We start from the raw sequence: 56,436 nt of genomic DNA on the forward strand, positions 1-56,436 counted from the left end.
TGGGCAGGCGGGATTGGTGGCGGCGCAGCAGGACTTGCTGGATGGCTTGAGCCGCGAGATAGCGGCGGCGCTGGCGGCGCAGCCGGCGTGGTTGCGGAGTCAGTAACAGAGCGCAGCGCGCTCACTGCCGGCCAGCCGGCCCGATAGCGCCACCAGCGCCGGCAAACAGGCCGAGGCGGAAGCCACACGCTCGAATGCCGCCTGCCAGGCCGGCGCAATATGTGGCCGCAGAAAAGCCAGCAATTGCCGGCGGCCATCCTCGACCACCTGGTCGGCCGCGGCCGACTGCCCGGCCCGTTCCGGGTGGGCAATCCATGCTGCCTGCAACAACTGGAAATGCACCGCCAGCATGCGGATGGCGGCAACACTGCCCTCAAACAGGCCATCCTCGCGCAGCTTGAGAAACAGCGACTCGATGCCGACGGCAATCTGCTCCACTTCGAACTTCTGATAGCTGGCGCGCAATTGTGCATTGAAGGGAAACAGGCTGGCGCTGCTTTGCAGCAGGAAGCGGTAGTCCCATTGATGCTGCAGGACGGCATCCAGCACCACCACCAGCTCCTCCAGCGAGTGACGGCGCGCGTCCGCCTCGGCCAGCAGCCAGGCCATCCGGTCGCCATAAGACTGATAGAGCGCCTGAATGATGTCCTCCTTGCTGGAGAAGTGGTAGTACAGATTGCCAGTACTCATCGCCAGGTGACGGGCAATGTGGTTGGTCGTGACATTGCGCTCCCCCTGCTGGTTGAACAATTGCAGGCTGGCCTGCGCGATACGGCTGGCGGTGGGACTGATGCCCGTCTTGCGCTTGAGTGTGGATTTCATCAGCGAGGATTTTGTCTGCCACGGCGGATGGCGAACGGTTAGTCGAATTGGCGCTGCCACAATACCAGCAGCACCAGCAAGGCGGCGATGAGGTATTCGGCCCGGAAAAAATCCTGGCAGGACAACAGCATCGCCTGCCGACCCAGCTCCCCCGCCAGCATGGCCATTCTTTGTCCCTGGCCCAGCTGTGGAAACACCTGGTGCAGATAGTCCATGGCCTGATCGAACAGCGGGTTGTTCCAGCTGAAACCTTCAGCCAGCCGCTGGTAGTGCTGCGCATTGCGCGCCTGCAAGAATACCGTGCTGCCGGCCACGCCCATCGAGATCGCCAGCTGGCGGATGATGTTCTTGGTTTGATAGGCCTGGGCAAATTGCTCGGGCTCCACCGCACGGAAGGTGCCTTGCGCCACCGCCATGATGAACAGCGACATGAAACCGCCATTGAGCAGCAGCAGCGCCACCAGATAGCGGATATCCACCGCAGGGCTGACACCGGCCATCAGCAGGCCATACAGCGCCAGCAGGGCGCAGGCCAGCATCATCATCATGCGCAGCCCCGGCGCGCTGCGGCGAAACAGCGCCGCGGCATACAACGTGGCAAAGCCGATGCCGGCCAGAAAGCTGACCGACAACAAGCGCCCGGTGGTCGGCACGTCAAATCCCAGCGCTTGCTGCACCATGACCGGCAGGATGTAGCTGTTGGCCGACACCAGCAGGTAGCAGCAAAAGTAGCAAGCCAGCCCCAGCAGATAAGGCAGGCGTGCGAAAGCCGGCCAGCGGCCAGCCTGGCCGGCATGACGGCCTTGCAGCCGGCTGGCCAGCAGTGCGGCAGCACAGCAGCCCAGCAGCAAGCCCAGCAGGATTTGTGGCCGGCTGAAAAAATCATACGGCAGTTGCTGGATCAGCCACTGCCCGGACAGCACGGCCGCCGCCAGCCAGGCCAGCGAATGGCCGGAATGCGCCGCCGGCAACTGCGCTTGCGCCTGCTGGCTCAACAGGCGCGTGGCCGGCAGCGTCAGCACCAGCCAGGGCAGAATGCCCCAGAATATCCAGCGCCAGTCCAGATGCAGCAGCGCCTGCGCGCCCAGCAAGGGGCCCAGCGCCGAACCCAGCATCAAGGCATAGCCAAAGCACAGCAGGCCCAGCATGCGGCTGCGTTCCTGCAAGCCATGCACCTCCACCCGCGCCGCCGTGAAAAACACCGCCCCACCCAGCCCCTGCACCGCCCGGCCAATGATGAAGGCGCCGGGTGAGGCGGCGCAGGCACACAGCACCGCCCCCAGCCCGAACAGCAGCAGCGACAGCCGGACAAAGCGGCGCAAGCCCAGCCACTGGCAGCACCAGCGGTGATTGAACAACACCAGGATGGCCGCCGTGGCATAGGCCATGGCGGCGTAGCTGAATTCTTCCGGAGCCGCGCCTATGCCCCCCATCACCGCACTGGCGGCAAAATTCAGCATGCCGTTCTGGATGAATTCCAGGCTGGCCACCAGCATGATGGCGACCAGATAGGCCGGGGAGAAACCGTTTGGGCGGGCAGTGGCAGACGACATGGCGGCATGACCTGATAAGCAGTGCTGCCAGTGTAGGAGGAGCAAATACTTTAATAAAATCGATATTTGTCATACCATTTATTATTATGAATAATATCGACCCCCTGCTGCTGCGACGGCTGGATCTGAACAGCCTGGTCGTGCTGCACACCCTGCTCACCACCCGCAGCGTCAGCCAGAGCGCCGACAAGCTGTGCCTGGGGCAGCCCGCGGTCAGCCATATCCTCAAGCATCTGCGCCAGCAACTGGCCGATGAGCTGCTGTGCCGCTATGGCCGCAGCATGGTGCTCACCCCACTGGCCGAATCACTGCTGCTGCCGCTGGGACAGTGGCTGCAACAAGGACAGCAGCTGCTGCAAGTACATGCCTTCGATATCCGCAGCATCAGGCAGACCGTGCGCCTGGCCATGCCCGATCTGCTGGAAGCCGCCCTGTTGCCCGCACTCATCATCGCGCTGCAAAAAGAAGCCCCCGGCCTTACCCTGGAAGTACAGGCCATGGCGGCACGCCAGGTTGAAGCGGCGCTGGCCGACGGCCAGATCGATTGCGCCATCGGCTACTTTCCCCGGCTGCAAGGCCATGCCTGCCGCCAAATCATCCTGGACAGCCGCTTCATCTGCCTTTATCACCCGGACCAGCTGACACTGCCGGCCATGCTGAGCGCCAGCGCCGTGGCGCAAGCACCGCATATTTTCACCTCCTACACCGGAGAGAGCGCCGGCCTGATCGACGACTACCTGCGGCGACACGGCCAGCAGCGGCGGATTCTGGCCAGCACGGCCAGCCTGCTGGCCATTCCCGGCATTCTCGAACAGGTCGCGGCGGTTTCCGTATTGCCGGAAGTCATCGGCCCCATCGTCCAGCGCCACAGCCCCGGCCTGCACTGGCAGCCCATCACCGATGCGGCCCTGACCATTCCCATCGAGTTGCTGTGGCATCCCCGATTCAATGCCGACCCCTTGCAGCAATTCCTGCGGCAACTGATCATCAGCCAGGCCGCCCTGTTGCAACAAGCGATAGCCAGTTTCATTGCCGGCCCGCCGGACCAGCACGGCCGCGGCCGCACAGCGAGCGCCGGCCAGGCATGACGACATGCTGCACCAGCAGCCCAATCAACGAGAACACCATGCGAGTAAAAAGCGAAGCGCGCCGGCAAGCCATCATTGAAGGCGCAGCCAAAGTCTTTCTGGAACACGGCTATGAAAGCACCTCCATGCTGGAGATCGCGGCACGGGCCGGCGTGTCCAAACCAACGCTCTACAGCTATTTCGAATCAAAAGACGAGCTGCTGCTGGAAGTGATGAAAATGCTGATAGCGGAACTGATGCCGTCTTCCTTCGCCCAGCTGCAATCCGACCAGGACCTGCCAAGCTGCTTGCAGCGCTTTGGCGAACATTTTCTTGCCCACGTGCTGCAGCCGGACCTGGTCACCTTGCGCGGCATCATCATGACCGAAGGCCGCCGCTCGGACATCGGCGCCAGGCTCTATGAAAAAGGCTGGTCGCAAGAAGTCGGCAAACTGGCCGCTTTCCTGCAACAGGCCATGGCGGCGGGCCATCTGCGGCCGGCCAATCCGGCCACGGCAGCGGCCCATCTGCTGGGCATGCTGGAATCGGAATACCAGGACTACCTGCTGGGTGCCACGGCAGGACCGGCCCAGCCACAGCACATTTCCCGTACCGTGCAGGACGCCGTCGACGTCTTCCTGCGTGGCTATGCTCCCGCCCCCAAGGCCGCACAGCTGGATGTGGCGGCCTATCAGAAATACTACTACTGAGCCCGGCCGCCAGCCTCAGCCAGTGGCAGACAGGCAGACCATGATCAACAGCGGGCTGAGCAGGGTCAGCACAAAACCGCTGATCAGCGCCAGCGACACATGCTGGCTGCCACACTGCTGGCGGATCAGCGGCAGGGTGGCATCCAGTGCGGTGGCACCGCAGATGCCGATGGCCTCACGGCTGAAGCGCGCGCCCACCAGATACAGCATGGCAATGGCAATCAGCTCGCGAAACAGATCAACCAGCAAGGCGATGGCGCCATACACGCTGCCCAGCTTGCTGCCGACCAGAATGCTGGACAGGGTCACCCAGCCAAAACCGCTGGACAAGGCCAGGCCGGTCCATAGCCCCTGGCCGGTAAACAGGGCCGCCAGCAAGCCGCCAGCCAGCGAGCCGGCCACCACCAGCAAGGGTACCGCCATCACAGCCGGGGCACGCCAGGCAGCGCCCAGCCTTACCCCCACCAGATCGATACCGACCAGCACAATCAGCAGATAGAGCAATTGCGTGGTGGTGACACCCGCCAGCCAGGGCAGCGGGTAGCTGCTGGCCACCACCCCGGCCGCCACCATGCCCAGCGCCAGCAGGCAATCGCGCAGCGCCTGCCATAGCTGGGGCCAGGATGCCTCCGCCCCCTGCCCGGCCGCCCTGCCCTGGTGCGGCTGGGGCAGGCAGCACAGGATCAGCCCCCACGGCAGCAGGGTGGTCATCAGGGCAAACACCAGCGCCGTGCCCAGGGCCTGGCCCAGCCCGGCAGCCGCCGTCAGCACATGGCCAAATTCCTTGCCGCAAAAAAACAGCAGCAGCCAGATCAGCGGCGTCAGCAGCCTGGCGGCATGGCGCGAATGCTGGCGCGGCAGCAGCAGCCCTGCGCCATAGCCGGCCAGCAAGGCCAGCAGAATGGGAAGGATGGCCGCCACAATCAGCTGCATGACCGGCCCGCCCTGGCAATGCCGCTGGCGCCATTCCGCCGCGCCAGCGGGCTGGTGATGTGGTAGTGCATGAAATTCTCCCCTTGCCGTGACGGCAGCTGCTGTTCAAACCGTCAGTATTCAGCAGACGGGCCATCACAGGAATGAACAAGATTTGCTTTCAGAATTCCACAAAGCGGAATAATCTGCCGACAGACCGACACAGGAGCCATCATGCTGAACCGGCTGGAAATGCTGCGCATCTTCTGCTGCGCCGCCGAGACGCGCAATTTCAGGGAAGCGGCCCAGCAATTGGGCATCTCGCCGCAGGCAGTCACCCGCGCCATCCAGCAGCTGGAAAGCCAGCTGGGCGAATTGCTGTTTCACCGCAATACCCGGCAGTGCCGGGTCACACGCAGCGGCGAGCGCCTGGCCGCCCAGGCCAGGCTGAGTGTCGAAGGCATAGACAGCCTGTTCCGCCTGGCCGAAGACAGCGCCACCCAGCCGGTGGAAGGGCATGTGCGGCTGACCGCGCCGGAAGCCATCGGCCAGGCCAGCCTGGTACATAGCCTGGCGCGGCTGCGCCAACAGCACCCCGGCCTGCGCTTCGAACTGCATCTGGAAGACGATGAAACCAATGTGGTGGACGAACAGATCGACATCGGCATCCGCCATGGCCTGATCCGCGACAGCCGCTTTGTCGCCCGGCAGGTGGCGGAAGTGCGCTTCTTCATGGTGGCCTCCCCCGCCCTGCTGCAACAGACCGGCAGCCCGCAAACCCTGGCCGAGCTGCAAGCCCAGCCCGTGGTCAGCACCATAGACCAGCGCACCGGCCGCCCCTGGCCCTGGTTTTTCCGGCAGGACGCGCAATGGATCCCGCGCGAACCGGCCTTGCTCGGCAACAGCACGCAAGCCGAGTGCGCCGCCGCGCTGGCTGGCCTCGGCTTTGCCCAGCTGCCCGGCTTTATCGCCATACCGCATCTGCGCCAGGGCACGCTGTGCGAAGTGCTGCCGGCGCTGGCCCCCATGCCGTGGGCGCTGAGTGTGTACCGGCCACAGCGCAGCCCGGTGCCGCCGCGCATGCGTGCGGTGTACGACTGGCTGGTCAGGGACTTTTCCAATCCCGACTTCTTCCCGGCCAGCCCCTGAGCACACAGGCCAGGCAGGCGATGGCTGCCTGGCGGCCCGGCCTACAGTCAGCGCCAGCGCACCAGCAAGGCCAGCAGTGCAAGAACGGTGCTCATGCCGGTCACCGCCAGCCAGCCCCATTGCGCCAGCAACAGACTGCCGCCGATGGCACCGCCCGCCATGCCGATGAAAATACCAACAAACAGTACGGCGTTAAGCCGGCTGCGGGCTGCGGGCTCAATGCCGTACACGATGGTTTGGTGGGCAATCAGGGCGGCTTGCACCCCCAGATCAAAGCCGATGGCCCCCACACCCAGCAGCCACAGCTGCGCAGCAGGTGTCAGCCAGGGGGCCAGGCACAGGACAGCAAACGCGATGGCAGTAAGCCCGGCACCCAACCGGGTCACCATGGCCGGGCCACGGCGATCTGCCAATTGCCCGGCCAGCGGGGCGGCCAGTGCTCCGGCAGCACCGGCCAGACCAAAACTGCCGGCAGCGGCGCTCCCCAAATGAAAAGGCGCGGCATGCAGCATGATGGCCAGCGTGGACCAGAAGGCACTAAAAGCCATGGACAGCAGCCCCTGGGCCAGCGCGGCCCGGCGCAACGCGGCATGCCGGCGCAGCAAATCCCACAGCGAAGCCAGCAGCCGGCCATACGACAGGGTCGTGGTCGGGGCAAAGCCGGGCAGCCAGCGCCATGCGGCCGCAGCAATCAATGCCACCCCCGCAGCCGCCAGCAGAAACATGCTGCGCCAGCCCGCCTGCTCGGCCACCAGCCCGCTCACCACCCGCGACAGCAGTATTCCCAGCAACAGGCCGGTCATGACCGTGCCCACCACCTTGCCACGGCTGTGCTCATGCGCCAGTGTCGCCGCTGCCGGCACAATATCCTGCGCCACGGTGGCTGTCAGCCCGACGGCCAGGCTGGCCGCCAGCAAAACAGGCAGCGACGGTGCCAGCGCACAGGCCAGCAAGGCCAGCACCAGTAATAGCGACTTCAGCACGATGATATGGCGGCGGTCATGGCGGTCACCCAACGGTGCCAGCAGCAGAATCCCCAGCGCATAGCCAAGCTGGGTCAGGGTGGGAACCAGCCCGATGTCGCGGCTGCTGGCACCGATGGACCCCGCCAGCACGCCCAGCATCGGCTGGCTGTAATACAGCGAAGCCACTGACAAGCCGGCGCCGGTGGCCAGCAACAAGGTCAGCGCCCGTCCCGGCTGCTGCGGCGCGACCTGGCCTGCGCCAGCCTGCTCATGCGTTTCATGGATGATGGTCATGTTGTAGCACTCCGTAGGAAGAATGGAGTGCAGTGTGCATGCAATGGCAGCAAGGATGTAGCAGGCTGACATGCAGATCTGTTATACATTCAACGTATGAAAAAAGCCGTCATCACCAGCCATGGCACATCCCCGTCGCGGGTAAGCGATCACCTGCAATCAGCCGGTGCCGGCGACCGGCTCGCACTGATGCAAACCTTTGTGCGCATCGTTGAAGCGGGCAATCTGTCGGCCGCCGCCCAACAGCTGGGCACCACCCAGCCCACAGTCAGCCGTCGCTTGCAGACGCTGGAAAAATCACTCGGCGTACGCCTGTTGCAGCGCTCCACCCACACCATGCGCCTGACCATGGACGGCGAGCGCTGCTTTGCCCGGGCCAAGGAATTGCTCTCCAGCTGGGACGCCTTCGAATCCGAACTGCGCGGGGCTGGCGAACAACCGGAGGGCGTGCTGCGGGTCGTGGCACCCCATGCCTTCGGCCAGGAAAAATTGATCGCCCCGCTGGCAAGCTATTTGCGACGCTATCCACGCATGCGGGTGGAGTGGCTGCTGCATGACGACTCTGCCATTCAGGACTTCATCAGCTCCGGCATCGACTGTGCCATCCAGGTGGGTGAGATCACCGACTCCTCGCTGGTTGCCATCAGGCTGGCGGAAGTACCGCGCATCGTGGTGGCCGCACCCTCCCTGCTGAGCAGCACCATGCCGCCACACACGCCGGCAGATCTGGCCAGCCTGCCCTGGCTGGCCCTGCGCACCTATTACCGCCATGAAGTCCGGCTACGCCATCTGGCCAGCGGCGAAGAACAAACCATTCCCATTGAGCCACTCATCAGCACCGACAGCCTGTACGCGCTACGTAGCGCAGCAGTCATGGGACTGGGCGTGGGCGTGGGCTCAGCCTGGGTCATGACCGAAGACCTGGCAGCCGGTCGCTTGCAACAAGTGCTGCCGGAGTGGCAAGCCGCGCCCTTGCCAGTCAGCCTGGTTTATCCCTATAGCCGCTTCTATCCGGCGCGCTTGCGCTGCTTCATGGAAGTGATGCGCGCGGCATTGCCGCAGGCGATTGCGCCAACGACCTAGCGTGCCGCAGTTTTACTGTATGAGGCCATCGTCTTGGGCAAGCTGGCATAGCTGCAACGCTATGCAATACCACGGCAGGAAAGGCCAGCACTGCCCGCCCAGGCGCATGCAGCATGCGGCTGACACCCGTTCCGGCCAGCCTGGCTACACATGCGTGGCCAGCCCATCCGGCAAATCCGCACACGCTGTTTTGATAAACAACTTGCAAACTAGACGACTGGTCTAGTACTATTCACTGCATGTCACGTCCCAGCCAGTTTTCCGATACCCGCGAACACCTGCTTGCCACCGGAGAGTCCATCATCCTGGGCAAGGGGTTTTCTGCCGTGGGCCTGGCCGAAATCCTCGGCTGCGCCGGTGTGCCCAAAGGTTCGTTCTACCATTACTTCCGTTCCAAGGAAGGCTTTGGCGTGGAAATGCTGCGGCGTTACTTTGAACATTACGATGCGCGCCTGCTGGAAGCGCTGGACCCAAGCCAGGGGGATGCACGCAGCTGTCTGCTGCACTATTTCTCCGGCTGGCTGGACCGCCACCAGCAATGTGATGAAGGCAATCAGAGCTGTCTGGCCATCAAGCTGGCGGCCGAGGTGTCCGACCTGTCCGAACCCATGCGCGAAGCGCTGGCCGAGGGCATGGGCCGGGTAATTATCCGGCTGGCCGACTGTATTCGCCGCGGTCAGCAGGAAGGCAGCTTGTGCACCCGCCTGTCGGCCGAAGACACCGCAGGCAGCCTGTACAGCCTGTGGGTAGGTTCCGCCCTGCTGTTCAAGGTGCAACACACCCAGCAGCCCATGCTGCAGGCCCAGGCGCTGACCGCCGCCATGCTCAAGCCAGGTGACTGTCAGGCAGGCTAACAAGATAAGCAACACGCATTGATCTTGCCCGCCCTTGCGGCGGGTATTTTTGACACAGCAACTAGACGACCGGTCTATTTATTTTCACCCACACGGGAGAATGCCATGAACAGCACATTGGAACTGATGCAGCAGCATCGCAGTGTCCGCAGCTACCAGGACAAACCCATCCCCGCCGCAGTACTGGATACGGTACTGGACGCCGCCTGGAAAGGCCCTACCTCCATCAATGGCCAGCAGGTGTCGCTGGTGGTGGTGCAGGACGCCGCCCGCCGCCAGCAGATTGCCGAGATTGCCGGTGGCCAGCCGTGGATTGCCCAGGCCCCGGTGTTTGTCACCCTGGTGGTGGATTTCTACAAGACCCGCCTTGGAGTGGAAGCTGCCGGTGCCAAGCAGGTGATTCAGGACAGCGTGGAAGGCTTTGCCGTGGGCGCGGTGGATGCCGGCATTGCGCTGGGCAATCTGATGACCGCCGCCCGCGCTGCCGGCCTGGGCGTGGTGCCCATCGGCGGCATCCGCCGCAATCCGCAAGCCATGATCGAGCTGCTGCAATTGCCGGAATACACCTTCCCCATTGCCGGCGTGGTGATGGGCTATACCGATCAGGACAGCAGCATCAAGCCGCGCCTGCCGCGTGCCAGCTTTGTCCACCACGAGCACTACCAGGCTGCGCAGCTGCCCGAACACATCCGCCAGTACGACCAGACGCTGAGCGCCTACTGGCAACAGATCGGCCGCAGCGACGGCCTGCCGTGGACGGCCAATACCGCCCAGTACTACCAGAATGTCTATTTCCCCGATGTCGCTCCGCTTGCCCGCAAACAGGGCTTTGGTTTTGATCGTTAATCATTTCATCTGCACAGGAAAGGTCTGATTCATGAGCCTGGATAAACTGTTTACCCCGCTGCAAGTGGGTGCCGTCACCCTGAACAACCGCGTGGCCATGGCCCCGCTTACCCGCCTGCGCAATACCGAGCCGGGTGATGTGCCCACCGAGCTGTCGGTGCAGTACTACACCCAGCGCGCCAGCGCCGGGCTGATCATTGCCGAAGGCACCCATATCTCGCGCACCGCCAAGGGCTATGCCGGCGCACCGGGCATTTATAGCGAAGAACAGGTGGCCGCCTGGAGCAAGGTGAATGCCTCCGTTCACGCCGCCGGTGGCAAGACCGCGCTGCAACTGTGGCACACCGGCCGTATCTCGCACCGCTCCTTGCAGCCGGATGGCGAAGCCCCGGTAGCCCCGTCGGCCATCCGCGCCGAGAGCAATACCAATGTGCGCCAGCCGGATGGCAGCCTGGCCCGCGTACCCTGCGATGAGCCGCGCGCGCTGGAAATCTCCGAACTGGCCGACATCCTGGAAGACTACCGCCGCGCCACCGACAACGCCCGTCGCGCCGGTTTCGACCTGGTGGAAATCCACGGAGCCCACGGCTATCTGCTCGACCAGTTCCTGTCGCCGGAAGCCAATGTGCGTACCGATGCCTACGGTGGCAGCGTGGAAAACCGCGCCCGCTTCCTGCTGGAAGTGGTGGATGCCGTGGTGGCCGAATGGGACGCCGAACACGTAGGCATCCGCATTTCGCCGCTGGGTGTGTTCAATGGCCTGTCCAATGTGGAAGAACAGGACATCGCGCTGTATGTGATCGAACAGCTGGCCAAGCGCAAGCTGGCTTTCCTGCACATTTCCGAGCCGGACTGGGCCGGTGGCCCGGCGCTGAGCGAAGCCTTCCGTCAGGAAATCCGCAAGCGCTATCCGGGGGTGATCATCGCCGCCGGTGGCTATAACGCGGAAAAAGCGGAAAAGCTGATTGGCGAAGGCTATATCGATGCCGTGGCCTTTGGCCGCAGCTATATCGCCAACCCGGACCTGGTGGAACGCCTGCGCAGCGGCGCCGCGCTGAATACGCCGGATGCCGCCACCTTCTACGGTGGCGATGCACGGGGCTATACCGACTACCCGACGCTGAACAACTGAAGCTGCATCACAACTAGCCAATGGCCGGGCCGGCAACACGGCCCGGCACACACCACACGAGAACACCCCATGAAAAAAGTCCTGTTTGTCCTCACCAGCCATGACACGCTGGGCAATACCGGCCACAAAACCGGTTTCTGGATCGAAGAATTCGCCGCACCTTACTACGCGCTGGCCGACAAGGGCGTTGCCATCACCCTGGCCTCGCCCAAGGGTGGCCAGCCGCCGATCGACCCCAAGAGTGCCGACCCGGCCTTCAGCACCCCGGCCACCGAACGCTTCAACCAGGACGCTGCCCTGCAAGCCGTGCTGGCCAATACCGTGGCGCTGGACAGCGTAAACGCCGGTGATTTCGACGCCGTGTTCTACCCCGGCGGCCATGGCCCGCTGTGGGACCTGGTCGACAACCGCGCGTCCATCGCCCTGATCGAAGCCTTTGTTGCCGCCAGCAAGCCGGTAGCCGCCGTCTGCCATGCCTCGGCCGTGCTGGTGAATGCGCGTGATGGCGCAGGCCAGCCGCTGGTAGCCGGACGCAAGGTCACCGGTTTTTCCAATACCGAGGAAGACGCGGTTCAACTGACCGACATCGTGCCGCTGCTGGTGGAAGACGCGCTGCAAGCCAAGGGTGGTCTTTATGAAAAAGGCCCGGACTGGGGCGTGTTTGCCGTGGAAGATGGCCTGCTGATTACCGGCCAGAACCCGGCCTCGTCCGAACTGGTGGCAGAAAAACTGCTGGCGCGGCTGTAAGACAGTCCTCCCGCGCCCTGCCCGGCCCCGCCTGCTGCGGGGCCTTTTTATTGCGGCAAAGCCTTGCAACGACTGCCAGAATAGCAGCGCGATGCAGGGAAAGTAGCAAGAGCAAGACGCAGCAACCGTGTTGTGCCTGGCCGCGGTTAATGCGCCCCCTCCTGCGCGCCCAGCGCAGACAGACAGCGCAGCGCCTGCGGCACCACCTCGATATGCGCCGGCGCATGGCCGGCCAGCTCGCCATCCACCTCCAGCGGGCAGTTCTGGCCCGTGATGCGCAGGCTGCGCACACTCAGATAGCGCACCCGCTTATCCAGCACCGGCTGCGCCTTGCGCAAGGTGGGCAGGAAACGCACAAAATCCCAGCTGCCGGCATTGGCAATCATCACCACCTCCAGCAGGCCGTCATCCAGCCGCGCCAGCGGCGCAATGCCCAGACCGCTGCCGAAATAGCGGCCATTGGCCACACACAGGCTGATGAATTCACCGCTGATCACCTCGCCATCATCCACCACCAGCTGCATGCGGCGTGGCCGGTAGCGCAGCAGGGTCAACACGATAGACCAGTAAAAAGCCACACTGGCCGGCAGCCAGCGCGGCAGCCGCTTTACCTGCTCCACGATGGCAGAGCTGATGCCCAGCGAGGCAATATTGCCAAACCACACCACCCGCTCACCTTCAGGTCCACCCGCCAGCGTCAGCCGCCCCAGGTCGATACGGCGCACCTGGCCGGCGCGGATCAGCCCGTCCAGCTGCTCCACCGAATCACTCACCCCCAGCGAACGCACAAAATCATTACCCGTGCCAAAAGGCAGCGCCCCTAGCGCCACCCGCTCACGCGCCGCAGCCGGCGCACGCATCACGCCGTTGATCACTTCGTGGATGGTGCCATCGCCGCCCACGGCAATGAGAAAGTCGCAGCCCTGCGTCACCGCCGCCAGAGCCATGGCTTCGGCACTGACGGCCGAAGTGGTGATGTGAATGTCCACCTGGAAGTGCTGGCCAAACTTTTCCAGCAGGCGATTGGGCAGCGAGCGCGGGCAGCGCTGGCCGTGCAGGATGAAAACCAGCCGGGTCTGATCCATAACATAAAGAGACGTGAAGTGAAGGGCTGGATTATCAGGCAGATGTCATGCTTTTGAAACATCCACCTGGTGGCAGCCACCAGGGCCGGCAGGATGGGGACAAAACAGCAAAATCAAGGGCATAAACCCGGCGCAAACTGGCCGGGGCAGCAGTTTTCTGGTAGATTTGGCGGTTTTGCTGCGCCGTTCACAGGCTGCCGCCGCCTGCCGGGTGAGACCGATCCCGTGTGTGCGACGCGACAGCGCCGGCCACAGCCAGCAAGGCCACCTCGACTGTTTATCGATGGATCACACTATGAACCCCAATTCCACGCCGACTGCGGAAAAAGCCCTGGTGGTGCTTTCCGGCGGTCAGGACTCCACCACCTGCCTGTACTGGGCGCTGCAAAAATTCGGCGCCGGCAATGTGGAAGCCGTCACCTTTGATTATGGCCAGCGCCACCGCGTGGAGCTGGACTGCGCGCGCAAGATCGCCGCCATGGCCGGCGTACGCCAGACCGTGCTGCCCATCGACACCTTTGCCGCCATTGGCGGCAATGCGCTGACCGACGACAGCATCCAGCCGGAAACAGGCAGCCGCGACGACGACGCCCTGCCCAATACCTTTGTGCCGGGCCGCAACCTGATCTTCCTCACCTTTGCCGCCGCCTTTGGCTATACCCGTGGCGCACGCCATATCGTTACCGGCGTGGCCCAGACCGACTACTCCGGCTACCCGGACTGCCGCGAAAACACCCTGCAGGCACTGCAGCTGGCGGTACGGCTGGGCATGGACAGCCGGGTCGAACTGCACACCCCGCTGATGTATCTGAGCAAGGCCGAAACCGTCACCCTCGCCCAACAAACAGGCGCGATGGAAGCGCTGGCCTGGAGCCATACCTGCTATAACGGCGCGGTGCCACCCTGCGGCCATTGCGCCTCCTGCGAGCTGCGCGCCAAGGGCTTTGCCGAAGCCGGCGTGGCCGACCCGCTGGTCGAACGCTGCGCCAGGGAGGTCTGACATGCATGCATCCTGCCTGCTGGCCGGTGGCCGCTTTGAAGCGGCGCGCCGCGTGCCCGGAGACGAACAACGCCTGAACGGCCTGCACGGCCACAGCTTCCGTGCCCTGGCCCGTGCCGATGTCACCCACATTGCACAAAACGAACTGCACGCCGCACTGGAGCGGGTACTGGCACCGCTAGACTATGCCGATCTCAACCAGCAGCTGGCACAGTGCGACGACCTGAGCCTGGCGCAGCACATCAAGGATGCCCTGCCCTGCCCGGCCGCCCTGCTGCTGCAAAGCACCCCCGAGCGCGGGGTGATGCTGGAAAACGGTACCGCCCTCTATTGGATCGCCGCCCGTTTCGAAGCCGCCCACCATCTGCCCAATGTGCCGGCCGGCCACAAATGCGGCCGCCTGCACGGCCACGGCTTTGGCGTACGCATTGTTGCCAATGCCCAGTACTGCAGCCAGCGCCAGCTGGAAGCCGCCTGGGCACCGCTGTTTTTGCGGCTGCACCAACGCTATCTGAACGACATTCCGGGGTTGGAAAACCCCACCAGCGAGGTGATTGCCGCCTGGCTGTACCACGCGCTGCAAGACGCAGGCCTGACAGGCCTGGCCTGGGTGGAAGTACGCGAAACCCATACCGCCGGCAGCCAGTTCGACGGCAAGCGCTTCCGCATCTGGAAGGAACAGCGCTTTGAAAGCGCCGTGCCTTTCGACTGCCATGGCAACTACAGCGGCCACAGCTATCTGGTGCGGCTGATGCTCACCGGCAGCCTGGACCGCACCATGGGCTGGCTGCTGGACTTTGGCGACGTCAAGGACCGCTTCAAACCGCTGTACCGCCAGCTGGACCACAATCCGCTGGACAAGCTGGCCGGCGTGCGCGACGGCCACAGCCAGTCGGTGGCCGAGTGGATTCATGCCCACCTGTCACCACTGGTGCCGGAGCTGGCCCGTATCGACCTGATGGACGACGAGCACAGCGGCGTTTCCCTGCTGTTCCATGACGACATGCGCTGGCCGCTGTTGCAGGGGGAATGAGCATGTACACGGTAAAGGAAATCTTCTATACCCTGCAGGGCGAAGGCCGCCAGGCTGGCCGCGCCGCCGTGTTCTGCCGCTTTGCCGGCTGTAATCTGTGGTCGGGCCGCGAGGAAGACCGCAGCAAAGCCGTCTGCCAGTTCTGTGATACCGACTTTGTCGGCACCGGTCCGGACGGCGGCAAATTCGCCAGCGCCGCCGAACTGGCTGCGCGCATTGCCAGTGAATGGCCAGCCGGCAGCGGCGGCACGCCCTATGTGGTATGCACCGGTGGTGAGCCGCTATTGCAGCTGGACGCCGAGCTGATCGCTGCCCTGCATGCCGAGGGCTTTGAAATCGCGGTGGAAACAAATGGCACCATCGCCGCCCCGGCAGGTATTGACTGGATCTGCGTCAGCCCCAAGGCGGGTGCACCCTTGCTGCAAACCAGCGGCAACGAGCTGAAGCTGGTCTACCCGCAAGCCACCCAGCTACCGGAAACCGTCGCCCACTTGCAGTTCGACACTTTCTACCTGCAGCCGATGGACGGACCGGAGCTGGCAGCCAATACCCGCGCCGCCATTGCCTACTGCATGGCCCATCCGCGCTGGCGGCTGTCGGTGCAGACGCACAAGGTGGTCAACATCCGTTAAACCGTCGGGCGCCTGGTCGCCCGATTTTTTTTTGCCTGTCATTGTAAGAAGCCGACAGTAAGGCCGACTTATGCTGCAGAGACGGTCACGCAGCAGGCTTGCGGGAAACATCGTTGAAATTTTTGCAACAGCAGCCAAGCGCAGCGAAATGCAAATAATTTCAAAAAATTTTCCGCCACCGTGTAAGAAAGCCCCGGCCCGCGCGACTGACTCCTGAAACCCGGCACTTGCCGCTACCCCCCGACAGGAGATTGACATGAACGCTTCCAAGACCTTGCTTGCTTCCGCCCTCGGTGCTGTCGTTACCCTGGCCGCCCTGGCCGCCGCACCGGCCCAGGCCGCCGAACAGGAAAAATGCTATGGCGTGGCCATGGCCGGCATGAACGACTGCGCCTCCGCCACCGGCGTGCATGGCTGTAAAGGCCAGGCCACCATGGACAAGGACCCGGGCGACTGGAAGCTGGTAGCCAAGGGCAGCTGCCAACAGATGGGTGGCAATACCATGGCACCAATGAAACAATAAACAGTCTATCTTTAACATGACGTACGCCGGGTAGCCCGCCAGGCTGCCCGATCCGGCGCAAATGGCTCACCATAAAACCCGCTTGAACCTGCCTCAAAGGAGAATCACCATGAATGTATCCAAAGCCCTGCTTGCCACCGCCCTCGGTACCGTTGTCGCCATGGGCGCCCTGAGCGCCACCCCGGCCGCCGCTGCCGACAAGGAAAAATGCTTCGGCATCGCCCAGGCTGGCAAGAACGACTGCGCTTCCGCCACCGGCACCCACTCCTGCGCCGGCCAGGCCACCAAGGACAAGGATCCGGGCGACTGGAAATACGTTGCCAAGGGCAGCTGTGAAAAAATGGGCGGCATGCTGGCCAAGTAATCCGCCCCGGCATGGTTGCCGGCCCGCGCCGGCAACCTTCCCTTCACCTCCCTTCCGGTAAACCTGGTCATGACTCCGTCTTCCCTTCCCGCCGTCGCCGGCATCGGCTTGCGCGCACCCCACTATCGTCAGGTCATGGACACCCTGCCGCCACTAGGCTGGGTGGAAGTCCACAGCGAAAACTTTTTCGATGGCGGCATGCCCTTGGCCATGCTGCAGCGGGTGGCCAGCCACTATCCGCTGTCGCTGCACGGCGTGGGACTGGGACTGGGTTCGCTGGTACGTCCGGACGGAGAGCATCTGGCCGCCCTCAAGCGGCTGGTGGATGCCATCAAGCCGCCCGCGGTATCGGAACACCTGTCGTTCAACCACAGTGCCCAGCGCTATGTGAACGACCTGCTGCCCATCCCCTATACCATGGCCTCGCTGGCGGTGATTGCCAGCCATGTGGATGAAACGCAGCAGGCGCTGGGACGGCGCATCCTGCTGGAAAACCTGTCCAGCTATGTGGAGTTTCCCGGCAACGAGATGAACGAAGGCGAGTTTCTGGCCGAACTGGTGGCCCGCACCGGCTGTGGTCTGCTGCTGGACGTCAACAATCTCTACGTCAACGGCATCAATCTGGGCACGGACGTGCAGGCCGTACTCTCTGCGCTACCCGCAGCGGCGATTGGCGAAATCCACCTGGCCGGCTATAGCGAGGGCGAAGGCATGCTGGTGGACACCCACAGCCAGCCGGTGCATCCCGGCGTATGGCAGCTGTACGCCCAGGTCATCACCAGCATCGGCCCGCGCCCGACGCTGATTGAGTGGGACCTGGACATTCCGCCACTGGACACGCTGCAGGCCGAAGCAGCCAAGGCCGACACCATCCTGCAAGGAGCACGCCATGACGCCTGAAGCACGCTGGCAGGCAGAGCTGCTGGAGCTGATCGCCCATACCGCGCAGCAGCCGGATGCCGCTCTGGGCCTGCGCCCGGCCGGACTGGCGGTCTATCGCAACAACTACCGCGTCGGCCTGATCGAAACCCTCAAGATGATCTATCCGGTGACCGGCCAGATCGTCGGCGAGGAATTCATGACCGGGCTGGCCCGTGAATACAGCAAGCAGCACGCCTCATACAGTGGCAATCTGCACCGCTATGGCGGCAGCTTTGGTGATTTCCTGCAGGACTTCCCGCCGGCACAGACACTGCCTTATCTGGCCGATGTGGCCCGGCTGGAATGGGCAGTGCACCGCAGCTATTACGCCATCGACCAGACCCCGCTGACGGCCAGCGCGCTGACGGACATCCATCCGGAACAGTTCGGCCAGCTGCGCTTCGCTTTTTGCGACAGCAGCCGCGCATTGTCATCCCGCTGGCCGGTGGTCTCGATCTGGCAGGGACACCAACCCGGACAGACGCTGAATGTGAACCTGGAGGCCGGCGGCGAACCGGCACTGGTCAGCCGCCACGCCGGCAAGGTCCGGGTGCAGGCAGAAACGGCCGGCATGGCCGCACTATTGCTGGCGCTGCAGGATGGCCAGCCGCTGGGCGAGGCCGCCGGGCAGGCCCTGGCAGCACAGGATGATTTCGATCTGCAAGCCGGGCTGGCACGGCTGTTTGCCGATGGCCTGCTCAGCCACTACCAACTGTAAAACCACGCAGGCAGCCCATCCGCCAGCACGCGGAGGGACGCGGCTTGCCCACCTCACGGGAGACCGACCATGCAAGTTCTCAGACAAAAACTGCTGCCGCTGCAGCGGCTGTTCGACCAGGCCAGTCACACCGCCCGTCCGCTGGTGCTGCTGCTGTTCCGGCTGTGGGTGGCCAATGTGTTTTTCAAATCCGGCCTGACCAAGCTGGAGGACTGGGACACCACGCTATTGCTGTTTTCCAATGACTACCATGTGCCGCTGCTGCCACCCGCGCTGGCCGCGGTGATGGGCACCTTTGGCGAAACGGTGTTTTCCAGCCTGCTGGTGGCCGGCCTGTTTGGCCGCTTTGCCGCCGCCGGGCTGTTCGTGGTCAACCTGATGGCCGTCATCAGCTATCCCGACCTCACCGACATCACCCGCCAGTTCCACTACTACTGGGCCATGCTGCTGCTGACCCTGTTTGCTTTCGGCCCCGGCTGCCTGTCGCTGGATGCCGCCTGGCGGAGCTGGCGCGGCAAGCCGCGCTTGCCGGCCTGAAGCCTGCGGGCAGGCCCGGCGCGGCACCAGCCGCCGCCAGCCTGCCCTGATACACGGGCATTCCGGCAGACTGCCCGGCAGTGGCATAATGGCGTATTGCCCAACTCCACATCCGCCCGCCCATGTCTCTTACCCTCGTCATCCAGTCCCCCCGTCTCGACAGCAAGGAATTGCAGGAACTGGCCGCACTGGCCGGTGCCAGCCGCATCAGCCAGCCCTCGCTCGAATGTGCCCGGCTGGAGCAGGCCGACCCGGCCAGCCGTGATGCCATCAGCGCCTGCTGCCAGGCCCTGGGCTACGACTTCGCCTTTGTCGACAGCAGCCTGCAGCTGGCCAACTTCGGCCTGCTGGTGTCCGATATGGACTCCACCCTGATCACCATCGAGTGCATCGACGAAATCGCCGACATGCAGGGCATCAAGCCGCAGGTGGCCGCCATTACCGAACGCTCGATGCGTGGCGAACTGGACTTCTCCGCCTCGCTGCGCGAACGGGTGAGCCTGCTGGCCGGCCTGCCGGAAAGCGCGCTGGAAAAGGTCTATAAAGAACGCCTGCAACTGAGCCCCGGCGCCGAGCAGCTGCTGGCCAGCTGCAAGGAAAACGGCATCCGCTTCATGCTGGTTTCCGGCGGTTTCACCTTCTTTACCGAAAAACTCAAGCAGCAACTGGGTCTGGACTACGCCTACGCCAACCAGCTGGAAGTGGTGGACGGCAAACTGACCGGCCGCGTGGTGGGCGAGATAGTCGACGCCGCCGCCAAGCAGCGCCTGCTGATTGAAAAACGCACACAACTGGGCTTGCGCCCGGATCAGGTCATCGCCATGGGTGATGGCGCCAACGACCTGCTGATGCTGGGAGAGGCCGGCGTCGGCATCGCCTACCGCGCCAAGCCGGTGGTGCAGGCCCAGGCCGATGTGGCCATCAATGTCATGGGGCTGGACGGCGTCAGCAGACTGTTCGCCTGATTGCCCATTGCGAGGAGAGCGTCATGAGCCCGCTGCCACAGCTGGACAGTGCCAGTTTCGATGCCATGTTGCCGCTGAGCGTGCACTTGCTCAGCGAAGAGCAATGCTCACCGGCGCGCCAGCGCGAAACCCGGCTGGCGCTGCGGGTGCTGGCCGCACCCAGCGAAACGCCGGAAGAACCCGACCCGATGCTGGTGAGGCTGGAGGCCAAGCTGGATCTGGCGCTGGAAATCTCGCTGCTCGGCCATCACCCCGACCGACCGCCACTGACCCGCTGCCGGCTGGGACTGGACAGCATCGCCTGGTTGTCCGACCACCCGTGGCGGGTGGGTGACACGGTGCAGATCGCCCTGTCGCCCAATGCCGATTCGGCGCTGATGCTGTTTCTGGCCGCGCGCATCGAGGCGCAGTGCCCGACACCGGACGAGGCCTATGCCATTACCGCCCGCCTGCAACTGCCGGCAGACGAACAGACCGGCCCGCTATGGGAACGCTGGGTTTTCCGCCGCCACCGCCGCGCCATCCTGGAACGCTGAAACACCGCCAGCGGCGGCTGCCGTCTGCAGGTGAAATCCTCCGCCTGCTGGCTTAGACTGAACACATCAGGCACTCAACTGCCATTCAGCCCAGGTATGCCCCATGGCCAGCTTCCCCTCTTTCCAGTCGCTGATCGACACCGTGCAAGGTGCCCTGTTGCTGGCACAGCCCGCCAGCGGCCGCATCATCAGCGCCAACCAGCTGGCGGCCATCCTGCTGGCCACACCGCACGACGAATTGCTGGGCCGCGATTTCGTGCAGTATCTGCAGCACCCGGCCGATGCCGCCGAACTCATGACCTTGCTGGCCAGCAACAGCATGGTCTATAACCGGCGCCTGCAAATGAAAACCGCCACCGGCCGGCATTTCGAGGTGCAGCTATCGCTGCGCGAGGTGCTGCTGGATGACAGCATGACGCTGGTGATCAGCTTCAGTGACCGTACCGAAAGTCAGCTGATGAGCCAATTGCTCAATTTCGAACACCAACTGGTGGAACGCTCGCTCAATCTGGTGAAAAGCATGAAGCACGAACAACAGCCCAGCCACGATGACGACCAGCTCACCGGCGTGGTGGGCATGCCGCAACTACTGAGCGGAGCGCATGCCGAAACCGGGCGCATCCGCCGCTATGGCGGCGATCTGTCAGGCATGGCGGTGCAACTGATCAATATTCCGCAGCTGATCCCGCAACAGGACAATGGCTCGGCCCGACGCCACCTGCTGCGGCTGGCCGGCAGCCTGTGCGTGCAGAGCACGCGTGACAGCGATCAGGTGGCACGGCAGGAAGATGATGTGTTTCTGGTGCTGATGCCCAATACCAATCTGGAAGGCGCCCACGAACTGGGACGCAGGCTGCTGCACTCGCTGGGCCAACTGACCTATATCCATCAGGGACAGGAACAAAAGGCCCAGGCCTGCATCGGCATCAGTGCGCTGCGGCGGGAAGAAAACTCGCCCAATGCCATGCTGGAGCGTTTGCAGGGTGCATTGAGCCTGGCGCGCATTGCCGGCGCCAACCAGATACACCGCCAGGCCTGAGCGGGCTCAGCCACGGCCCTGGCGGGCCAGATGCACAGCCATGACCGCCAGCACGCCGCCCATCAGCCAGCGCTGCAGGCGCAAAAACAGCGGACGGCCACTCAGGAAACGCGCCATGCTGCCGGCCAGCAACAGCAGCAGCGCATTGACCAGCAGGCTGATGGTGATCTGGGTAAAGCCCAGCCACAGCGACTGGGCCAGCACACTGCCCTGCGCGGTATCGATAAACTGCGGCAGCAGCGACAGATACATCACCGCCACCTTGGGATTCAACAGATTGGTCAGCATGCCCATGGCAAACAGCTTGCGTGGGCTGTCTGCGGCCAGCTGGCGCAGCTCGAAAGGCGAGCGGCCACCCGGTCGCAGCGCCTGCCAGGCCAGATACATGAGATAGCCCGCCCCGGCCAAACGCAGCGCATCGTAAGCCAGCGGCACCGCCAGCAGCAGCGCGCTGATGCCCAGCGCGGCGCATAACATGTAGCAGAGAAAGCCCGCGCCGACGCCCGCCAGCGAAATCAGGCCGGCGCGCCGCCCCTGGCAGATGGAGCGCGACAAGAGATAGGCCATATTGGGGCCTGGCGTCAGCACCATGCCCAGCGCCAGCAGGGCAAAGGTCAACCAGTGCAGGGACGGTGGCATGGCGGGCTTTCTTCAGGGATGGGCGTTCAGTGTGCCTGAGCGGCAGCCAGTCCATCCAGCAGTTTCTGGTGAATGCCACCGAAACCGCCATTGCTCATCACCAGGATATGGTCGCCGGTCTTGGCCTCGGCCAGAATGGCGGCGATCAGCGTATCCAGCTGGTCGAAGGTTTGCGCCTGGTCGCCCAGCGGCAGCAAGGCCTCGGCCGGGCTCCAGTTGAGGCCGGCGGCCGAGCAGAATACCCGGTCGGCCCGTGTCAGCGAGCCGGGCAAGGCGTCCTTCATGGTGCCCAGCTTCATGGTATTGGAGCGTGGCTCCAGCACCGCCAGAATGCGCGCGCTGCCGACATGGCGGCGCAAGCCTTCCAGCGTGGTGGCAATGGCGGTGGGGTGATGGGCAAAGTCGTCGTAGACGGTGATACCAGCCACCTGGCCACGCACTTCCATGCGGCGTTTGACATTGTCAAAGCGCGCCAGCGCGGCGATGGTATCGCGCACCGCCACGCCGGCATGGCGGGCAGCGGCAATGGCGGCCACCGCATTCAGGCGGTTGTGCTCGCCCAGCAGCTTCCACTCCACCCGGCCTTGCAGCTGGCCATGCAGCAGCACATCGAAATGTCCCTCGGCATCCGGCTCACCGGCCTGCCAGCCATCCGCCACGCCGAAAGCCTCCACCGGCGTCCAGCAGCCACGTTCCAGCACCCGCGTGAGGCTGGCTTCGCGCCCGTTATTGACAATCAGGCCCTGCGCCGGAATGGTGCGCACCAGGTGATGGAACTGGGTTTCGATGGCGGCCAGGTCGGGGAAGATATCCGCGTGATCGTATTCCAGATTGTTCAGGATGGCAGTACGCGGACGGTAGTGGACAAACTTGGAACGCTTGTCGAAAAAGGCGGTGTCGTATTCATCGGCCTCGATCACAAAGAAGGGGCTGATGCTGGCCGGGTCCTGTGCCGGCACACCGGGCAGGCGGGCGGACACGCCAAAATTCTGCGGAATGCCGCCAATCAGGAAACCCGGCGCCAGGCCGGCATCTTCCAGAATCCACGCCAGCATGGAGCTGGTGGTGGTCTTGCCGTGGGTTCCGGCCACCGCCAGCACCCATTTGTCGTGCAGCACATTCTCGGCCAGCCACTGCGGGCCGGAAATATAGGGCAGCCCGCGATTGAGGATTTCCTCCATCAGCGGCTTGCCACGGCTCACCACATTACCGATGACATACACATCGGCCCCCAGCTCCAGCTGTTCGGCGCCAAAACCCTGGGTCAGAGTGATGCCCATGGCCTCCAGCTGGGTACTCATCGGGGGATAGACGTTGGCATCACAACCGGTGACGGTGTGACCGGCCTGCTTGGCAATGGCAGCAATGCCGCCCATGAAGGTGCCGCAAATGCCCAGGATATGAATGTGCATGACAGTAAATGCTGTGTTGACCGCGAGGGGGCTATTATAACGCCGCCTTGGCCGCATAATTCACTTGTTCGCACGCCGCCCGTGACGCGGCACATTGCCCTCAATCACCGTGGTCAGCTAACGCTGCCCCCTCTGGAGAATCACCATGACCCACGACCTCGTCATCCAGCGCCCCGACCAGCCACAGCAACTGATGCTGCTGTTTCATGGCGTGGGCGCCAGCCCGGAAAGCATGCAGCCAGTGGGCCAGTATCTGGCCAAAGGCTTTCCGCAGGCGCTGATTGTCAGCGTGGCCGGCAGCCATGCCAGCGATCTGGGCCAGGGTTTCCAATGGTTTTCGGTACAGGGCGTCACCGAGGAAAATCGCCCGGCCCGGGTGGCCGCGGCCCTGCCCGACTTTTTTGCGGCAGTCACACGCTGGCAACAGGACAGCGGCCTGGGCCATGCGGCCACCGCACTGGTGGGTTTCAGCCAGGGTGCCATCATGGCGCTGGAAGCGGCCGCCGCCAGGCCGGAACTGGCCAGCCGCGTGCTGGCGTTCAGCGGCCGCTTCGCCAGCCTGCCAGACGCACCGCTGGCGCAGACCACGGTGCATCTGTTCCATGGCAAGGCGGATCCGGTGATTCCCTATCAGCACAGCGTTCAGGCGGCCGAGCATCTGATCGCACTGGGCAGCGATGTCACAGCCGAGATCGAGCCCTTTGTCGGCCACCACATTGATGAAGATTTGCTGGAGAAGGCAAGGGACTACCTGCAAGCGCATATTCCCCGCCATGTATGGGACGAAGCCATGCGCACCAGCCCGGAACCGGCGGCCATCAAGCCCAGGTAGGCAGGCCCAGTTCAGCAAGCCGCATCCGGCGCGCGCCCCGCAGGGGCGGCGCGCCGTTTTTGCATCAGAAGAAGATCCAGGTCAGCAGGGCAAACAGCGGCATCAGCACGCCGATGGACCACAGCATGTAGGCAAAGAAACTGGGCATGGCCACGCCGCGCTGCTCGGCAATGGCCTTCACCATGAAATTAGGCGCATTGCCGATATAGGTATTGGCCCCCATGAACACCGCCCCCATGGAAATGGCCAGCAGCGTCTGCGCCAGCGGCCCCATCAGCGTGCTGGCGTCGCCGTCGGCCAGGTTGAAGAACACCAGGTAGGTGGGTGCATTGTCCAGGAAACTGGACAGCAGCCCGGTCATCCAGAAATACATGGCATTCACCGGCTGGCCATCCGCCCCGGATACCGCATGCACCAGCCCGGCCAGCTGCCCGGCAGTGCCGGCACGCAGGATGGCGATGGCCGGCGCGATGGTGACAAAGATGCCGGCAAACAGCTTGCCCACTTCCAGAATCGCTGCCCAGTTGAACTCATTGCCCGCCCGCACCTGCTTGGGGGTGATCCACAGGGAAATAATGGTCAGCAGCAGCAACAGGCCGTCGCGCACCAGATTCTGCAATTCGGCATGCACGCCGGCCAGCTCGAAGTGCAGCGCCGGCTGCCAGAAACCGGACAACAAGACCGCTCCCACCACGCCGGCCAGCAGCAGGAAATTGATCTTGCCGTACAAGCGCAAGGGCTGGTCGTGGTGCGGCTTGAACTCCTCGTCCTCACGGCGGTAGAAATAGCTGTCCACCGCATAGAACACCAGCAACAGCAAGGCCGCCAGCAGCGCCACCGGTAGCAGCATGTGCTGGAAGGTCCAGCCAAAAGTCACACCCTTGAGAAAGCCCAGAAACAGCGGCGGGTCGCCCAGCGGCGTCAGGCCGCCACCGACATTGGCCACCAGGAAAATGAAGAACACCACCACATGCACCTGGTGCTTGCGGTTGTCATTGGCCTTGAGCAAGGGCCGGATCAGCAGCATGGCCGCCCCGGTGGTACCCATGATGGAGGCCAGCAGCGTGCCGATGGCCAGGATGCTGGTATTGACCCTGGGCGAACCATGCAGGCTGCCACCCACCAGAATGCCGCCGGACACGGTATACAGCGCCAGCAGCAGCATGATGAAGGGAATGTATTCCGTCACCAGCGCATGCACGATCAGGCTGATGGCGCTGCCCACCCCGAAGCTGGCGGTAAAGGGCAGCAGGAACAAAACCGTCCAGCAGGCGGTGATCTTGCCGAAATGGTGGTGCCAGAAGCCCGGTGCAAAAATGGGAAACAGGGCAATGGACAACAGGATGCCGGCAAAGGGCAGCACCCAGGCCAGGCTGAGCGTGCTGCCATCCAGATCGGCCGCCTGCGCCAGCGCAGGCAGGGCCAGCAGCGGCAGAACAAGCAGATTGCGCAGTGCGTAAGGCATTGAAGCTCCGTGAATACCGCGTACACATGAAAAAGGCCGGAACCCTGTGCTCCGGCCTGTGACGGCCCACCTGCGCAGGCCATGCAGCCGGAAGCCTTACAGGCTGCCCTTCTGGATGAACTCGATCTTGTAGCCGTCCGGATCTTCCACAAAAGCGATGACCGTGGTGCCGTGCTTCATCGGGCCGGCCTCACGTACCACCTTGCCGCCCTTGGCGCGCACCGCCTCACAGGCCTGGTAGGCATCCTCCACCCCGATGGCAATATGGCCGAAGGCGTTGCCCAGTTCATAGCTATCGGTATCCCAGTTATGGGTCAGCTCCAGCACGGTATGGCTGGCTTCGTCCCCGTAGCCGACAAAAGCCAGGGTAAAGCGGCCTTCCGGGTAGTCCTGGCGGCGCAGCAGGCGCATGCCCAGTACATCCTGGTAAAAGGCCAGCGAACGTTCCAGATTGCCGACGCGCAGCATGGTGTGCAGAAATTGCATGATATGACTCCTGTATCGAGTAAACCGCCTGCGCTCACGACCGGACAGGCGCCTAGCCGAAACGAAACAGGCTACTCCCCTGTTGTTTCAGCCAATGGCGAGCATTTTTCCAGTCGGGAAACAAGCGGGCGGTTTCCGCCCAGAAGGCGGAAGAATGGTTCATGTGCAGCAAATGCGCCAGCTCATGGGCCAGCACATAATCGATGATGGGCAGCGGGGCCTGCATCAGCCGCCAGTTAAGACGGATATCGCCGCGGGCGGTACAGCTGCCCCAGCGGGTGCGTGCCGATGACAGCGACAGCTTGCCCGGCTGACGCGGGCAGTGCGCGGCCAAATGGCCCAGCCGCTGGGCAAAGCATAACTGGGCCTGACGCTTGAGCCAGGCGCTGACCACGGCCTGCAGGCCAACCGTGTCGCCGGGGGCAATACCGCACACCTGCAGCACTTCGCCGTCCAGCCGCGCCGTGCGGCGCTGGCCGCTCTGCAGCTGGATGGACAGTTGACGTCCCAGATAGGACAAGCTTGTCAGATCAGCCAGTTGCTGTTTTTGTTCCCGCTGCATCACCACATGGCGGGCAATCCAGTCCTGCCGCGCCAGCAAGACCTCGCGCAGACGGGCCTGGCTGATGCGTGGATGGGCAATCAGCTCCACCCGGCCATCGGCAATGCGGATGCCGATGCTTTTGCGCACCCGTCGTATCAGGTGCACATCCACCGCGCCCTCAGGCAGCGGCAGGATGGTCCAGGCGGCGGCGCTTGTCATCGGGATGGGCAAAGGGACCGACGCCGCCAATCTCGCGCTGGCGCGCCTCGATCCACTGCTGTGCCTGCTGGGTCATGGCCTCCGGGCCAACACCGTCTTGCGGGCGGATGGCCGGGCCGATCACCACGGTGATCTCGCCCGGATATTTCAGAAAGGCATTGCGTGGCCAGAATTCGCCGGCATTGTGCGCCACCGGCACCAGCGGCATGTCCAGCTGGCGTGCCATGCGTGCCGCACCATGCTTGTATTTGCCGGCCACACCCGGCTTGGTGCGGGTGCCTTCGGGAAACACGGTAATCCAGAAGCCGTGCTTCTTGCGCTCCAGCCCCTGTTGCAGCATGCGGTCATTGGCGCGGGAACGGTCGGAACGGTTGATGGCAATGGGGTTCATCAAGGCCAGGCCCCAGCCGAAGAAGGGCAACCACAGCAGCTCGCGCTTGGCGACATAAATCTGCGAAGGAAAGATTTTCTGCAAGGCCAGCGTTTCCCAGCCGGACTGATGTTTGGAGCAGATGATGGAAGGCTCGGACGGAATGTTTTCCGTGCCGATCACCCGGTATTTCAGCCCCACCACATGCACCAGCAGCCACAGCATGATCTTGGCCCAGCTCTCGCCAAACACATGGCGGGTACGGCGCGGCAGCGGTGCGGCGATGAACAGGCCCAGAAAGCACAGCGGCGTGACAATCAGCAGCAACAGCCAGTAAATCAGATTACGAATCCAGATCATGGGTTATATCAGCCTTGGACTTAGCCAGTTCACAGATTGATCAAGTGCTCGGCGGCGTCGAACAGGTCGTCGAACACCAGCGTTCCTTCGGGCAGGCCGCCCTTTTCCAGGGTTTGCATGCCCTTGCCGGTACGCACCAGGATGGGCTGGCCACCCACGGCGGCAACGGATTCCAGATCGCGCAGGCTGTCGCCAATCAGCGGCAGGCCCTGCAGCTTGACATTGAAGCGCTCGGCCAGCTCCAGCACCATGCCCGGCAGCGGCTTGCGGCATTCGCAGCCATGATCCGGGCCATGCGGGCAGTAGGCGATGGCGTCGATGCGGCCACCGGCCTGCCCGACCAGCCGGTGCATCTTTTCATGCATGGCATTGAGCGCGTGCACATCGAACAGGCCACGGGCCAGCCCGGACTGGTTGGTCGCCACCACCACATGCCAGCCAGCCTGGGTCAGGTTGGCAATGGCTTCCAGGCTGTGCGGCAGCGGCACCCACTCCATGGTGTTCTTGACGAAATCATCGCGGTCTTCGTTGATGACGCCATCGCGGTCCAGGATAACGAGTTTCATGATTAAGAGAGCACTTCCTGAGTAGGGCTCAGGGAGCGGGGAGTGGGGAGTGGGGAGTAAACAGCCATGTGTTTTGCCATGACATGGCAAGGGGCCACACTTGCCGCCTCCTCCCTACTCCCGACTCTCCACTCCCTTCCCGGGTTAATCCGCCAGCAGCGAGATATCCGCCACGCGGTTGAACAGGGCTGCCAGGCGGGCCAGCAAGGCGATGCGGTTGGCCCGTACTGCCAGGTCGTCCGCCATCACCATCACGCCATCAAAGAAGGCATCCACCGGCGCCTTCAGGCTGGACAGCTGCGCCAGCGCACCGGCAAAGTCGTGGGCGGCAAACTTGGCGTCCACCTGCGGTGCCAGTTCGCTCACCGCAGCGTACAGTGCCTGCTCGGCCGCTTCGCTCAGCAGGGCCGGATTGACCTCGCCCACTTCGCCTTCGGTTTTCTTCAGGATGTTCTTCACCCGCTTGTTGGCGGCAGCCAGGGTGGCGGCTTCCGGCAGCGCCTTGAAGGCAGCCACCGCAGCCAGCACCGCCGGCACTTCGTTCAGCACGGAAGGTGCCAGTGCCAGCACGGCGTCCACTTCGTCGGCCTGATAGTCGGCCGCCAGATAGTTCTTCAGGCGGTCCATCATGAAGGCAAACACTTCATCTGCCGTGGTGGCGGACAGCTTGCCGGCCGGGAAGGCCGCAGCCACCAGCGCCAGCAGGGCCTTCAGGTCCAGCTTGGCGGCCAGCACCATGCGCAGCACGCCCAGCGCAGCGCGACGCAGGGCGTACGGGTCCTTGTCGCCAGTGGGAATCAGGCCAATGCCCCAGATACCGACAATGGCTTCCAGCTTGTCAGCCAGTGCCACGGCGGTGGCGATATCGCCCTGCGGCAGGCTGTCACCGGCAAAGCGCGGGTGGTAGTGGCCTTCGATGGCGGCGGCAACTACCTCGCTTTCGCCGTCGTGCTGGGCGTAGTACATGCCCATCACGCCTTGCAGTTCGGGGAATTCACCCACCATGTCGGTGACCAGGTCGGCCTTGGCCAGCAAGGCGGCACGCTCGGCCACGGACTGGTCCGCACCCAGTTGCGCGGCAATCTGGCCGGCGATGGACTGCAGGCGCTCCACGCGTTCCAGCTGGCTGCCGATCTTGTTGTGGTAAACCACTTCGGCCAGTTTGGCCAGACGGGTTTCCAGACGGGCTTTCTGGTCCTGTTCGAAGAAGAACTTGGCATCGGACAGGCGGGCGCGCAGCACGCGCTCATTACCCTGGATGATGTGGCTGGGGTCGGCGGTTTCCAGATTGGACACCAGCAGGAAGCGGTTCATCAGCTTGCCATTGGCATCCAGCAGCGGGAAGTACTTCTGGTTCTGCTGCATGGTGAGAATCAGGCATTCCTGCGGCACCTTGAGGAATTCGGCCTCGAAGCCGGCTTCCAGCACCACCGGCCACTCCACCAGGGCGGTCACTTCGTCCAGCAGGGCATCGTCGGCGGCAATGGTGGCACCATGCACGGCGGCGGCGTCAGCCAGGCGCTTCTTGATCAGTTCGCGGCGGGCATTGAAGCTGGCCAGCACCTTGCCCTGCTCGAACAGCACGCGGGCGTAGTCATCGGCTTTTTCGACAAACACATCGCCGGAGGACAGGAAGCGGTGACCACGGGTGGCATTGCGGCTGGACAGGCCCAGCACGCCGCCTTCGATCACGGTTTCGCCCCATAGCATGATCAGGCCATGTACCGGACGCACAAACTGGTAGTCCAGATCGCCCCAGTGCATCAGCTTGGGAATCGGCAACTTTTTCAGCGCCAGCGCCACGATATCGGTGAGCACGGCAGCCAGTGCTTCGCCCGTTTTGGTGCTCTCGTAGGCAAATACATCCTGCTTGCCATCGCTCATGGTGCTGAGCGCAGACACGTCCACGCCGCAGGAGCGGGCAAAACCGGCCAGCGCCGGCGTGGGCTGGCCATCTTTCATGCCAGCGGCCACGGCCGGGCCCTTGCGCACGATTTTCTGATCCGGCTGCACCGCCAGCACCGCCGGCACCTGCACCGCCAGACGGCGCGGCGAGGCAAAGGCAATGGCCTCGACATCGGCAGCGACAAATTGCAGTTTTTTCAGTTCTTCGGAAATGGTCTGGGCAAAGCTGAGCGACAGCTTTTCCAGCGCCTTGGGCGGCAGCTCTTCGGTGAGCAACTCGATAAGCAGGGTGGCGTTCATGATTTATTCAGGTTTCTTGTGCGGAGCGGTTTTGGCGAGATAGCACACGACTTGCAACATGGTGTCAGCCACCGAGCCGGCTTCCACCGGCTGCCATTTCCAGGCAAAACGTTGTACCGGAAACATGGTGGAGTACAGCTGACGACCGCTTTTACTGGCGTATTCGAAGCCGACAAAAACATATTGCTGTCTGGCGCAATCGGCATAGCCGGTGGTGCGACGGATGTAATACTTGATGTCGGTGGCCTTGTCGTACTGGCGTTCGCTGAACCGTTCCTGATTCACAAAATGGACCAGCCCGTCTTTCTCCACCCAGATGGCATTGCGGTCCATGGCCAGTTCCAGGGCAGAGCCCTGCTGGTAGACGCCCCAATCGGCGGTTTCGGCCAGCGCCGGCGCGGCGGCCAGGGCAAGCAACAGGCTGATCCTGAGTTTCATTGGCAATCAGGCCTTGGGACACATGGGAAAGCCCAGCGCCTCGCGCGAGGCGTAATAGGCTTGTGCCACGCCACGCGACAGGGTGCGTACCCGGCCGATATAGGTGGCACGTTCGGTCACCGAAATGGCACCACGCGCATCCAGCAGGTTGAAGCAGTGGCCGGCCTTGAGCACCATTTCGTAAGCCGGCAGCGCCAGCGGGATGTCCAGCAGGCGCTTGGCTTCGGATTCGTAGTAGCTGAACAGTTCGAACAGCTTGGGCACATTGGCGTGTTCGAAGTTGTAGGTGGACTGCTCCACTTCGTTCTGGTGGTAAACGTCGCCGTAGGTCACACGCTGACCATTCGGGTAAACCGTCCACAGCAGGTCGTAGACGTTTTCCACACCTTGCAGATACATGGCCAGACGCTCGATGCCATAGGTGATCTCACCCAGCACCGGCTTGCAATCCAGGCCGCCCACTTGCTGGAAGTAGGTGAACTGGGTCACTTCCATGCCGTTCAGCCACACTTCCCAGCCCAGGCCCCAGGCACCCAGCGTCGGGTTTTCCCAGTCGTCCTCGACAAAACGGATGTCGTGCACGGTGGGGTCGATGCCCAGCACCTTGAGCGAACCCAGGTAGAGTTCCTGGATATTGGCCGGCGACGGCTTGAGCGCTACCTGGAACTGGTAGTAATGCTGCAGGCGGTTCGGGTTTTCACCGTAGCGGCCGTCCTTGGGACGACGCGAGGGCTGCACATAGGCTGCATTCCACGGCTCCGGGCCGATGGCACGCAGACAGGTGGCCGGATGCGAGGTACCGGCGCCCACCTCCATGTCGAAGGGTTGCATGATGACGCACCCTTGCTCGTTCCAATAATTCTGGAGGGTAAGGATGATTTCCTGGAAGGTAAGCATAGACGTGGGGTAGCTAGTGAAAAGTCAAAGGACGATTCTACCGCCTAGCGCCCCCGGCGAAAAGCAAGGCGACGGCCAGAACGCACGCCGCGTTGTGCCTTGCACGAAAAGCCAGCTTATTCCGACAGATGATAATGCTGGCGCAAACGCTGCAACAGGCCGGCTTGCTGCTGCAGGAATTGGTTGAATTGGTCGATGATTTCCGGATAGCGCGTGGAGGACAGCATCAGCGGCACCCGGTCCACCGGCAATTCGCGTGCCGGTTCCAGCTGGCCGGCGGCCGCCATGCTACGCGCCATGCGCATGCCGACATTCCAGTCCAGATAGACCGCCTGCACGCGCCCGACCAGCAACTGCCGCAACAGCCCCTGCTGCGAGCTGTTTTCCGTCAGCCGGATCTGGCCGCTGTGCAACTGGTCCAGATAAGCCACCGGGGTAAAACCGGTGAGGGTGGCCATATTGTGCAGCTGCTCCAGCTTCAAGGGCTGATGTGGCGCACGCACCAGCAGGCCCTCGCTCAGCGTCACCAGCGGCAGGCTGTAGCTGAGTAGCACGCCACGCCTGGCTTCCACACTCCAGCGCGGATGATCGGGAAATTTGAAATCGACACTCTGCTCGGCCAGAAAGGCATGCATCAGCCGTGCAGTCGGCATCGGCTTGTAGACAAAGACATAGCCCTGACGGCGGGCAAAGGCATCCAGCACATCCCGCGCCAGCCCCCGGTAATTGCCATTGCTGTCCAGATAGTAATAAGGCGCGTAATCCAGCGCCTCGACCCCGATGGTCAGAACGCGGGAGTCCGCCAGCGCAGGCAGTGCATGCAGCACGGCCCAGCATGACAGCAGACACCACCTGCCCATCCACCCCTTGTTACCCATGTACTTTACTCATCCTGATCGCGCAAGTTAGCAGCCTAAATAGCCCTGATGTCAGCATGATGACCAGCAGGACCGATCATGACATCTTGCCAAATTGACATGACACATTACAGCGCCCCACCCCAGGGGAAAAAGGGCAGACACAGGGGCAATCACGACATCAGCGCAAGCCACCACCGCAATGACAAGGCCCGGTCATGCCGGGCCTGTTGTCATCAGCCTGCCTGGCTTGGCAGGCGAGTCCGGGCCATCAGTTCCAGTCCAGAATCACCTTGCCGCTTTGGCCGGACAGCATGGTGGCAAAGCCCTGCTCGAAATCATCCACCTTGAAGTGATGGGTGATGATGGGGCGGATGTCCAGCCCGGACTGGATCAGCGCCACCATCTTGTACCAGGTTTCAAACATCTCGCGGCCATAGATGCCCTTGATTTCCAGGCCCTTGAAGATGACCTGGTTCCAGTCGATGGCGGTATTGGATGGCGGAATGCCCAGCAGCGCCACCTTGCCGCCGTGGTTCATGGTTTCCAGCATCTGGCGGAAGGCCTGCGGATTACCGGACATTTCCAGGCCCACATCAAAGCCTTCGCACATATGCAGCTCGCTCATCACCTGTTTCAGGTCTTCACGCGCCACGTTCACCGCACGGCTGGCCCCCATCTGGCGTGCCAGATCGAGGCGGTAGTCGTTGACGTCGGTGATGACGATATGGCGCGCCCCCACATGCTTGGCAATGGCCACCGCCATGATGCCGATGGGGCCGGCGCCGGTGATCAGCACATCCTCGCCCACCAGATTGAAGGACAGCGCGGTATGCACCGCATTGCCGAAGGGGTCGAAGATGGCCGCCAGATCATCGGAAATGTCGTCCGGAATCGGGAAGGCATTAAAGGCCGGAATCACCAGGTATTCGGCAAATGCGCCTTCGCGGTTGACGCCCACGCCCACGGTGTTGCGGCACAGGTGGCGACGGCCGGCACGACAGTTGCGGCAATGGCCGCAGGTGATATGACCTTCGCCGGACACACGCTGGCCGATTTCAAAGCCACGCACTTCGGAGCCCATGGCGGCCACCACGCCCACGTATTCGTGGCCGACGTGCATCGGTACCGGAATGGTTTTTTGCGCCCATTCATCCCAGTTCCAGATATGGATGTCGGTGCCGCAGATGGCGGTTTTGCTGATCTTGATCAGCAGGTCGTTATGGCCGATTTCCGGCTGGGCCACATCGTTCATCCACAAACCGGGTGCGGACTTGAGTTTGGAGAGTGCTTTCATTGCGTTTACCTGCCTGTCTGTTGCGCGCCCGCCGGCCAGCAGGCCCACGGGCAAAAGTCTGGATGCGGTTCAGTCGATCACTTTCAGCTCACGGCCCACCTTGATGAAGGCGGCCACCGCACGCTGCACCTGCTCCACCGTGTGACCGGCGGACATCTGGGTGCGGATACGCGCCTTGCCCTTGGGTACCACCGGGAAGGAGAAGCCGATCACATACACCCCTTCTTGCAGCAGGCGGGCCGCCATTTCGCCAGCCAGACGGGCATCGCCCAGCATCACCGGGATGATGGGATGCTGGCCCGGCACCAGGGTGAAGCCGGCCGCGGACATTTCGTTGCGGAACAGCTCGGCATTGCGCTTGAGCTGGGCGCGCAGCTGCTGGCCTTCGTTCTGGATCAGCTTGAGCACTTCCAGGCTGGCCGCGGCAATGGCCGGAGCCAGGCTGTTGGAGAACAGATAAGGACGCGAACGCTGACGCAACAGGTCGATGATGGGTTTGCGGCCGGATACATAGCCACCGGAAGCGCCGCCCAGCGCCTTGCCCAGCGTGCCGGTGTAGATGTCCACCTTGTCGGCCACGCCGCACAACTCTGGCGTACCGGCACCGTTTTCGCCGATGAAACCGACGGCGTGGGAGTCGTCCACCATCACCAGCGCACCATGGCGGCCGGCCACTTCGCACAGGGTTTTCAGGTCGGCAATGATGCCGTCCATGGAGAACACGCCGTCAGTGACAATCAGCTTGAAGCGCGCACCGGCCGCTTCGGCGGCAATCAGCTGGGCTTCCAGATCGGCCATGTCGTTGTTTTTGTAGCGGAAACGCTTGGCCTTGCACAGGCGCACGCCATCAATGATGGAGGCGTGGTTCAGCTCGTCGGAAATCACCGCGTCTTCTTCACCCAGCAAGGTTTCGAACACGCCGCCGTTGGCGTCGAAACAGCTGGAATACAGGATGGTGTCGTCGGTGCCAAGGAAGCCGGAAATGGCGTGTTCCAGATCCTTGTGCACCTGCTGGGTACCACAGATGAAGCGCACCGAGGCGCAGCCATAGCCATAGTCGTCCAGCCCGCGCTTGGCGGCGTCGATCAGGCGGGCATCATCAGCCAGCCCCAGATAGTTGTTAGCGCAGAAGTTGAGTACATGCGCACCACCAGCCAGCGCGATATCGGAGCGCTGCGGGGTGGCAATCACCCGTTCCGGCTTTTCAAATCCATCGGCGCGAATTTGGGCCAGCGTGGCTTCCAGGTGGGCAAGATAGGTATGGTTCATGGCAGGGATGTCCTTGTAGGCCAATCGTGAGGCGCCGGGACTGCAGTCGCAGCGGGATCACCGCGCGCCGGAAACTGTCATCCATTCTAGCCCAGCGCATACGGCTTTATCAGTGACAGTTGTCAAGGAAATCACTTGCCAGCTGTCACCCTGCAATCAGCAGCGGGAGAGCAACTGTCATCATTCAACCGACAGCGTCATCCAGCGCCAGCGCATGGCCGACCGAGCGCCGGCCACCCCTCACAGATCCAGCACCAGCCGTGCACCGCGCGCGCGCGATACACAGATCAGCAGGCTCTTTTGCGCCTGCTTTTCTTCGTCACTGAGGTACTGGTCGCGATGTTCAGCCTCGCCCTCGACAATGCCCACCTCACAGGTGCCACATACGCCCTCGCGGCACAGGCAATCCACGGCAACCGTGCCATCGCTCTCGATGGCTTGCAGAATGCTTTGCCCTGCCGCCACCGGGATTTCGCGCCCGGAACGGGCCAGCACCACGGTAAATGCCGCTCCGCCTTGCGTGCTGGCGGCAAACTGTTCCCAGTGCAGGCGCGCTGGCGCTATGCCCTGCGCCGCCCCGGCCACCTGCACCGCCTCGATCAGCGACTGCGGCCCGCAGACATAGACATGGTCCTGCTCGGCCATCTGCTGCAGCAAGCCGGCGACATCGCACAACTCGCCTTGGGCGGCATCATGAAAATGGCAGTGCGCACCGTAGCGGGCGGTCAGTTCTTCAACAAACGCTGCTTGTTCGCGACTGCGAAAAGCGTAATGCAGTTCAAAGCTTGCGCCGCTGGCCTGTAACTCTTCCATCTGCGACATGAAGGGCGTGATGCCGATGCCACCGGCAATCAGAATCTGCCGGCCACTGCTGGCATGCAGTGGGAATAAATTGTTAGGTGGCGATATCTGCAGAATATCGCCCTCGGCCAGTTGTTCGTGCATGAAGGCCGAACCGCCGCGGGAGGCTTCTTCGCGCCGCACGGCAATCTGGTAGTGCTGCAACTGGAAAGGCGAGCTGAGCAGGGAATAGGCGTTATAGAGCAAACCGCTGGCGGCGGGGATTTGCACAATGACATGGCTGCCGCCGCCAAATGCCGGCAGGCTGCCGCCATCTGCGGCCTGCAGGGTGAAGCGTTTGATCAGGGGGCTGGCTTGTTCTATCCGCACCACGCGGACGGCAATATTCGGGGTCTGGTGGGTCATGTTGCTTGATGCTCGGGGTTGACTGGAAACACGGCGCGGGACGTTCAGCACGCCATGCACAGGTATTTGGACTCAAGATAGTCATCAATGCCGTAACGGGAGCCCTCGCGCCCCAGACCGGACTGCTTGATGCCGCCAAAGGGGGCCACCTCGTTGGACACCATGCCGGTGTTGATGCCGACAATGCCGTACTCCAGTTGCCGGGCGACGCGCCACACGCGGCTGATGTCGCGGCTGTAGAAGTAGGCGGCCAGGCCGTAAATGGTGGCATTGGCCAGCATGACGACCTCTTGGTCGCTGGCAAACGGCATCACCGGTGCCAGCGGTCCGAAAATTTCCTCGTCGAGCAGGCGCATGCCCGGCTTCACATCGGCAATGACAGTGGGGGCAAAGTACTGCGGCCCGGCGGCCAGGCTTTGTCCGCCAGTCAGCAAGCGGGCACCCTGCTGCACGGCATCGTCCAGCAGGGATTGCACCTTGCTGACGGCACGGGCAGAAATCAATGGGCCGATCTCGCTGGCCTCGGCAAAGCCATTCCCCACCCGCAATTCGGCAACCCTGGCGCAGAAACGCTCCAGAAAACCGGTATACACCGACTGGTGAACATAAAAGCGGTTGACGCAGACACAGGTCTGGCCGGCATTGCGGAACTTGGCCTGGATGGCACCCTCCACCGCAGCGTCCAGATCGGCATCGTCAAACACGATGAAGGGCGCATTGCCGCCCAGTTCCAGCGAGACTTTCTTGATGGTGCCGGCGCACTGCGCCATCAGCAGCCTGCCGATTGGCGTGGAGCCGGTAAAGCTGAGCTTGCGTACCAGCGGATGGGTGCTGAACTGCTGGCCAATGGCCTGGGCATCGCCAGTAACGATATTGAACACACCCGGCGGAATGCCGGCACGGTGGGCCAGCTCGGCCAGCGCCAGGGCGGATAGCGGGGTTTCGTTGGCCGGCTTGATGACGATGGTACAGCCAGCCGCCAGCGCCGGGGCAGCCTTGCGGGTAATCATGGCGGCCGGGAAATTCCACGGTGTGATGGCGGCACAAACCCCAATCGGCTCGCGCATCACCAGCAGTGTCTGGTCCTGGCGCGGCGCCGGAATCACATCGCCATACAGACGCTTGGCTTCTTCGGCAAACCATTCGACAAATGAGGCGGCATAGCGGATTTCACCGCGCGCCTCGGCCAGTGGCTTGCCCTGCTCCCAGGTCATCAGCCGCGCCAGGTCTTCTTCGTGTTGCTCCAGCAGGAAAAACCACCGACGCAATAGCCGGGCGCGTTCTTTTGCCGTCAGGTCGCGCCAGGCCGGCAGCGCCGCATCGGCGGCCTGAATGGCACGCATGGCTTCCGCTTCACCCATCAACGGAAGATGGGCAATCAGCTGATCCGTGGCCGGGTCGTGTACGGCAAAGGTGTCCGCCCCATCGGCAGCGCACCATTGGCCATTGATATACGCGTGCTGTCGCAACAGCAGGGGTTCTTGCAATTTCATCGGATACTCCGCAAAAGCGGCGGCGACCGCCAACCGGCACCGCCGCAGGTGGCATCAGTCCTGGTGCTGGCGCGCCACCAGCTGGTGGAAGTGGGCAATGCCGTGCTCACTGATGCCGCTGCGCTGGCGATCAGTCATGATGCGGCCCTGCCCGCGGTAGCCACGCGACTTCAGCCCGCGCTGCACGCTCTCCACCAGTCGCAGGTCTTCCGGCCGGAAGACGGTGCGATACCACTCCACCAGTGCCTGCTGTTCTGCGGTCAGCTCCTTGTTGCGGAAATAAATGTCGTAGTACTGCAAGGTGGTCTCGGCATCCTGCGGGTATTCATAGATGACCGTCATGAAATCGGCACCGGGCGGTACGTTGAACATGGTGCAGGGCCAGGCCCAGTAGCCGCTGAAGCTGGGGTTCTGTACCGTGGGGTCGATCTTGAAGGACTTTTCCGACGAGCGTGCCAGGCCGAACTGCAGTGTCCAGTTGCCATGCAGGGTGTGCGTGTACTTGTCCACCTGCACCGAATCGGCAAAGCCCGGATGTGCCGGCGCGCAGTGGTAGCACTCCATATAGTTGTCGACGATGATTTTCCAGTTGGCCGGCGTGGTGGTGATAAAGCGCGCCGCCAGATGCAGCTGGTCGATCACCGGGCAGGCTGCACGCAAACTCTCGGCCAGGCCGGGTAGCTGATCCTCCACCGGGTCGGCATCCAGATTCATGTTGATAAACACGAAACCGGCATATTCCTCCACCCTGAGCGGCGACAGCGCAGCCTTTTGCGGGTCGAAATCGACCACGTTTTCACAATTGCGCGCATGACCCAGCTGGCCATCCAGCTTGAAGGTCCAGGCATGATAGGGACAGGTGATCACATTCTTGGCCCGGCCACTGCCTTGCAGCAGCTGGTGGCCACGGTGCGGACAAACATTGTAAAAGCTGCGCAATACCCCATCCCGGCCACGCACCACGATGATGCTTTCGCCTGCCACATCGCGGGTGATGTAGTCGTTGGATTCGGCCAGTTCGCTGCCATGTGCCACACAGATCCAGCTATTGGCAAAAATCTTCTCCTTCTCGAACTGATAGACCCGGTCGGAGGTGTAGTACTCGGCGGGCAGGGTCCAGGCACGTTCGTGATCGGCACAGAAATCCGGGTTCAATCGGGTGTAGTCATTCATGGGTGTTCTCCTCTGCTTGGGGTCGTCACAGGGCTGCTAATGCCTGCCCTTTTCTTGTCCGGTCATGCCCGACGAACAAGCATGGCAAGACCGGTGGAAAGGTCGCGCAGCGGCACCAGCCGCCACGCTGCGCAACAGATGTCATGGCTGAGCGGCCAGCATGCGGCGTATGGCATCGCGCAGCGCCTGGTACATGCGCGCCGTCTCGCGGCCCTGCGGCCAGAAGCGCAGGCAGCCATGCAGTAGCCCGTGGCCGACATGACATTCCGCCGCAATGCCTTGCGCCCGCAGGCGCTGCACATAAAGCAGGCCATCGTCACGAAGTGGGTCGTACTCCGCCACTGCAACAAAGGCCGGGGGCAGCGCGCTCAGATCGCCCGCCGCCAGGGGTGCCAGCCGTGGATCGGCATGCAGTGCCGGGTCGGCTGCGTACTGCTCCAGGTAATAGCGCATGTCAGCGCGGCTGAGCAGCGGGGCATCGGCATGTTCACTGGCCGCAGGCTCGGTCGGCACGGCCGCCAGTGCCGGGTAGAGCAGCGCTTGCCCGCACAGCGGCGGACCAGGCCTGCCACGGGCCGCCAGGCATAGTGCTGCGGCCAGATTGCCACCGGCACTGTCACCGGCAACCACGACACGGGCGGTGTCGATACCCAGCCCGAGGCCATCCAGCCGCAACGCGTCCCATACCGCCAGGCAATCCTCGAAGGCGGCAGGAAACGCATGCTCCGGAGCCAGGCGGTAATCGACCACCAGCACAGCCGCGGCACACTGCAGCGCCAGCGGTGCCGCGATAACGACATGGGAATCCAGTCCACCGAGCATCCAGCCGCCGCCATGCAGATACAGCACACAGGGCCAACCGGCAGGCGGTCTGTCCGCCGCGGGGCGGTACAGGCGCAAGGGGATGGCCCTGCCGGCCACCGGCAACGCAAGCTCGGTCACCTGCAGCCCCGCCGGCAGCGGCGGGGTGAAGTAACGGCACAGGGCATCGTAGGCGACACGCATTTCGGACAGGCTGTCGTCAGCGGGCTGAAACAGGGCGCACTGCTTGACAAAAGACTGCATTTCCACAGAAAGCTGATAGCGACTGGCCATGGCCGGGCTCAGGAGCTGGACTGGTTGCTGGCCACGGCAGGGGGTGGCTGTTCGCCTATCTGGTGTGCCGGGACCGCACCATAATCTTCATGCAGCCACTTGAGCAGGCCATACACCATCACCAGCGTGATCAGGGCAAAGGGGATGGCCGTCACAATCACCGTGGTCTTCATGGTATTGAGCGGTGCCTTGGCAAAAATCATCGCCAGCGGCACCAGCGTGAGCATGACGCACCAGAACAGGCGGTCGATGGGTGATGGGTCCTCCCCTTCGGCCAGGTTGCGGGTACAGGTGGCGGAGACGGCATAACCTACCGCATCCATGTGCGCGGCCAGAAAGATCGCCATCACCGCCAGAAAGAAGGCCATCACCACACGGCCAGCGGGCAATAGCGCCAGCAACTGCGCAATCGCCGACTCCCCTCCCTCGGCCTGCAATACCTGCGGCACCGCCACCAAGCCATTGATGAAGCTGTGCACGCTATAGCTTTCCAGCACGCCGTAAACAAACCAGATGCCGGCACAGCCGCCAAACATCATGGCCAGCAGTACCTCTCGGATGGTGCGGCCGCGGGAAACGCGGGTGACAAACAAGGCCACCCCCGGTGCATAGGAAATCCACCACAGCCAGTAAAACACCGTCCACTCACGGGTAAACTTGCCGTCGCCCAGCGGGTCGGTAAACAAGCTCATGTCGACAAAACTGCTGAGCATCAGCCCCAGGCTGGACAAGACATTACTGGTAATGAAGTGGGTTGGCCCCAGCAGATACACATAAGCGGCCAGTGCCAGCACGCCCCAGCACACCATCTGGCTCAGGCGCTTCATGCCACCATCCATGCCCACCCAGGATGACAGGGTAAACAGTACGGCAACTGAAAGAATCACCACCAGCTGCGTGACAAAACTATCCGGAATGCCGGTTAGCGTGGATAGCAAGCGGGTAAAGGTGGTGGCGGTCAGCACCAGGGAAATGGTCAAGGCCCCGAACATGCACAGCATGAATAGCAAATCCACCAGGCGGCCCAGCGGGCCGTCAGACCGACGACCGGTAATGGCGGCAACGATGGCCGCCAGGCTCAAGCCCTTGTTTTTGCGCACGTGATAGTAGTAACACATGGCCACCGAGCCCACGGCATACATGGCCCAGGCACTCAGGCCGGAATGAAACAGCGAATAAGCCACACTGTATTTCAGCGCCTGCGGCGATGCCGGCGGCAGGTTCAGACCGGGGGTCTGGTAGTAATACGCCCAGTCCAGAAAGCCCCAGTACAGGGCGGACGAGCCCATGCCGGACATGATGAACATGAAAATCCACGACAAGGTGGAATAATCCGGGCCGCCTTCGCCCAGACGGATCTGCCCGTACTTGCTCAGCGCCAGCCAGGCAACAAACAGCACCGAGCCAAAGGCAAACAGCAAGATCGGCGAGGCAAATACATTGGTACACCAGGTCATCAATCGATCCGCCACCTCGATCGAAGCCTGCGGCATGGCGATCATCACCACCACCATCACCATCACGATCAGCAAACTGACCAGTGCCAGCGGCACATCGCGCCGGCTGTGTGTGAGCTTGTGCATCTTGCCTCCCTGCTGCCAGGCCCAGGCCTGGCCTGATTCGGAAATAAGGAAATTACGCTGTCCTGCCCGTACGCCGTGGCTCAGTCTTCCACCGCCAGCGGAGCCTGCATCACAGCTGCGGCAATGGCCTGGCCCAGCTCGGTGGTGCTGGCCCGGCCCCCCAGATCAGCGGTCAGCGGACCGCTCAGCAGCACAGACTCGATGGCCCGCATGATGGCATCGTGGGCGGCGCGGCAAGGCCCCTGGCTGCGGCCAAGAAAATCCAGCATCAGCGCACCTGACCAGATCATGGCGATGGGGTTGGCGATGTTTTTGCCGAAGATGTCCGGCGCAGAACCGTGTACCGGTTCAAACAGGGAGGGGAAACGGCGCTCGGGATTGAGATTGGCCGACGCAGCCAGGCCAATGGTGCCGGTACAAGCCGGGCCGAGGTCGGACAGGATGTCGCCAAACAGATTGGAAGCCACCACCACATCGAAGCGGTCGGGCTGCAATACAAAACGTGCAGCCAGAATATCCACATGCTGCCGTTCCCATTGCACCTCCGGGTAGTGCTGTGCCACCGCCGCCACCCGCTCATCCCAATAGGGCATGCTCACCGCGATGCCGTTGGATTTGGTGGCGGCGGTCAGCTTTTTGCGCGGCCGGCTTTGTGCCAGGGCAAAAGCGTGATGCAGGATGCGATCCACGCCATGGCGGGTAAATATTGCTTGCTGCAACACCAGCTCGCGTTCCGTTCCTTCGAACATGCGGCCACCGACTGCGGAGTACTCGCCCTCGGTATTTTCCCGCACCACCAGGAAATCGATCTCACCCGGCTGACGATTGGCCAGCGGACAGGGCACACCGGGCAGCAAACGCACCGGACGCAGATTGACGTATTGGTCGAACTGGCGGCGGAACTTCAACAGCGAACCCCACAGCGACACATGGTCCGCCACCTTGTCCGGCATGCCGACGGCTCCGAAATAGATGGCGTCAAAGCCGCGCAAGGTGTCGAACCAGTTGTCCGGCATCATCTGGCCGTGTTGCAGGTAGTAGTCACAGCTGGCCCAGTCAAACCGGCTAATCGACAAGTCGATGTCAAAGCGCCTGGCCGCCGCCTCCAGCACCCGCAAGCCTTCCGGTAGCACTTCCTGCCCGATGCCATCGCCTGCGATGGCGGCAATCCTGTAAGCCCGCATCCTGCCCTCCTCTGTTCTTTCGTCGTAATGACCTTGTACTTCGAGGCCTAGCATGGCGGAAAACAAAGCCCGGATAATTGGCTGATCCGTGCATACAGAAAACACGAAACATGAAGGATCTGCTGCAGCTTGAAGATTTGCGGGTATTTTGCCTGGTCGTGCGCAAGGGCGGATTTGCTGCGGCCGCCGAAGCCATGGCCGCCTCGCCGGCCTATGTCAGCAAACGCATTCGCGTGCTGGAGCAATGCCTGGATTGTCGTCTGCTGGACCGCACCACCCGGCGCATCGCCATGACCGAGCGGGGAGAACGCATCTACCAATGGGCGGGCAAAATACTGCAGGACGTGGAACAGATGAGCGTGGAGATCGGGAGTGCGCGGGAGCAGCCGCGCGGCATCATCCGCATCAGCAGCAGCTTTGGTTTTGGCCGGGTGCATCTGGCACCGGCACTGGGCGAACTGGCAGGACACTACCCGGAGCTGAACATCCGCTTCGAAGTGGCCGATTGTCTGATCGACCTGGCCCAAGAAGGCATCGACCTGGACATCCGCGTGGGCAACGAGATTGCCCCGCAGCTACTGGCGCGCAAGCTGGCGGATAACCGACGCATCCTGTGTGCGGCGCCGGCTTATGTGGCAAGACATGGCGCTCCGGCCACGCTCAATGCACTGAGCCGGCACAATTGCCTGGTCATCAAGGAAAGGGATCATCCCTTCGGGGTATGGCGGCTGACCGGCCCGCAAGGGGAATGCAGCATCCGGGTGCAGGGTGCGCTGGCGGCCAACCATGGCGAAGTGGTACACCAGTGGGCCTTGCAGGGCCACGGCATCATGTTGCGCTCGCTATGGGATGTGGCCGGCGAGCTGGAACGGGGAGAACTGGTACGGGTATTGCCCGATTACTACCTGCAGGCTGATATCTGGGCAGTGTATCCGGAAAAGCTGGCCAGCTCGGCCAAGCTGCGTGTCTGTGTCGAATTCATCCAGCAGTATTTCCGGCGCAGCCGGCTGGCGTGATGCCAGCCCGTCGCTGCATTTGCCGGCCCGCGCCGCTATTTCGGCTTGCGCAAGCTGGCCGGGGTATGGCCGGCCGGGCTGTCCGGCCCGTCTTCATCCTCATCATCCTCAGCCGCATAGGGCTGCGGCTTGACACCAGGCAGGTCGACTGGCGGCGGGGCCTTGGACAGTCTGGCCAGTGAACCGATGGTGGACATCACCAGCGCCACGATGACAAACAGCCAGAACCAGGTGGAATGCAGAATATCCATGGCCTCTTCCTTCAAGGGTTCTCCTGCCAGCGGCCGGCAGGCATCCGGCCGCTGGCAAGCAAAGCTCAGCCGCGACGCAGCACACGCGCTGCATCCAGCGCGAAGTAAGTCAGAATGCCATCCGCCCCGGCACGCTTGAAGGCCAGCAGGCTTTCCATCATGCATTTCTCTTCGTTCAGCCAGCCATTCTGGAAGGCGGCCTTGAGCATGGCGTATTCACCAGACACCTGATAGGCATAGGTCGGCACGCGGAAGGTGTCTTTCACGCGGCGGATCACATCCAGATAAGGCAGGCCCGGCTTGATCATCACCATGTCGGCGCCCTCCTCCAGATCCATGGCCACTTCCTGGATGGCCTCGTCCAGGTTGGCCGGGTCCATCTGGTAGTTGTACTTGTCGGCCTTGCCCAGATTGGCGGCTGAACCTACGGCATCGCGGAAGGGGCCATAAAAGGCGGAAGCGTACTTGGCGGAGTAAGCCAGTATCTTGGTATGGATGAAGCCGGCTTCTTCAAAGGCATCGCGCAGCGCGCCAATGCGACCGTCCATCATGTCGGACGGGCCAAACACGTCCACACCGGCTTCTGCGTGGCACAAGCCCTGACGGATCAGCACTTCGGTGGTTTCGTCATTCAGCACATAGCCCTTGTCATCGATCAGGCCATCCTGACCATGCACGGTATACGGGTCCAGTGCGCCATCCGTCATCACGCCCAGCTCGGGAAAGCGCTGCTTGAGCGCACGCACCACGGTGGGTACCAGGCCATCCGGGTTATAGGCTTCCTGCGCGGCATTGTCCTTGCCGGTTTCAATCACCGGGAACAGCGACAGCATGGGGATGCCCAGTTCCAGGGCTTGTTCGGCGGTATACAGCAGCTTGTCCAGGCTCTGGCGCACCACGCCCGGCATGGAAGCGACCGCCTGCTCGCGATTCTCGCCTTCCAGCACAAATACCGGATAGATCAGGTCATTGGTGGTCAAGACGTTCTCACGCATCAGGCGGCGGGAAAAATCATCCTTGCGCATGCGGCGCATGCGGGTGGCGGGGAAATAGCGGTTGGCAAAAATCATGGGATTTCCATCACAGTGACAATAGCAATGCCGGGAATTGTACGCCTGTTGCCGCCGGCTGGCAGTGTCATTCCCATGCGCAGCGGCCACGGGGCCGATGTGTTGCGCCCTGCAGGGTCTGCCGGGCGGGCGCCCGCGGCAATAGCAGGCGACACATCAGGAAAAATCATACCAAGCATTCTTGTCACTCATGGCGGCTGGCGCTAAATGTTGTGTAAAAACAGCATTTTTATAAGACAAAATGTCTAATTTGCCAAAATGCAACAGTTAAAATACTTAGCAAAACGCGGGTTCATGCTGAAAAACAACAATGAAAAACAATATTCACCGGATGGACATTGAACTTTAAAACAAACACAAGTATTTGTTTTAAAACAATAAAATAAAACAAAACACATGAAATTAGTCCATTTGCACTGATTAATTAGGCAAGTTCTCATGGCAATTTGTTAATAAATGTTCGTTGACGGTTACAAAGGTGTTTCGCACACTCAGCCCCGTTGGTGAAATCAAGTTTTCACATGGCTTGCTTTACACCGCGCCCAGCCTGCCAACAGATCAGGCAGGCCAGAAAAAACTACTAAAGGATTTAGAGGAATGAAAAAACTCGTACTCGTTGCTGCCATCGCAGCCGCCATGCCGGTACTGGCCCAGGCCGACGTGACCATCTACGGCTCGATCCGTGCCGGTCTGGACAGCATGAAAAGCACTGATACCAACTTCAAGTCGAGCACGGGTGTAGACGACTTTGCCAGCCGTATCGGTTTCAAGGGAAGCGAAGACCTGGGTAATGGTCTGAAAGCCATATGGCAGGTTGAAACCGGCCTGAACGTTGATGGTGTTGCCACCAGCGGTACCGGTTCCGGCACCTTTGCCAACCGCACCAGCTTTGTTGGCGTGGAAGGCAACTTCGGTAAGGTTCGTCTGGGCTACATCGACGATGTTCTGGGTGAAACCGAGTCCACCGACAACCTGTACGGCCCGCGTCGCGATGCCAGCACCGGCATGGCCTTCCCGCTGTATGAAGGCACGGATGTTTTCGGTGCCTATGGTGATGGCCGCGTAAAAAACGGCGTGCGCTATGACAGCCCAGACCTGAACGGCTTCAATGCCATGGTTCACCTCGGTTCCGGTGAAGCACAAGCCGCTGGCGGCAAGAAAACCGGCAACACCCTGGGTACCCGTCTGGCCTACGCCAATGCCGGCTTCTTCGGTGCCTATGCCTACATGGCCAAGTACAACACCGTGGCAGACCACAACAGCGGTGTACATCGCGTTGAATTCGGTTACGACGCCAACAACCTCTACCTGGCTGCCACTTTGCAGAAAACCACCCTGTGGGGCGATGCATGGGCCAAGAACACCGATGGCAGCTATGCTGTTTCCGGTATTGCTGGCACTACCATTGCCAATACCGGTGCCAACAAGCTGACCAGCCGCTCCTGGGCACTCAATGCGGCCTACACCATCGGCGCCTTCAAGCCGTCTTTTGTGTACTCCAAGCGTAGCAGCGTGAAAGTGGACGGCCAGTCGCAAGACTGGGGTGCCAGCCAGTGGGCTGCCGCACTGGATTACACCCTGAGCAAGCGCACCATGGTTGAAGCCGGTTACGGTCAGGTGAAAGAAGACAAGGGCGCGCAAACCGCTCAGGGCTGGGCGCAGGACAAGGCCACCATTACCTGGCTGATGCTGAAGCACAACTTCTAAGCTGTGCTGCCTGGCTGGTTCCTTTGAAGAAAGTTCTTTGCCACCGCCTGGTCGCGGTGGCTTTTTTCATTTCGTCGTCCGGCACAGGCTCAAAAAACAAAACCCCCGGAAAACCGGGGGTTGTTCAACAAGGTCTGTACGCAGGGCCAGACGCGGTTTGCCAGCTTACTCGAAGAAATCGCGCAGCTTGTCCATGAAGGATTTGGAGCGCGGATTATGCATGGCCACGTCGCCCTGACTGATGGCTTCAAATTCGCGCAGCAATTCTTTCTGGCGCTCGGTCAGCTTGACCGGGGTTTCCACCACCACATGGCAGTGCAGATCGCCATAGTCGGTGCCACGTACCGCTTTCACGCCCTTGCCACGCAGACGGTATACCCGGCCGCTTTGCGTTTCGGCAGCAATCTTCACCTTGGCCATGCCATCCAGGGTGGGGATTTCCACCTCGCCACCCAATGCTGCTGTCGCGAAGGAAATCGGCATCTCGCAATGCAGGTCCATGCCATCGCGCTGGAACACCGCATGCTGCTTGATGTGAGTGACCACATACAAATCACCAGCCGGGCCGCCATTCTGCCCCGGCTCGCCTTCGCCGGACAGGCGGATGCGGTCGCCCTCGTCCACGCCAGCCGGAATCTTCACGTTCAGGGTCTTGGTGGTCTTCTTCTGACCAGCACCATGGCAGCTGGTGCAAGGATCGCTGATCTGCTTGCCGGTGCCGTGGCAGGTCGGGCAGGTTTGCTGGATGGAGAAGAAGCCCTGGCTCATGCGTACCTGACCATGGCCACCGCAGGTGGAGCAGGTCTTGGGCTGGGTGCCCGGCTTGGCACCGGTGCCGTGGCACACTTCGCAGTCTTCATGCGAGGGGATGCGGATCTGCTTTTCGCAGCCACGCGCCGCTTCTTCCAGCGAAATATCCAGGTTATAGCGCAGGTCGGCACCACGATAGACATTGGAACGGCCACCGCCCGCACCGCCCCGGCCACCGCCGAAGATGTCGCTGAAAATATCGGCGAAATCGCCAAAGCCACCAAAACCGGCACCACCGCCACCAGCGCCGGCTTGCGGATCTACCCCGGCATGGCCGAACTGGTCGTAGGCGCCACGTTTCTGGCTGTCAGAGAGGATTTCATAGGCCTCTTTGACTTCCTTGAATTTCTCTTCGGCTTCCTTGCTGTCCGGATTGCGGTCCGGGTGATATTTCATCGCCAGCTTGCGGTATGCCTTTTTGATGTCGTCCTCGGAAGCATCGCGATTGACGCCGAGCACATCATAAAAATCTCTTTTGGACATGGTGTTTCACTCTCTGGCCGCGACCAGCGGTGCGGCAGGCAATGATCTTCTTGATACGGCAAAGGCACAGAGGCCGGTGGAGCAGTCTCCGCCATTCCCTGTGCCTCGTTCAGTCAGCAAGCCTGTGGCTTACTTTTTGTCTTTTACTTCTTCGAACTCGGCATCCACCACATCGCCTTCGTCCTTGGCCTTGCCGGCATCGGCGGCACCCTGACCCGCCTCAGCCTGCTGTGCCTGGGCATACATGATTTCGCCCAGCTTCTGGCTGGCCTTGGCCAGTTCTTCGGTCTTGGCTTCGATCACTGCCTTGTCTTCGCTCTTCACCACTTCTTCCGCGGCTTTGACAGCGTCTTCGATCTTGGCCTTTTCCGCGGCGTCGATCTTGTCGCCGTGCTCTGCCAGCGACTTCTTCACGCTGTGGATCAGACCTTCGGCCTGGTTGCGGGCAGTCACCAGCTCGTGCAGCTTCTTGTCTTCCTCGGCATTGGCTTCGGCATCCTTCACCATGCGCTGGATTTCCTCTTCCGACAGACCGGAAGAAGCCTGGATGGTGATGTTGGCCTGCTTGCCGCTGGCCTTGTCCTTGGCCGATACGTGCAGGATACCGTTGGCATCGATGTTGAATTCCACTTCGATCTGCGGAATGCCACGCGGTGCCGGCGGAATGTCACCCAGATTGAACTGGCCCAGGCTCTTGTTGGCGGCAGCCTTTTCACGCTCGCCTTGCAGCACATGGATGGTCACCGCAGTCTGGTTGTCATCCGCCGTGGAGAAGGTTTGCGATGCCTTGGTCGGGATCGTGGTGTTCTTCTGGATCAGCTTGGTCATCACGCCGCCCAGGGTTTCGATACCCAGCGACAGCGGGGTCACGTCCAGCAGCAGCACGTCTTTGCGGTCACCCGACAGTACCGAACCCTGGATCGCTGCACCAACGGCCACGGCTTCATCCGGGTTCACGTCCTTGCGCGGTTCCTTGCCGAAGAATTCCTTAACGGCATCCTGTACTTTCGGCATACGGGTCTGACCACCCACCAGAATCACGTCGGTGATGTCGGACAACGATACGCCAGCATCCTTCAATGCCACGCGGCACGGTTCGATGGAGCGGGTGATCAGGTCGTCAACCAGGCTTTCGAACTTGGCGCGGGTAATCTTCATCGCCAGGTGCTTCGGACCGGTGGCATCCATGGTGATGTACGGCAGGTTCACCTCGGTCTGGGTGGCGCTGGACAGCTCGATCTTGGCTTTTTCAGCGGCTTCCTTCAGACGCTGCAGGGCCATTACATCGTTCTTCAGGTCCACGCCCTGTTCGCGCTTGAATTCGGTCACGATGTAGTCGATCAGGCGCTGGTCGAAGTCTTCACCGCCCAGGAAGGTGTCACCGTTGGTGGACAGCACTTCGAACTGGTGCTCGCCGTCAACGTCGGCGATTTCGATGATGGAGACGTCGAAGGTACCGCCACCCAGGTCGTATACGGCGATCTTGCGGTCACCTTCCTGCTTGGCCAGACCAAAGGCCAGGGCAGCTGCGGTCGGTTCGTTGATGATGCGCTTCACTTCCAGGCCGGCGATACGACCGGCATCCTTGGTGGCCTGACGCTGGCTGTCGTTGAAGTAGGCCGGTACGGTGATCACCGCTTCGGTCACTTCTTCACCCAGGTAGTCTTCGGCAGCCTTTTTCATCTTGCGCAGTACTTCTGCGGAGATTTGCGGTGGAGCCAGTTCCTGATCGCGTACCTTGACCCAGGCGTCGCCATTGGGCGCCTTCATGATCTGGAAAGGCATCAGGTCGATGTCTTTTTGTACTTCCTTGTCTTCAAAGCGGCGACCGATCAGGCGCTTGGCGGCGTACAGGGTGTTTTTCGGGTTGGTGACAGCCTGACGCTTGGCCGGTGCGCCAACCAGGATTTCGCCATCGTCCAGATAAGCGATGATGGACGGGGTGGTGCGTGCGCCTTCGGCGTTTTCAATGACTTTCGGGTTGCCGCCTTCAACTACGGCTACGCAGGAGTTGGTGGTGCCCAGATCGATACCAATGATTTTGCCCATATTCCTTATTCCTTTATCTCAATTCGTTGCGACTGCGGCCAAACGCTGATAGCCGTGGCCTGTTGTTTTCATAGGTATTGGCTATGCTGTCTTTTTCAAGTGGCTGCCAAGAACCTTTTTATGACTCTCGTGTCAGGCTTTGGCCTTGGCCACGATCACCATGGCCGGACGCAGCGTGCGCTCAGCCAGTTGATAGCCTTTTTGCAGCACCCGTAACACCGTATTGGCTTCAGCGTCGGATTCTTCCGCGCTCATGGCCTGGTGTAGATGCGGATCCAGCTTGTCGCCTACCGCCGGGGAGATTTCCTTGATCTGTACCTTGTCAAAGGCGGCCACCAGTTGCTTCAGCGTCATGTCCACGCCCATCTTCAGGGTGTCGATCTGGCCGCTCTGATCCAGCAGCGCCATTTCCAGGTAGTCCTTTACCGGCACCAGCTCCTGGGCAAACTTGTTGATGGCGTACTTCTGGGTATTAAGCAGCTCTTCGGCATTGCGACGACGCTGGTTTTCCTGATCGGCACGGCTGCGCAGCAGTTGATCCTGCAGTTCGGCAAGCTGTGCCTCCAGTGCGGCGATGCGCTGTTCGGCGGTTTGCTCGACAGTCTGTTCGCTGGCTGCTGCGTTGATGGTTTCGTCGACCGCGGCTTCGTTGGTCGCGTTGTTCTGGTTTTCCTGCATGGCAAGACCTCAAGTGAATCAGCTTTTAACGATGTCCCGATGCCAGATAAGGTCTCTCTGCGGGAATTCAAGTCCCGGTTCTTGCCCAGGGTTCACAACCGCTGTGACCAGCGCTCACCGCACAGTGCGTTTTCGGACTTTTCTTTTCGCAACTGCAACAAAAACTGGGCGATCAATTATTCATTTTTCGCCACAATTGTCACCTTCTGAACATCGTGTTTTTTTCGGTGTTGCACCGCACACAAGCGATTTTTTTTGTGCTTATAATGGGCCACACACGCTGAATGACCCACCCGAGCAAAGCCGTTATCCGCGGGCTTTTGGTGGTCAGAACGGGCAACAGGCAAAAACCGTTGTCAACAAAATCACTCCGGAAAAACCGGAATGTCATTTGGCCAGAGGATTGCCGGAATTCACCGGACTGCAGAGAAAACTATTCGAGAAGGGTTTGAACATGACTACTCGCGAACAACGTATCGCCGCCATTCAACATGACTGGGACACCAACCCGCGCTGGAAAGGTATCAAGCGTGGTTACACCGCCGCCGACGTAGAGCGTCTGCGTGGTTCGGTGCAAGTGGAACACACCCTGGCCCGCCAAGGCGCCGAGAAACTGTGGAACCTGGTCAACAACGAACCCTACATCAACTGTCTGGGCGCCCTGACCGGTGGTCAGGCCATGCAGCAGGTCAAGGCTGGCATCAAGGCCATCTACCTGTCCGGCTGGCAAGTGGCTGCTGACAACAACGAATACTCCGCCATGTACCCGGACCAATCGCTGTATCCGGTTGACTCGGTGCCGAAGGTGGTGGAGCGTATCAACAATGCCTTTACCCGCGCCGACGAAATCCAGCACTCCAAGGGTGTGGAAAAAGGCCAGCCGGGCTTTGTTGACTACTACGCGCCCATCGTGGCCGATGCCGAAGCCGGTTTCGGTGGCGTACTGAACGCCTACGAACTGATGAAGGCCATGATCCGCGCTGGCGCGGGTGGCGTACACTTCGAAGACCAACTGGCCTCGGTGAAGAAATGTGGCCACATGGGCGGCAAGGTACTGGTACCGACCCAGGAAGCCATCCAGAAGCTGATCGCCGCCCGTATGGCTGCCGACGTGTACGGCGTGCCGACCCTGGTGATTGCCCGTACCGACGCAGAAGCTGCTGACCTGATCACCAGCGACTACGACGCCAACGACAAGCCTTTCCTGACTGGCGAGCGCACTGCCGAAGGCTTCTACAAGACCAAGAAGGGTCTGGAACAAGCCATCAGCCGCGCCGTGGCCTACGCTGACTACGCCGACCTGGTATGGTGCGAAACCGGTACGCCGGATCTGGAATTTGCCCGCAAGTTTGCCGAAGCGGTACACGCCAAGCACCCGGGCAAGCTGCTGGCCTACAACTGCTCGCCGTCCTTCAACTGGAAGAAGAACCTGGACGATGCCACCATCGCCAAGTTCCAGCGCGAACTGGGTGCCATGGGCTACAAATACCAGTTCATCACTTTGGCTGGTATCCACAACATGTGGTACAACATGTACGACCTGGCACAAGACTACGTTGCCCGCGGCATGTCGGCTTATGTGGAAAAGGTACAAGAACCGGAATTCGCCGCTCGCGAACGTGGCTACACCTTCGTATCCCACCAGCAGGAAGTGGGCACCGGCTACTTCGACGACATCACCACCGTGATCCAGGGCGGCCAGTCCAGCGTGACCGCGCTGACCGGTTCCACCGAAGAAGAGCAGTTCCACTAAGCAGTCTGTGACCGGGTCGGTTCGCCGGCCCCGGCCACCACGCCCGCCAGCCTTGCGCTCGCGGGCGTTTTGCATGACTGAGCGTAGTCTGCCTGACTGGTTAGCCCACTATTTTATTAATCTTGGCTAAACAATCAATTCATGGAAAACGACTTTTCTGTCGCCTGAGCATCTCTATACTGAGCACTGCTATCGTTTCTGGCAGTCATTGCTTAATGGCTGCCAGACAAGCTGATCCATCACCAGAAAAAAGGTTGTTTCCATGGCAAAAGTCGTCGTCGTTTATCACTCCGGTTACGGTCATACCCAGCGCGTTGCCCAGCAAGTGGCCGCCGGTGCCCATGCCGAACTCATCGCCATCGATGCCGAAGGCAATGTGCCGGACAGCGCCTGGGATACCCTGGCCGCTGCCGACGCCATCATTTTTGGCTCCCCCACCTATATGGGCAGCCCGAGCTGGCAGTTCAAGAAATTTGCCGATGCCAGCTCCAAGGCCTGGTTTACCCGTGCCTGGCAGGACAAGGTGTTTGGCGGCTTTACCAATAGCGCCAGCCTGAACGGCGACAAGCAGGTAGCGCTGATCAATCTGCAGACCCTGGCTTCGCAGCACGGCGGCATCTGGGTCAGCCTGGGCCTGCTGCCCAGCAACAGCAAGGCGGCAGCGCGTACCGACGTCAATAACCTGGGCGGTTCGGTTGGCCTGCTGGTGCAATCCCCGTCGGATGCCAGCGTGGATGAAATCCCGCAAGGTGATCTGGACACTGCCAAGCAATACGGCGCGCGCGTGGCTGCCATCGCCGCCAAGCTGCGCGGCTGATCCGGCCGATTGCAGATGTAAAAAAAGCCACCGTTACCGGTGGCTTTTTCATGGGCCATATCTGGCTCAGGACGGTTTGTGCAGGTGGGAGTGCTTGCGCGAATAGCCGAAGTACACCACCAGGCCAATCACCAGCCATACCACGAAGCACAGCCAGGTCAGTGCCGACAGCTGCGCCATCAGGAACACGCAGAAGATCACCGCCAGTGCCGGGATATAAGGGACGCCCGGGCAGACAAACTTGCGCGGCAGATTGGGTTCGGTCTTGCGCAGCTTGATGATGGCAATGGCAATCAGCGAGAACGCCGCCAGGGTACCGATGTTCACCAGCTCGGCCAGGGTGTGCAGCGGAATGAAACCGGCAATCAGCGCAATGATGGTGCCGATCAGCCAGGTGGCCTTGTACGGCGTGCCGTATTTGGGGTTCACCTCGGAGAAGATCTTCGGCAGCAGGCCATCGCGGCTCATGGCGAACAGGATGCGGGTCTGACCGTAGGTCATCACCAGAATCACCGTCAGCATGCCCAGAATGGCACCCAGGTCGACAAAGCCGGCAAACCAGTCCAGCTTGGCCACTTGCAGGGCCAGCGAAACCGGGTGGTCGATGCCGGCAAACTGGGCGTAAGGCACGATGCCGGTCATGATGGCCGACACGATGACATACAGGATGGAGCAGATGGCCAGCGACCAGATCACGCCCTTGGGAATGTCACGCGCCGGGTCTTTCACTTCCTCTGCCGCGCAAGTGACGGCATCAAAACCCAGGAAGCTGAAGAATACGATGGCCGCGCCATGGAACACGCCGTTCATGCCATAAGGCAGGGCCGGGCTCCAGTTGACCGGCTTGACGTGCCAGATGCCGATGGCGATGAACATCAGCACCACGGCCACCTTGATCAGCACCACGATATTGTTGACCCGCTTGGATTCCTTGATGCCAAAGGCCAGCAAGGCGGTGATCAGCATGGCGATGGTAAAGGCCGGCAGGTTGAACAGGGTGCTCTTGCCCGGTACGGCACCGGCAGCGGCGGTCAGGGCCTCCGGCAGGTGTACACCAAAACCGCCCAGCAGGCTCTGGAAGTAGCCGGACCAGCCCACGGATACCGCCGAGGAGGCCAGCAGGTATTCCAGCATCAGGTCCCAGCCGATGATCCAGGCGATCAGCTCGCCCAGCGTGGCATAAGCATAAGTGTAGGTGGAGCCGGAAATCGGCAGCATGGCCGCAAATTCGGCATAGCACAGTGCGGCAAAACCGCAGGCAAAGGCGCCGATGATGAAGGACAGCACCAGGCCCGGACCGGCCACGGTGGCACCGGTGCCGGTCAGCACGAAAATGCCGGTGCCGATGATGGCGCCGATCCCCAGCATGGTCAGGTCGAAAGCCGTCAGCTCCTTGCGAAGCCCTTTGGCGGTCTGGGCAAATTCCAGCATGCCCTGAACGCTCTTCTTGCGCATCAAACTCATGTTCAGACTATCCTGTGTGCGCCGCTCCCCTTGCCATGTTTGGGCAGCGGGGTAGCCGGCGTTGATGATCATACTCAGCCCTTCCGTGGCTGCCCCGTCTGTTGCCGGTTCGTGACCGACACCTCAACGCAGGGCACTGCAACGGAAAACGCGCGATCTTACAGGAAGGGGGGAACAGTTCAAGCCATAAAATCGGACAAAGTGTATCCATTATCCATTACCGGGCAGTTCTGGCAGCAGGATTTGCTGCAAAGCTGTCATAAGTCTGCAAGACAAGGCAGTTAATGGCACTACCCGACCAATAATCCGGTAGAAATTGCCAAAAAAACGCAATGCCATGCCTATTTGACCGCAGTTTGCCCTGGTGCAAGCCTGGCTCACCCGGATGCAAGCCAATGCAACAACCTGCCATGACAGCAGACTGAATCAGCGGCAGGCGTGGATGCTGGCATCGCCAGACATGGCGGGGAAAGCCACAGGCATGGCAGTCGGCCGGGAACCGCCGCAGCGGCCAGGCAGGCGGCAATGCCGCTGCTCAATCCCAATAGCCCGGTGCGGTATAAATCTGCCGCAGATGCTCGATGAAATGCCGCACCCGTGCCGGCAGAAAGCGTCGCTGCGGCACCACCGCATACACCGGGTAGTCCGGTGCGGCAAACTGGTCGAGCACCGTCACCAGCCGCCCTTCCGACACATCATCCTTCACTTCCCACAGCGAGCGCCAGGCCAGGCCCAGGCCCTGCAAGGCCCAGTCGTGCAGCACGGCACCGTCATTGCACTCCTGCCGCCCGGACACGCGCAGGTTGATCAGCTCGCCATCGCGCTCGAAGCTCCAGCCACGGCTCTGGCTCTCGCCCAGCGACAGGCAGTTATGGCTGGCCAGCTCGTCCAGCGTACGTGGAATGCCATGTCGAGCCAGATAGGCCGGCGAGGCCACCACCACGCGGCGGTTTTCCGCCAGTCGCATCGCCACCAGCGAGGAGTCGGCCAGATCAGAAATACGGATGGCGCAGTCGATGCGTTCGCGCTGCAAGTCGATCAGCCGGTCAGACAAGTCCAGTGTGACCCGGATATCCGGCTGCGCCAGCTGAAAGGCCGCAATATGCGGGGCCACATGGCGCCGGCCAAACCCGGCTGGTGCCGACACGCGCAAATGGCCACGCGCCCGGCCGCTGCCGGAGGCCACCGCCGCCTCGGCCTCGGACAGCTCGGACAGGATGCGCTGGCAGTCTTCGAAAAACGCTGCCCCCTCCTGGGTCAG

55 protein-coding genes (1 of these 55 only partly in view) are annotated in these 56,436 nt (G+C 61.9%); 24 read left to right on the forward strand and 31 right to left on the reverse strand.

All coding sequences use genetic code 11. From position 1 onward, the window contains the following. Positions 1–99: 99 nt before the first annotated feature. Both DFR38_RS15475 and DFR38_RS15480 read right to left on the reverse strand, forming a co-directional pair. Positions 100–822, reverse strand: coding sequence for a TetR/AcrR family transcriptional regulator (locus DFR38_RS15475; protein WP_110313600.1), 723 nt, complete (start codon positions 820–822; stop codon positions 100–102). 38 nt (positions 823–860) lie between these two features. Then, positions 861–2,375: an MFS transporter gene (locus tag DFR38_RS15480; RefSeq protein WP_059287430.1), complete on the reverse strand. Its 1,515-nt coding sequence runs from the start codon at positions 2,373–2,375 to the stop codon at positions 861–863. Between the two features lie 86 nt (positions 2,376–2,461). Here DFR38_RS15480 and DFR38_RS15485 point away from each other — a divergent pair, with 86 nt between their 5' ends. Together DFR38_RS15485 and DFR38_RS15490 are read left to right on the forward strand one after the other, a co-directional pair. Next, on the forward strand, positions 2,462–3,463 hold the full coding sequence (locus tag DFR38_RS15485) for a LysR family transcriptional regulator (protein WP_059287429.1): 1,002 nt from the start codon (positions 2,462–2,464) through the stop codon (positions 3,461–3,463). Positions 3,464–3,501: 38 nt separating this feature from the next. Further along, positions 3,502–4,152 carry a TetR/AcrR family transcriptional regulator gene (locus DFR38_RS15490; RefSeq protein ID WP_059287428.1) on the forward strand — a complete coding sequence of 217 codons (651 nt, stop codon included), beginning with the start codon at positions 3,502–3,504 and terminating at the stop codon, positions 4,150–4,152. Between the two features lie 15 nt (positions 4,153–4,167). Here DFR38_RS15490 and DFR38_RS15495 read toward each other — a convergent pair whose 3' ends face one another. Next, on the reverse strand, positions 4,168–5,085 hold the full coding sequence (locus DFR38_RS15495) for a LysO family transporter (protein WP_110313601.1): 918 nt from the start codon (positions 5,083–5,085) through the stop codon (positions 4,168–4,170). Between the two features lie 213 nt (positions 5,086–5,298). On the opposite strand from DFR38_RS15495, the gene DFR38_RS15500 reads away from it, so the two are divergent. Then, on the forward strand, positions 5,299–6,213 hold the full coding sequence (locus tag DFR38_RS15500) for a LysR family transcriptional regulator (RefSeq protein WP_110313602.1): 915 nt from the start codon (positions 5,299–5,301) through the stop codon (positions 6,211–6,213). Between the two features lie 47 nt (positions 6,214–6,260). On the opposite strand, the gene DFR38_RS15505 is transcribed toward DFR38_RS15500, so the two are convergent. Further along, on the reverse strand, positions 6,261–7,472 hold the full coding sequence (locus DFR38_RS15505; protein ID WP_059286399.1) for an MFS transporter: 1,212 nt from the start codon (positions 7,470–7,472) through the stop codon (positions 6,261–6,263). Between the two features lie 96 nt (positions 7,473–7,568). Between DFR38_RS15505 and DFR38_RS15510 the strand changes: the two genes are divergently transcribed. The 5 genes from DFR38_RS15510 (at position 7,569) to DFR38_RS15530 (ending at position 12,134) form a co-directional block, all read left to right on the forward strand. Then, the gene (locus DFR38_RS15510) at positions 7,569–8,555 is read left to right on the forward strand and encodes a LysR family transcriptional regulator (RefSeq protein WP_082693495.1); all 987 of its coding nucleotides are present in this window, start codon (positions 7,569–7,571) and stop codon (positions 8,553–8,555) included. 239 nt (positions 8,556–8,794) lie between these two features. Then, a complete protein-coding gene (locus DFR38_RS15515) occupies positions 8,795–9,409 on the forward strand; it encodes a TetR/AcrR family transcriptional regulator (protein WP_059286400.1) in 615 nt (204 codons plus the stop codon). 105 nt (positions 9,410–9,514) lie between these two features. After that, a complete protein-coding gene (locus tag DFR38_RS15520; protein WP_059286401.1) occupies positions 9,515–10,255 on the forward strand; it encodes an NADPH-dependent oxidoreductase in 741 nt (246 codons plus the stop codon). Positions 10,256–10,286: 31 nt separating this feature from the next. Beyond that, a complete protein-coding gene (nemA, locus tag DFR38_RS15525; protein WP_059286402.1) occupies positions 10,287–11,387 on the forward strand; it encodes an N-ethylmaleimide reductase in 1,101 nt (366 codons plus the stop codon). 69 nt (positions 11,388–11,456) lie between these two features. Next, positions 11,457–12,134, forward strand: coding sequence for a type 1 glutamine amidotransferase domain-containing protein (locus DFR38_RS15530; RefSeq protein ID WP_059286403.1), 678 nt, complete (start codon positions 11,457–11,459; stop codon positions 12,132–12,134). Between the two features lie 146 nt (positions 12,135–12,280). Here DFR38_RS15530 and DFR38_RS15535 read toward each other — a convergent pair whose 3' ends face one another. Then, on the reverse strand, positions 12,281–13,219 hold the full coding sequence (locus DFR38_RS15535) for a diacylglycerol/lipid kinase family protein (protein WP_059286404.1): 939 nt from the start codon (positions 13,217–13,219) through the stop codon (positions 12,281–12,283). Between the two features lie 295 nt (positions 13,220–13,514). On the opposite strand from DFR38_RS15535, the gene queC reads away from it, so the two are divergent. The 11 genes from queC (at position 13,515) to DFR38_RS15590 (ending at position 21,487) form a co-directional block, all read left to right on the forward strand. Next, on the forward strand, positions 13,515–14,219 hold the full coding sequence (gene queC / locus DFR38_RS15540) for a 7-cyano-7-deazaguanine synthase QueC (protein ID WP_110313603.1): 705 nt from the start codon (positions 13,515–13,517) through the stop codon (positions 14,217–14,219). Position 14,220: 1 nt separating this feature from the next. Then, on the forward strand, positions 14,221–15,252 hold the full coding sequence (locus DFR38_RS21790; RefSeq protein WP_059286405.1) for a 6-carboxytetrahydropterin synthase: 1,032 nt from the start codon (positions 14,221–14,223) through the stop codon (positions 15,250–15,252). Then, positions 15,249–15,884, forward strand: a complete 636-nt coding sequence (gene queE / locus DFR38_RS15550; protein WP_233170648.1) for a 7-carboxy-7-deazaguanine synthase — start codon at positions 15,249–15,251, stop codon at positions 15,882–15,884. The genes DFR38_RS21790 and queE overlap by 4 nt, the downstream gene beginning before the upstream one ends. A gap of 256 nt (positions 15,885–16,140) precedes the next feature. After that, entirely contained in the window at positions 16,141–16,407 is a 267-nt protein-coding gene (locus DFR38_RS15555; protein WP_059286406.1) for a BufA1 family periplasmic bufferin-type metallophore, read from the forward strand. Between the two features lie 109 nt (positions 16,408–16,516). Continuing rightward, a complete protein-coding gene (locus DFR38_RS15560; protein ID WP_059286407.1) occupies positions 16,517–16,771 on the forward strand; it encodes a BufA1 family periplasmic bufferin-type metallophore in 255 nt (84 codons plus the stop codon). Between the two features lie 69 nt (positions 16,772–16,840). Next, entirely contained in the window at positions 16,841–17,671 is an 831-nt protein-coding gene (gene bufB / locus DFR38_RS15565; RefSeq protein ID WP_059286408.1) for an MNIO family bufferin maturase, read from the forward strand. Further along, positions 17,661–18,410, forward strand: coding sequence for an HvfC/BufC N-terminal domain-containing protein (locus tag DFR38_RS15570; RefSeq protein ID WP_110313604.1), 750 nt, complete (start codon positions 17,661–17,663; stop codon positions 18,408–18,410). The genes bufB and DFR38_RS15570 overlap by 11 nt, the downstream gene beginning before the upstream one ends. A gap of 69 nt (positions 18,411–18,479) precedes the next feature. Beyond that, positions 18,480–18,947 (forward strand): DoxX family protein, encoded by a 468-nt coding sequence (locus DFR38_RS15575; RefSeq protein ID WP_059286409.1) that lies wholly within the window; start codon positions 18,480–18,482, stop codon positions 18,945–18,947. Positions 18,948–19,069: 122 nt separating this feature from the next. Beyond that, entirely contained in the window at positions 19,070–19,912 is an 843-nt protein-coding gene (gene serB, locus DFR38_RS15580; protein WP_110313605.1) for a phosphoserine phosphatase SerB, read from the forward strand. 23 nt (positions 19,913–19,935) lie between these two features. Further along, positions 19,936–20,448: a hypothetical protein gene (locus tag DFR38_RS15585; protein ID WP_059286410.1), complete on the forward strand. Its 513-nt coding sequence runs from the start codon at positions 19,936–19,938 to the stop codon at positions 20,446–20,448. 103 nt (positions 20,449–20,551) lie between these two features. Then, positions 20,552–21,487, forward strand: a complete 936-nt coding sequence (locus tag DFR38_RS15590) for a GGDEF domain-containing protein (RefSeq protein ID WP_059286411.1) — start codon at positions 20,552–20,554, stop codon at positions 21,485–21,487. Between the two features lie 6 nt (positions 21,488–21,493). On the opposite strand, the gene DFR38_RS15595 is transcribed toward DFR38_RS15590, so the two are convergent. Beyond that, entirely contained in the window at positions 21,494–22,126 is a 633-nt protein-coding gene (locus DFR38_RS15595; RefSeq protein ID WP_059286412.1) for a LysE family translocator, read from the reverse strand. 26 nt (positions 22,127–22,152) lie between these two features. Beyond that, complete coding sequence (gene mpl / locus DFR38_RS15600) at positions 22,153–23,538, reverse strand: UDP-N-acetylmuramate:L-alanyl-gamma-D-glutamyl-meso-diaminopimelate ligase (RefSeq protein ID WP_110313606.1); 1,386 nt, start codon at positions 23,536–23,538, stop codon at positions 22,153–22,155. A 145-nt stretch (positions 23,539–23,683) separates the two neighbouring features. Between mpl and ypfH the strand changes: the two genes are divergently transcribed. Beyond that, positions 23,684–24,370, forward strand: coding sequence for an esterase (gene ypfH / locus DFR38_RS15605; RefSeq protein ID WP_059287290.1), 687 nt, complete (start codon positions 23,684–23,686; stop codon positions 24,368–24,370). 64 nt (positions 24,371–24,434) lie between these two features. Here ypfH and DFR38_RS15610 read toward each other — a convergent pair whose 3' ends face one another. From DFR38_RS15610 to DFR38_RS15690, 17 genes are all read right to left on the reverse strand, one after another. Then, on the reverse strand, positions 24,435–25,835 hold the full coding sequence (locus tag DFR38_RS15610) for a sodium:proton antiporter (RefSeq protein WP_110313607.1): 1,401 nt from the start codon (positions 25,833–25,835) through the stop codon (positions 24,435–24,437). A 96-nt stretch (positions 25,836–25,931) separates the two neighbouring features. Continuing rightward, entirely contained in the window at positions 25,932–26,321 is a 390-nt protein-coding gene (gloA, locus tag DFR38_RS15615; RefSeq protein ID WP_059287291.1) for a lactoylglutathione lyase, read from the reverse strand. 52 nt (positions 26,322–26,373) lie between these two features. Beyond that, entirely contained in the window at positions 26,374–27,084 is a 711-nt protein-coding gene (locus DFR38_RS15620) for a M48 family metallopeptidase (protein ID WP_059287292.1), read from the reverse strand. Then, positions 27,044–27,814 (reverse strand): lysophospholipid acyltransferase family protein, encoded by a 771-nt coding sequence (locus DFR38_RS15625; RefSeq protein WP_059287293.1) that lies wholly within the window; start codon positions 27,812–27,814, stop codon positions 27,044–27,046. Before DFR38_RS15625 ends, DFR38_RS15620 begins: the two co-directional genes overlap by 41 nt. A 29-nt stretch (positions 27,815–27,843) precedes the next feature. Continuing rightward, positions 27,844–28,380 carry a D-glycero-beta-D-manno-heptose 1,7-bisphosphate 7-phosphatase gene (gene gmhB, locus DFR38_RS15630; RefSeq protein WP_059287294.1) on the reverse strand — a complete coding sequence of 179 codons (537 nt, stop codon included), beginning with the start codon at positions 28,378–28,380 and terminating at the stop codon, positions 27,844–27,846. A gap of 144 nt (positions 28,381–28,524) precedes the next feature. Further along, entirely contained in the window at positions 28,525–30,585 is a 2,061-nt protein-coding gene (gene glyS, locus DFR38_RS15635) for a glycine--tRNA ligase subunit beta (RefSeq protein ID WP_110313608.1), read from the reverse strand. A gap of 3 nt (positions 30,586–30,588) precedes the next feature. Further along, the gene (locus DFR38_RS15640; RefSeq protein WP_059286966.1) at positions 30,589–31,023 is read right to left on the reverse strand and encodes a surface-adhesin E family protein; all 435 of its coding nucleotides are present in this window, start codon (positions 31,021–31,023) and stop codon (positions 30,589–30,591) included. Positions 31,024–31,029: 6 nt separating this feature from the next. Beyond that, on the reverse strand, positions 31,030–31,920 hold the full coding sequence (gene glyQ / locus DFR38_RS15645) for a glycine--tRNA ligase subunit alpha (protein WP_110313609.1): 891 nt from the start codon (positions 31,918–31,920) through the stop codon (positions 31,030–31,032). A gap of 116 nt (positions 31,921–32,036) precedes the next feature. Next, entirely contained in the window at positions 32,037–32,798 is a 762-nt protein-coding gene (locus DFR38_RS15650; protein ID WP_082693613.1) for a substrate-binding periplasmic protein, read from the reverse strand. 250 nt (positions 32,799–33,048) lie between these two features. Further along, complete coding sequence (gene tdh / locus DFR38_RS15655; protein WP_059286963.1) at positions 33,049–34,074, reverse strand: L-threonine 3-dehydrogenase; 1,026 nt, start codon at positions 34,072–34,074, stop codon at positions 33,049–33,051. Between the two features lie 69 nt (positions 34,075–34,143). Next, complete coding sequence (locus tag DFR38_RS15660) at positions 34,144–35,343, reverse strand: glycine C-acetyltransferase (protein ID WP_059286968.1); 1,200 nt, start codon at positions 35,341–35,343, stop codon at positions 34,144–34,146. A 240-nt stretch (positions 35,344–35,583) separates the two neighbouring features. Next, positions 35,584–36,549: a PDR/VanB family oxidoreductase gene (locus tag DFR38_RS15665; RefSeq protein ID WP_059286962.1), complete on the reverse strand. Its 966-nt coding sequence runs from the start codon at positions 36,547–36,549 to the stop codon at positions 35,584–35,586. A 44-nt stretch (positions 36,550–36,593) separates the two neighbouring features. Next, positions 36,594–38,042: an NAD-dependent succinate-semialdehyde dehydrogenase gene (locus tag DFR38_RS15670; protein WP_059286967.1), complete on the reverse strand. Its 1,449-nt coding sequence runs from the start codon at positions 38,040–38,042 to the stop codon at positions 36,594–36,596. Positions 38,043–38,096: 54 nt separating this feature from the next. Further along, positions 38,097–39,215, reverse strand: a complete 1,119-nt coding sequence (locus DFR38_RS15675) for an aromatic ring-hydroxylating oxygenase subunit alpha (protein ID WP_059286961.1) — start codon at positions 39,213–39,215, stop codon at positions 38,097–38,099. Positions 39,216–39,356: 141 nt separating this feature from the next. Further along, positions 39,357–40,310 carry an alpha/beta hydrolase gene (locus DFR38_RS15680; protein WP_110313610.1) on the reverse strand — a complete coding sequence of 318 codons (954 nt, stop codon included), beginning with the start codon at positions 40,308–40,310 and terminating at the stop codon, positions 39,357–39,359. A gap of 8 nt (positions 40,311–40,318) precedes the next feature. After that, positions 40,319–41,893 carry a BCCT family transporter gene (locus tag DFR38_RS15685; RefSeq protein WP_059286442.1) on the reverse strand — a complete coding sequence of 525 codons (1,575 nt, stop codon included), beginning with the start codon at positions 41,891–41,893 and terminating at the stop codon, positions 40,319–40,321. A gap of 80 nt (positions 41,894–41,973) precedes the next feature. Then, positions 41,974–43,077, reverse strand: a complete 1,104-nt coding sequence (locus DFR38_RS15690) for a tartrate dehydrogenase (protein WP_059286443.1) — start codon at positions 43,075–43,077, stop codon at positions 41,974–41,976. 110 nt (positions 43,078–43,187) lie between these two features. On the opposite strand from DFR38_RS15690, the gene DFR38_RS15695 reads away from it, so the two are divergent. Next, the gene (locus DFR38_RS15695) at positions 43,188–44,093 is read left to right on the forward strand and encodes a LysR family transcriptional regulator (RefSeq protein WP_059286444.1); all 906 of its coding nucleotides are present in this window, start codon (positions 43,188–43,190) and stop codon (positions 44,091–44,093) included. A 35-nt stretch (positions 44,094–44,128) separates the two neighbouring features. On the opposite strand, the gene DFR38_RS15700 is transcribed toward DFR38_RS15695, so the two are convergent. Beyond that, on the reverse strand, positions 44,129–44,344 hold the full coding sequence (locus DFR38_RS15700) for a hypothetical protein (protein ID WP_146215988.1): 216 nt from the start codon (positions 44,342–44,344) through the stop codon (positions 44,129–44,131). A 65-nt stretch (positions 44,345–44,409) separates the two neighbouring features. Further along, positions 44,410–45,414 (reverse strand): porphobilinogen synthase, encoded by a 1,005-nt coding sequence (gene hemB, locus DFR38_RS15705; RefSeq protein WP_059286446.1) that lies wholly within the window; start codon positions 45,412–45,414, stop codon positions 44,410–44,412. A gap of 597 nt (positions 45,415–46,011) precedes the next feature. On the opposite strand from hemB, the gene DFR38_RS15710 reads away from it, so the two are divergent. Then, on the forward strand, positions 46,012–47,121 hold the full coding sequence (locus tag DFR38_RS15710; RefSeq protein ID WP_059286447.1) for a porin: 1,110 nt from the start codon (positions 46,012–46,014) through the stop codon (positions 47,119–47,121). 165 nt (positions 47,122–47,286) lie between these two features. Here the strand turns inward: DFR38_RS15710 and dnaJ are convergent, their stop codons facing one another. The 3 genes from dnaJ to grpE all read right to left on the reverse strand — a co-directional run bounded on the left by dnaJ (position 47,287) and on the right by grpE (position 51,141). Next, positions 47,287–48,414 (reverse strand): molecular chaperone DnaJ, encoded by a 1,128-nt coding sequence (gene dnaJ, locus DFR38_RS15715; protein ID WP_059286448.1) that lies wholly within the window; start codon positions 48,412–48,414, stop codon positions 47,287–47,289. Between the two features lie 129 nt (positions 48,415–48,543). Continuing rightward, positions 48,544–50,463 carry a molecular chaperone DnaK gene (gene dnaK, locus DFR38_RS15720; RefSeq protein ID WP_059286449.1) on the reverse strand — a complete coding sequence of 640 codons (1,920 nt, stop codon included), beginning with the start codon at positions 50,461–50,463 and terminating at the stop codon, positions 48,544–48,546. Positions 50,464–50,595: 132 nt separating this feature from the next. Continuing rightward, on the reverse strand, positions 50,596–51,141 hold the full coding sequence (grpE, locus tag DFR38_RS15725; protein WP_059286450.1) for a nucleotide exchange factor GrpE: 546 nt from the start codon (positions 51,139–51,141) through the stop codon (positions 50,596–50,598). 454 nt (positions 51,142–51,595) lie between these two features. Between grpE and aceA the strand changes: the two genes are divergently transcribed. Both aceA and DFR38_RS15735 read left to right on the forward strand, forming a co-directional pair. After that, a complete protein-coding gene (gene aceA / locus DFR38_RS15730) occupies positions 51,596–52,894 on the forward strand; it encodes an isocitrate lyase (RefSeq protein WP_045847570.1) in 1,299 nt (432 codons plus the stop codon). Between the two features lie 262 nt (positions 52,895–53,156). Then, positions 53,157–53,711: a flavodoxin family protein gene (locus tag DFR38_RS15735; RefSeq protein ID WP_059286451.1), complete on the forward strand. Its 555-nt coding sequence runs from the start codon at positions 53,157–53,159 to the stop codon at positions 53,709–53,711. Between the two features lie 66 nt (positions 53,712–53,777). On the opposite strand, the gene bcaP is transcribed toward DFR38_RS15735, so the two are convergent. After that, positions 53,778–55,175, reverse strand: coding sequence for a branched-chain amino acid transporter BcaP (gene bcaP, locus DFR38_RS15740; RefSeq protein ID WP_059286453.1), 1,398 nt, complete (start codon positions 55,173–55,175; stop codon positions 53,778–53,780). A 535-nt stretch (positions 55,176–55,710) separates the two neighbouring features. Further along, positions 55,711–56,436 carry the 3' portion of a LysR family transcriptional regulator gene (locus DFR38_RS15745; protein ID WP_110313611.1) on the reverse strand. The gene runs 171 nt beyond the window's last position, so the window shows 726 of its 897 coding nt (coding positions 172–897); its start codon lies off the right edge, out of view; the stop codon is at positions 55,711–55,713.

Source organism: Aquitalea magnusonii, from assembly GCF_003202035.1.
Taxonomy (GTDB): Bacteria; Pseudomonadota; Gammaproteobacteria; order Burkholderiales; family Chromobacteriaceae; genus Aquitalea; species Aquitalea magnusonii.

Coding starts and splice junctions, on each gene's coding strand:
- DFR38_RS15695 (WP_059286444.1), top strand. CDS start 43,188: ATGAAGGATCTGCTGCAGCTTGAAGATTTGCGGGTATTTTGCCTGGTC.
- DFR38_RS15670 (WP_059286967.1), bottom strand. CDS start 38,042: ATGAAATTGCAAGAACCCCTGCTGTTGCGACAGCACGCGTATATCAAT.
- DFR38_RS15535 (WP_059286404.1), bottom strand. CDS start 13,219: ATGGATCAGACCCGGCTGGTTTTCATCCTGCACGGCCAGCGCTGCCCG.
- DFR38_RS15480 (WP_059287430.1), bottom strand. CDS start 2,375: ATGTCGTCTGCCACTGCCCGCCCAAACGGTTTCTCCCCGGCCTATCTG.
- DFR38_RS15555 (WP_059286406.1), top strand. CDS start 16,141: ATGAACGCTTCCAAGACCTTGCTTGCTTCCGCCCTCGGTGCTGTCGTT.
- DFR38_RS15505 (WP_059286399.1), bottom strand. CDS start 7,472: ATGACCATCATCCATGAAACGCATGAGCAGGCTGGCGCAGGCCAGGTC.
- DFR38_RS15650 (WP_082693613.1), bottom strand. CDS start 32,798: ATGGGTAACAAGGGGTGGATGGGCAGGTGGTGTCTGCTGTCATGCTGG.
- queC (WP_110313603.1), top strand. CDS start 13,515: ATGAACCCCAATTCCACGCCGACTGCGGAAAAAGCCCTGGTGGTGCTT.
- DFR38_RS15620 (WP_059287292.1), bottom strand. CDS start 27,084: ATGACAAGCGCCGCCGCCTGGACCATCCTGCCGCTGCCTGAGGGCGCG.
- DFR38_RS15485 (WP_059287429.1), top strand. CDS start 2,462: ATGAATAATATCGACCCCCTGCTGCTGCGACGGCTGGATCTGAACAGC.
- DFR38_RS15590 (WP_059286411.1), top strand. CDS start 20,552: ATGGCCAGCTTCCCCTCTTTCCAGTCGCTGATCGACACCGTGCAAGGT.
- DFR38_RS15570 (WP_110313604.1), top strand. CDS start 17,661: ATGACGCCTGAAGCACGCTGGCAGGCAGAGCTGCTGGAGCTGATCGCC.
- glyQ (WP_110313609.1), bottom strand. CDS start 31,920: ATGCTTACCTTCCAGGAAATCATCCTTACCCTCCAGAATTATTGGAAC.
- DFR38_RS15675 (WP_059286961.1), bottom strand. CDS start 39,215: ATGAATGACTACACCCGATTGAACCCGGATTTCTGTGCCGATCACGAA.
- DFR38_RS15560 (WP_059286407.1), top strand. CDS start 16,517: ATGAATGTATCCAAAGCCCTGCTTGCCACCGCCCTCGGTACCGTTGTC.
- nemA (WP_059286402.1), top strand. CDS start 10,287: ATGAGCCTGGATAAACTGTTTACCCCGCTGCAAGTGGGTGCCGTCACC.
- DFR38_RS15575 (WP_059286409.1), top strand. CDS start 18,480: ATGCAAGTTCTCAGACAAAAACTGCTGCCGCTGCAGCGGCTGTTCGAC.
- gloA (WP_059287291.1), bottom strand. CDS start 26,321: ATGCAATTTCTGCACACCATGCTGCGCGTCGGCAATCTGGAACGTTCG.
- bcaP (WP_059286453.1), bottom strand. CDS start 55,175: ATGAGTTTGATGCGCAAGAAGAGCGTTCAGGGCATGCTGGAATTTGCC.
- DFR38_RS15530 (WP_059286403.1), top strand. CDS start 11,457: ATGAAAAAAGTCCTGTTTGTCCTCACCAGCCATGACACGCTGGGCAAT.
- DFR38_RS15510 (WP_082693495.1), top strand. CDS start 7,569: ATGAAAAAAGCCGTCATCACCAGCCATGGCACATCCCCGTCGCGGGTA.
- DFR38_RS15685 (WP_059286442.1), bottom strand. CDS start 41,893: ATGCACAAGCTCACACACAGCCGGCGCGATGTGCCGCTGGCACTGGTC.
- DFR38_RS15475 (WP_110313600.1), bottom strand. CDS start 822: ATGAAATCCACACTCAAGCGCAAGACGGGCATCAGTCCCACCGCCAGC.
- DFR38_RS15665 (WP_059286962.1), bottom strand. CDS start 36,549: ATGACCCACCAGACCCCGAATATTGCCGTCCGCGTGGTGCGGATAGAA.
- grpE (WP_059286450.1), bottom strand. CDS start 51,141: ATGCAGGAAAACCAGAACAACGCGACCAACGAAGCCGCGGTCGACGAA.
- DFR38_RS15585 (WP_059286410.1), top strand. CDS start 19,936: ATGAGCCCGCTGCCACAGCTGGACAGTGCCAGTTTCGATGCCATGTTG.
- DFR38_RS15660 (WP_059286968.1), bottom strand. CDS start 35,343: ATGAACCATACCTATCTTGCCCACCTGGAAGCCACGCTGGCCCAAATT.
- DFR38_RS15625 (WP_059287293.1), bottom strand. CDS start 27,814: ATGATCTGGATTCGTAATCTGATTTACTGGCTGTTGCTGCTGATTGTC.
- ypfH (WP_059287290.1), top strand. CDS start 23,684: ATGACCCACGACCTCGTCATCCAGCGCCCCGACCAGCCACAGCAACTG.
- DFR38_RS15490 (WP_059287428.1), top strand. CDS start 3,502: ATGCGAGTAAAAAGCGAAGCGCGCCGGCAAGCCATCATTGAAGGCGCA.
- DFR38_RS15495 (WP_110313601.1), bottom strand. CDS start 5,085: ATGCAGCTGATTGTGGCGGCCATCCTTCCCATTCTGCTGGCCTTGCTG.
- DFR38_RS15700 (WP_146215988.1), bottom strand. CDS start 44,344: ATGGATATTCTGCATTCCACCTGGTTCTGGCTGTTTGTCATCGTGGCG.
- DFR38_RS15690 (WP_059286443.1), bottom strand. CDS start 43,077: ATGCGGGCTTACAGGATTGCCGCCATCGCAGGCGATGGCATCGGGCAG.
- aceA (WP_045847570.1), top strand. CDS start 51,596: ATGACTACTCGCGAACAACGTATCGCCGCCATTCAACATGACTGGGAC.
- dnaK (WP_059286449.1), bottom strand. CDS start 50,463: ATGGGCAAAATCATTGGTATCGATCTGGGCACCACCAACTCCTGCGTA.
- DFR38_RS15640 (WP_059286966.1), bottom strand. CDS start 31,023: ATGAAACTCAGGATCAGCCTGTTGCTTGCCCTGGCCGCCGCGCCGGCG.
- DFR38_RS15595 (WP_059286412.1), bottom strand. CDS start 22,126: ATGCCACCGTCCCTGCACTGGTTGACCTTTGCCCTGCTGGCGCTGGGC.
- DFR38_RS15610 (WP_110313607.1), bottom strand. CDS start 25,835: ATGCCTTACGCACTGCGCAATCTGCTTGTTCTGCCGCTGCTGGCCCTG.
- bufB (WP_059286408.1), top strand. CDS start 16,841: ATGACTCCGTCTTCCCTTCCCGCCGTCGCCGGCATCGGCTTGCGCGCA.
- tdh (WP_059286963.1), bottom strand. CDS start 34,074: ATGAAAGCACTCTCCAAACTCAAGTCCGCACCCGGTTTGTGGATGAAC.
- serB (WP_110313605.1), top strand. CDS start 19,070: ATGTCTCTTACCCTCGTCATCCAGTCCCCCCGTCTCGACAGCAAGGAA.
- DFR38_RS15520 (WP_059286401.1), top strand. CDS start 9,515: ATGAACAGCACATTGGAACTGATGCAGCAGCATCGCAGTGTCCGCAGC.
- DFR38_RS15710 (WP_059286447.1), top strand. CDS start 46,012: ATGAAAAAACTCGTACTCGTTGCTGCCATCGCAGCCGCCATGCCGGTA.
- DFR38_RS15735 (WP_059286451.1), top strand. CDS start 53,157: ATGGCAAAAGTCGTCGTCGTTTATCACTCCGGTTACGGTCATACCCAG.
- mpl (WP_110313606.1), bottom strand. CDS start 23,538: ATGCACATTCATATCCTGGGCATTTGCGGCACCTTCATGGGCGGCATT.
- hemB (WP_059286446.1), bottom strand. CDS start 45,414: ATGATTTTTGCCAACCGCTATTTCCCCGCCACCCGCATGCGCCGCATG.
- DFR38_RS15680 (WP_110313610.1), bottom strand. CDS start 40,310: ATGGCCAGTCGCTATCAGCTTTCTGTGGAAATGCAGTCTTTTGTCAAG.
- DFR38_RS15500 (WP_110313602.1), top strand. CDS start 5,299: ATGCTGAACCGGCTGGAAATGCTGCGCATCTTCTGCTGCGCCGCCGAG.
- queE (WP_233170648.1), top strand. CDS start 15,249: ATGAGCATGTACACGGTAAAGGAAATCTTCTATACCCTGCAGGGCGAA.
- glyS (WP_110313608.1), bottom strand. CDS start 30,585: ATGAACGCCACCCTGCTTATCGAGTTGCTCACCGAAGAGCTGCCGCCC.
- gmhB (WP_059287294.1), bottom strand. CDS start 28,380: ATGAAACTCGTTATCCTGGACCGCGATGGCGTCATCAACGAAGACCGC.
- DFR38_RS21790 (WP_059286405.1), top strand. CDS start 14,221: ATGCATGCATCCTGCCTGCTGGCCGGTGGCCGCTTTGAAGCGGCGCGC.
- dnaJ (WP_059286448.1), bottom strand. CDS start 48,414: ATGTCCAAAAGAGATTTTTATGATGTGCTCGGCGTCAATCGCGATGCT.
- DFR38_RS15515 (WP_059286400.1), top strand. CDS start 8,795: ATGTCACGTCCCAGCCAGTTTTCCGATACCCGCGAACACCTGCTTGCC.